52 protein-coding genes and 5 tRNA genes (1 of these 57 only partly in view) are annotated in these 56,550 nt (G+C 71.7%); 15 read left to right on the top strand and 42 right to left on the bottom strand.

The annotated features are described in order from the left end of the window. A protein-coding gene (locus ACH4EB_RS28805) for a phosphopentomutase (RefSeq protein ID WP_398350808.1) crosses the window boundary here: on the top strand, positions 1-241 show its 3' portion. The gene continues 1,010 nt to the left of window position 1, outside the view; 241 of the gene's 1,251 nt are visible here — the last part of the coding sequence; its start codon lies beyond the left edge, outside the window; its stop codon occupies positions 239-241. A gap of 110 nt (positions 242-351) precedes the next feature. Here ACH4EB_RS28805 and ffh read toward each other — a convergent pair whose 3' ends face one another. The 5 genes from ffh to ACH4EB_RS28780 all read right to left on the bottom strand — a co-directional run bounded on the left by ffh (position 352) and on the right by ACH4EB_RS28780 (position 9,333). Then, positions 352-1,911 carry a signal recognition particle protein gene (gene ffh / locus ACH4EB_RS28800; RefSeq protein ID WP_398350806.1) on the bottom strand — a complete coding sequence of 520 codons (1,560 nt, stop codon included), beginning with the start codon at positions 1,909-1,911 and terminating at the stop codon, positions 352-354. A 480-nt stretch (positions 1,912-2,391) separates the two neighbouring features. Next, a complete protein-coding gene (locus ACH4EB_RS28795; protein WP_398350890.1) occupies positions 2,392-4,965 on the bottom strand; it encodes a [protein-PII] uridylyltransferase in 2,574 nt (857 codons plus the stop codon). 633 nt (positions 4,966-5,598) lie between these two features. After that, positions 5,599-5,937, bottom strand: a complete 339-nt coding sequence (locus tag ACH4EB_RS28790; RefSeq protein ID WP_365844729.1) for a P-II family nitrogen regulator — start codon at positions 5,935-5,937, stop codon at positions 5,599-5,601. Further along, on the bottom strand, positions 5,934-7,376 hold the full coding sequence (locus ACH4EB_RS28785) for an ammonium transporter (RefSeq protein ID WP_398350804.1): 1,443 nt from the start codon (positions 7,374-7,376) through the stop codon (positions 5,934-5,936). Before ACH4EB_RS28785 ends, ACH4EB_RS28790 begins: the two co-directional genes overlap by 4 nt. Positions 7,377-7,857: 481 nt before the next feature. Continuing rightward, positions 7,858-9,333, bottom strand: a complete 1,476-nt coding sequence (locus ACH4EB_RS28780; protein ID WP_398350803.1) for a hypothetical protein — start codon at positions 9,331-9,333, stop codon at positions 7,858-7,860. Between the two features lie 1,166 nt (positions 9,334-10,499). Here ACH4EB_RS28780 and ACH4EB_RS28775 point away from each other — a divergent pair. Then, complete coding sequence (locus tag ACH4EB_RS28775; RefSeq protein WP_398350801.1) at positions 10,500-11,168, top strand: bifunctional DNA primase/polymerase; 669 nt, start codon at positions 10,500-10,502, stop codon at positions 11,166-11,168. 324 nt (positions 11,169-11,492) lie between these two features. Here the strand turns inward: ACH4EB_RS28775 and ftsY are convergent, their stop codons facing one another. After that, a complete protein-coding gene (ftsY, locus tag ACH4EB_RS28770) occupies positions 11,493-12,722 on the bottom strand; it encodes a signal recognition particle-docking protein FtsY (protein ID WP_398350800.1) in 1,230 nt (409 codons plus the stop codon). A gap of 514 nt (positions 12,723-13,236) precedes the next feature. Between ftsY and ACH4EB_RS28765 the strand changes: the two genes are divergently transcribed. After that, positions 13,237-14,718: a purine-cytosine permease family protein gene (locus ACH4EB_RS28765; RefSeq protein ID WP_398350798.1), complete on the top strand. Its 1,482-nt coding sequence runs from the start codon at positions 13,237-13,239 to the stop codon at positions 14,716-14,718. 92 nt (positions 14,719-14,810) lie between these two features. Further along, on the top strand, positions 14,811-15,800 hold the full coding sequence (locus ACH4EB_RS28760; protein WP_398350797.1) for an LLM class flavin-dependent oxidoreductase: 990 nt from the start codon (positions 14,811-14,813) through the stop codon (positions 15,798-15,800). A gap of 152 nt (positions 15,801-15,952) precedes the next feature. Here the strand turns inward: ACH4EB_RS28760 and ACH4EB_RS28755 are convergent, their stop codons facing one another. The 4 genes from ACH4EB_RS28755 to ACH4EB_RS28740 all read right to left on the bottom strand — a co-directional run bounded on the left by ACH4EB_RS28755 (position 15,953) and on the right by ACH4EB_RS28740 (position 22,338). Further along, positions 15,953-17,371 (bottom strand): sugar porter family MFS transporter, encoded by a 1,419-nt coding sequence (locus tag ACH4EB_RS28755; protein WP_398350795.1) that lies wholly within the window; start codon positions 17,369-17,371, stop codon positions 15,953-15,955. A 249-nt stretch (positions 17,372-17,620) separates the two neighbouring features. Further along, positions 17,621-21,172, bottom strand: coding sequence for a chromosome segregation protein SMC (smc, locus tag ACH4EB_RS28750; RefSeq protein ID WP_398350793.1), 3,552 nt, complete (start codon positions 21,170-21,172; stop codon positions 17,621-17,623). Positions 21,173-21,468: 296 nt separating this feature from the next. Further along, on the bottom strand, positions 21,469-21,675 hold the full coding sequence (locus tag ACH4EB_RS28745) for a hypothetical protein (protein ID WP_361145746.1): 207 nt from the start codon (positions 21,673-21,675) through the stop codon (positions 21,469-21,471). Between the two features lie 381 nt (positions 21,676-22,056). After that, a complete protein-coding gene (locus ACH4EB_RS28740; protein WP_398350791.1) occupies positions 22,057-22,338 on the bottom strand; it encodes an acylphosphatase in 282 nt (93 codons plus the stop codon). A 135-nt stretch (positions 22,339-22,473) separates the two neighbouring features. On the opposite strand from ACH4EB_RS28740, the gene ACH4EB_RS28735 reads away from it, so the two are divergent. Beyond that, on the top strand, positions 22,474-23,415 hold the full coding sequence (locus tag ACH4EB_RS28735) for a CAP domain-containing protein (RefSeq protein ID WP_398350790.1): 942 nt from the start codon (positions 22,474-22,476) through the stop codon (positions 23,413-23,415). Between the two features lie 21 nt (positions 23,416-23,436). On the opposite strand, the gene ACH4EB_RS28730 is transcribed toward ACH4EB_RS28735, so the two are convergent. The 10 genes from ACH4EB_RS28730 to ACH4EB_RS28685 all read right to left on the bottom strand — a co-directional run bounded on the left by ACH4EB_RS28730 (position 23,437) and on the right by ACH4EB_RS28685 (position 33,274). Next, complete coding sequence (locus tag ACH4EB_RS28730) at positions 23,437-23,673, bottom strand: hypothetical protein (RefSeq protein WP_398350788.1); 237 nt, start codon at positions 23,671-23,673, stop codon at positions 23,437-23,439. Positions 23,674-23,909: 236 nt separating this feature from the next. Beyond that, entirely contained in the window at positions 23,910-24,770 is an 861-nt protein-coding gene (gene mutM / locus ACH4EB_RS28725) for a bifunctional DNA-formamidopyrimidine glycosylase/DNA-(apurinic or apyrimidinic site) lyase (protein WP_398350889.1), read from the bottom strand. A gap of 162 nt (positions 24,771-24,932) precedes the next feature. Then, the gene (gene rnc / locus ACH4EB_RS28720) at positions 24,933-25,784 is read right to left on the bottom strand and encodes a ribonuclease III (RefSeq protein WP_398350787.1); all 852 of its coding nucleotides are present in this window, start codon (positions 25,782-25,784) and stop codon (positions 24,933-24,935) included. Positions 25,785-25,803: 19 nt separating this feature from the next. Further along, on the bottom strand, positions 25,804-25,977 hold the full coding sequence (rpmF, locus tag ACH4EB_RS28715) for a 50S ribosomal protein L32 (protein ID WP_003951102.1): 174 nt from the start codon (positions 25,975-25,977) through the stop codon (positions 25,804-25,806). Positions 25,978-25,979: 2 nt separating this feature from the next. Continuing rightward, positions 25,980-26,663 (bottom strand): DUF177 domain-containing protein, encoded by a 684-nt coding sequence (locus tag ACH4EB_RS28710; protein WP_125054035.1) that lies wholly within the window; start codon positions 26,661-26,663, stop codon positions 25,980-25,982. A gap of 86 nt (positions 26,664-26,749) precedes the next feature. Continuing rightward, positions 26,750-27,841, bottom strand: a complete 1,092-nt coding sequence (locus tag ACH4EB_RS28705) for a cell division initiation protein (protein ID WP_398350888.1) — start codon at positions 27,839-27,841, stop codon at positions 26,750-26,752. A 97-nt stretch (positions 27,842-27,938) separates the two neighbouring features. Then, positions 27,939-28,418 carry a pantetheine-phosphate adenylyltransferase gene (gene coaD, locus ACH4EB_RS28700; RefSeq protein ID WP_398350786.1) on the bottom strand — a complete coding sequence of 160 codons (480 nt, stop codon included), beginning with the start codon at positions 28,416-28,418 and terminating at the stop codon, positions 27,939-27,941. Between the two features lie 26 nt (positions 28,419-28,444). Further along, positions 28,445-29,029 (bottom strand): 16S rRNA (guanine(966)-N(2))-methyltransferase RsmD, encoded by a 585-nt coding sequence (rsmD, locus tag ACH4EB_RS28695; RefSeq protein WP_398350785.1) that lies wholly within the window; start codon positions 29,027-29,029, stop codon positions 28,445-28,447. 166 nt (positions 29,030-29,195) lie between these two features. Further along, positions 29,196-31,394: an ATP-dependent DNA helicase RecG gene (recG, locus tag ACH4EB_RS28690; RefSeq protein ID WP_398350783.1), complete on the bottom strand. Its 2,199-nt coding sequence runs from the start codon at positions 31,392-31,394 to the stop codon at positions 29,196-29,198. A 116-nt stretch (positions 31,395-31,510) separates the two neighbouring features. Further along, the gene (locus ACH4EB_RS28685; protein WP_398350781.1) at positions 31,511-33,274 is read right to left on the bottom strand and encodes a DAK2 domain-containing protein; all 1,764 of its coding nucleotides are present in this window, start codon (positions 33,272-33,274) and stop codon (positions 31,511-31,513) included. A 261-nt stretch (positions 33,275-33,535) separates the two neighbouring features. On the opposite strand from ACH4EB_RS28685, the gene rpmB reads away from it, so the two are divergent. Continuing rightward, positions 33,536-33,721 (top strand): 50S ribosomal protein L28, encoded by a 186-nt coding sequence (gene rpmB / locus ACH4EB_RS28680; protein WP_003984695.1) that lies wholly within the window; start codon positions 33,536-33,538, stop codon positions 33,719-33,721. A gap of 132 nt (positions 33,722-33,853) precedes the next feature. On the opposite strand, the gene thiD is transcribed toward rpmB, so the two are convergent. Together thiD and ACH4EB_RS28670 are read right to left on the bottom strand one after the other, a co-directional pair. Next, positions 33,854-34,657: a bifunctional hydroxymethylpyrimidine kinase/phosphomethylpyrimidine kinase gene (gene thiD / locus ACH4EB_RS28675; RefSeq protein ID WP_398350779.1), complete on the bottom strand. Its 804-nt coding sequence runs from the start codon at positions 34,655-34,657 to the stop codon at positions 33,854-33,856. Between the two features lie 45 nt (positions 34,658-34,702). Beyond that, on the bottom strand, positions 34,703-35,683 hold the full coding sequence (locus tag ACH4EB_RS28670) for a thiamine-phosphate kinase (RefSeq protein ID WP_398350778.1): 981 nt from the start codon (positions 35,681-35,683) through the stop codon (positions 34,703-34,705). Between the two features lie 209 nt (positions 35,684-35,892). Between ACH4EB_RS28670 and ACH4EB_RS28665 the strand changes: the two genes are divergently transcribed. Together ACH4EB_RS28665 and ACH4EB_RS28660 are read left to right on the top strand one after the other, a co-directional pair. Continuing rightward, positions 35,893-36,126: an Lrp/AsnC family transcriptional regulator gene (locus ACH4EB_RS28665; protein ID WP_030018372.1), complete on the top strand. Its 234-nt coding sequence runs from the start codon at positions 35,893-35,895 to the stop codon at positions 36,124-36,126. A gap of 9 nt (positions 36,127-36,135) precedes the next feature. Further along, positions 36,136-36,627, top strand: coding sequence for a DUF3515 domain-containing protein (locus tag ACH4EB_RS28660; RefSeq protein ID WP_398350777.1), 492 nt, complete (start codon positions 36,136-36,138; stop codon positions 36,625-36,627). Positions 36,628-36,645: 18 nt separating this feature from the next. Here ACH4EB_RS28660 and ACH4EB_RS28655 read toward each other — a convergent pair whose 3' ends face one another. The 3 genes from ACH4EB_RS28655 to ACH4EB_RS28645 form a co-directional block, all read right to left on the bottom strand. Next, positions 36,646-37,782 carry a D-alanine--D-alanine ligase family protein gene (locus ACH4EB_RS28655; protein WP_398350776.1) on the bottom strand — a complete coding sequence of 379 codons (1,137 nt, stop codon included), beginning with the start codon at positions 37,780-37,782 and terminating at the stop codon, positions 36,646-36,648. A gap of 134 nt (positions 37,783-37,916) precedes the next feature. Further along, on the bottom strand, positions 37,917-38,918 hold the full coding sequence (locus ACH4EB_RS28650) for an NAD(P)H-dependent glycerol-3-phosphate dehydrogenase (protein WP_398350775.1): 1,002 nt from the start codon (positions 38,916-38,918) through the stop codon (positions 37,917-37,919). After that, entirely contained in the window at positions 38,915-39,748 is an 834-nt protein-coding gene (locus ACH4EB_RS28645) for a lysophospholipid acyltransferase family protein (RefSeq protein WP_398350774.1), read from the bottom strand. The genes ACH4EB_RS28650 and ACH4EB_RS28645 overlap by 4 nt, the downstream gene beginning before the upstream one ends. Positions 39,749-39,888: 140 nt before the next feature. Between ACH4EB_RS28645 and cofC the strand changes: the two genes are divergently transcribed. Next, positions 39,889-40,575: a 2-phospho-L-lactate guanylyltransferase gene (cofC, locus tag ACH4EB_RS28640; RefSeq protein WP_398350773.1), complete on the top strand. Its 687-nt coding sequence runs from the start codon at positions 39,889-39,891 to the stop codon at positions 40,573-40,575. A 70-nt stretch (positions 40,576-40,645) separates the two neighbouring features. Here the strand turns inward: cofC and ACH4EB_RS28635 are convergent, their stop codons facing one another. The 5 genes from ACH4EB_RS28635 to leuC form a co-directional block, all read right to left on the bottom strand. Continuing rightward, complete coding sequence (locus ACH4EB_RS28635; RefSeq protein WP_398350772.1) at positions 40,646-40,867, bottom strand: hypothetical protein; 222 nt, start codon at positions 40,865-40,867, stop codon at positions 40,646-40,648. A 120-nt stretch (positions 40,868-40,987) separates the two neighbouring features. Then, positions 40,988-41,704, bottom strand: coding sequence for an HU family DNA-binding protein (locus ACH4EB_RS28630; RefSeq protein ID WP_398350771.1), 717 nt, complete (start codon positions 41,702-41,704; stop codon positions 40,988-40,990). A 125-nt stretch (positions 41,705-41,829) separates the two neighbouring features. Beyond that, positions 41,830-42,075, bottom strand: coding sequence for a hypothetical protein (locus tag ACH4EB_RS28625; RefSeq protein ID WP_003984706.1), 246 nt, complete (start codon positions 42,073-42,075; stop codon positions 41,830-41,832). A 135-nt stretch (positions 42,076-42,210) separates the two neighbouring features. Further along, complete coding sequence (gene leuD / locus ACH4EB_RS28620; RefSeq protein ID WP_398350770.1) at positions 42,211-42,804, bottom strand: 3-isopropylmalate dehydratase small subunit; 594 nt, start codon at positions 42,802-42,804, stop codon at positions 42,211-42,213. 6 nt (positions 42,805-42,810) lie between these two features. Continuing rightward, a complete protein-coding gene (gene leuC / locus ACH4EB_RS28615) occupies positions 42,811-44,241 on the bottom strand; it encodes a 3-isopropylmalate dehydratase large subunit (protein WP_398350769.1) in 1,431 nt (476 codons plus the stop codon). 172 nt (positions 44,242-44,413) lie between these two features. Here leuC and ndgR point away from each other — a divergent pair, with 172 nt between their 5' ends. After that, on the top strand, positions 44,414-45,130 hold the full coding sequence (gene ndgR / locus ACH4EB_RS28610) for an IclR family transcriptional regulator NdgR (RefSeq protein ID WP_003984709.1): 717 nt from the start codon (positions 44,414-44,416) through the stop codon (positions 45,128-45,130). A gap of 101 nt (positions 45,131-45,231) precedes the next feature. On the opposite strand, the gene ACH4EB_RS28605 is transcribed toward ndgR, so the two are convergent. Beyond that, positions 45,232-45,714: a DUF4188 domain-containing protein gene (locus tag ACH4EB_RS28605; RefSeq protein WP_398350887.1), complete on the bottom strand. Its 483-nt coding sequence runs from the start codon at positions 45,712-45,714 to the stop codon at positions 45,232-45,234. A gap of 82 nt (positions 45,715-45,796) precedes the next feature. Here ACH4EB_RS28605 and ACH4EB_RS28600 point away from each other — a divergent pair, with 82 nt between their 5' ends. Then, positions 45,797-46,447 carry a MerR family transcriptional regulator gene (locus ACH4EB_RS28600; RefSeq protein ID WP_398350767.1) on the top strand — a complete coding sequence of 217 codons (651 nt, stop codon included), beginning with the start codon at positions 45,797-45,799 and terminating at the stop codon, positions 46,445-46,447. Between the two features lie 75 nt (positions 46,448-46,522). Here ACH4EB_RS28600 and ACH4EB_RS28595 read toward each other — a convergent pair. The 8 genes from ACH4EB_RS28595 to ACH4EB_RS28560 form a co-directional block, all read right to left on the bottom strand. Then, positions 46,523-46,595 (bottom strand) — tRNA-Glu (locus tag ACH4EB_RS28595). Between the two features lie 36 nt (positions 46,596-46,631). After that, a tRNA-Gln gene (locus ACH4EB_RS28590) sits at positions 46,632-46,703 on the bottom strand. 16 nt (positions 46,704-46,719) lie between these two features. Further along, positions 46,720-46,792 (bottom strand) — tRNA-Glu (locus ACH4EB_RS28585). Positions 46,793-46,855: 63 nt separating this feature from the next. Beyond that, positions 46,856-46,928: transfer RNA gene (locus ACH4EB_RS28580), tRNA-Glu, on the bottom strand. A gap of 40 nt (positions 46,929-46,968) precedes the next feature. Continuing rightward, a tRNA-Gln gene (locus ACH4EB_RS28575) sits at positions 46,969-47,040 on the bottom strand. 87 nt (positions 47,041-47,127) lie between these two features. Then, positions 47,128-47,868, bottom strand: a complete 741-nt coding sequence (locus ACH4EB_RS28570) for an HAD family hydrolase (protein ID WP_398350766.1) — start codon at positions 47,866-47,868, stop codon at positions 47,128-47,130. A gap of 160 nt (positions 47,869-48,028) precedes the next feature. Further along, a complete protein-coding gene (locus tag ACH4EB_RS28565; RefSeq protein WP_398350765.1) occupies positions 48,029-48,232 on the bottom strand; it encodes a DUF397 domain-containing protein in 204 nt (67 codons plus the stop codon). 10 nt (positions 48,233-48,242) lie between these two features. Then, positions 48,243-48,647, bottom strand: a complete 405-nt coding sequence (locus ACH4EB_RS28560) for a DUF5753 domain-containing protein (RefSeq protein ID WP_398350763.1) — start codon at positions 48,645-48,647, stop codon at positions 48,243-48,245. A 113-nt stretch (positions 48,648-48,760) separates the two neighbouring features. Here ACH4EB_RS28560 and ACH4EB_RS28555 point away from each other — a divergent pair, with 113 nt between their 5' ends. After that, complete coding sequence (locus ACH4EB_RS28555) at positions 48,761-49,093, top strand: DUF6247 family protein (RefSeq protein ID WP_030018350.1); 333 nt, start codon at positions 48,761-48,763, stop codon at positions 49,091-49,093. Further along, positions 49,090-49,329, top strand: coding sequence for a hypothetical protein (locus ACH4EB_RS28550; protein WP_398350761.1), 240 nt, complete (start codon positions 49,090-49,092; stop codon positions 49,327-49,329). The genes ACH4EB_RS28555 and ACH4EB_RS28550 overlap by 4 nt, the downstream gene beginning before the upstream one ends. A gap of 96 nt (positions 49,330-49,425) precedes the next feature. On the opposite strand, the gene gltX is transcribed toward ACH4EB_RS28550, so the two are convergent. The 3 genes from gltX to ACH4EB_RS28535 form a co-directional block, all read right to left on the bottom strand. After that, positions 49,426-50,904, bottom strand: a complete 1,479-nt coding sequence (gene gltX / locus ACH4EB_RS28545; protein WP_398350760.1) for a glutamate--tRNA ligase — start codon at positions 50,902-50,904, stop codon at positions 49,426-49,428. After that, on the bottom strand, positions 50,897-51,658 hold the full coding sequence (locus tag ACH4EB_RS28540; RefSeq protein ID WP_398350759.1) for a fumarylacetoacetate hydrolase family protein: 762 nt from the start codon (positions 51,656-51,658) through the stop codon (positions 50,897-50,899). Before ACH4EB_RS28540 ends, gltX begins: the two co-directional genes overlap by 8 nt. Before the next feature lie 85 nt (positions 51,659-51,743). Beyond that, entirely contained in the window at positions 51,744-51,965 is a 222-nt protein-coding gene (locus ACH4EB_RS28535) for a hypothetical protein (RefSeq protein WP_398350758.1), read from the bottom strand. 614 nt (positions 51,966-52,579) lie between these two features. Here ACH4EB_RS28535 and ACH4EB_RS28530 point away from each other — a divergent pair. Together ACH4EB_RS28530 and ACH4EB_RS28525 are read left to right on the top strand one after the other, a co-directional pair. Beyond that, a complete protein-coding gene (locus ACH4EB_RS28530; protein WP_398350757.1) occupies positions 52,580-56,347 on the top strand; it encodes a nitrate- and nitrite sensing domain-containing protein in 3,768 nt (1,255 codons plus the stop codon). A gap of 9 nt (positions 56,348-56,356) precedes the next feature. Then, a partial coding sequence (locus ACH4EB_RS28525; protein WP_398350886.1) for a roadblock/LC7 domain-containing protein occupies positions 56,357-56,550 on the top strand: 194 nt, incomplete at its 3' end.

The raw sequence follows: 56,550 nt of genomic DNA, 5'->3' as shown, positions 1-56,550 counted from the left end.
GATCGTCACCGGCGACCACGGCAACGACCCGGTGATCGGCCACGCCTTTCACACGCGGGAGTACGTCCCGGTGCTGATCCACCGTCCCGAGGCCACCCGCCCCGACCGTCTGCCGGCGGCTCGGACCCTGGCGGACGTGGGCGCCACGGCGGCGGTCGCGCTCGGACTCGGCGCCACCGCGCTCGACCGGGGCACTCCGCTGCCGTGGCCGACGGCCGGATCGGCGGGTGTACCGGGATGACCGCGCGAACGAGCCCCCGACCGGGGCTCCGGCCAGGGGCTCGCTCAAACGCCTACGCGCCGTCCACAGACCCGAGGGCGACGGACGCCGCCCTCGGGACGAGGCAGGTGTCAGCCCATGAACTTCTTGAATTCGTCGGGGAGTTCAAAGTTCTTCGCGTCGTCGCCCTGCGGCAGACCCAGCGGGTTGCCGGACTGTGCGGCCTCGCGGCGGGCGGCAGCGGCCTCCTCGTCGGCCTTCCGCTTCATGGGGTTGCCGCTCTTGCGCTTGCCCTTGGCCTGCTTCTGCTGCTTCTTCTTCTTGGCGCCGCCGCCACCCATGCCCGGCATCCCCGGCATGCCAGGCATTCCCGGCATGCCGCCGCCCTGGGCCATCTTCGACATCATCTTGCGGGCGTCGAAGAACCGCTCGACGAGGTTCTTGACCGCGCTGACGTCGACACCGGAACCCTTGGCGATACGGGCGCGGCGCGAGCCGTTGATGATGGTCGGGTCCTGGCGCTCGCCGGGCGTCATCGACTTGATGATCGCGGCCGTACGGTCGACCTCGCGCTCGTCGAGGTTGTTGATCTGCTCCTTCATCTGCCCCATGCCGGGCAGCATCCCGAGAAGCTTGGAGATGGAGCCCATCTTGCGGACCTGTTCCATCTGGGCCAGGAAGTCGTCGAGCGTGAAGTCCTTGCCCTTGCTGCTCGCCAGCTTGGAGGCCATCTTCTCGGCCTCTTGCTGGCTGAAGGTCTGCTCGGCCTTCTCGATCAGCGTGAGCATGTCGCCCATGCCCAGGATGCGGGACGCCATGCGGTCCGGGTGGAACGCGTCGAAGTCGTCCAGCTTCTCGCCGTTGGAGGCGAACATGATCTGCTTGCCGGTGACGTGCGCGATGGAGAGCGCGGCACCACCGCGGGCGTCGCCGTCCAGCTTCGAGAGCACCACGCCGTCGAAGCCGACGCCGTCGCGGAACGCCTCGGCGGTGTTGACCGCGTCCTGGCCGATCATCGCGTCGACGACGAAGAGGACCTCGTCCGGCTTGACCGCGTCGCGGATGTCCGCGGCCTGCTGCATCAGTTCCTGGTCGATGCCGAGGCGGCCGGCGGTGTCGACGATGACCACGTCGTGCTGCTTGGACCGGGCGAACTCGATCGAGTCCTGAGCGACCTTGACCGGGTCGCCGACGCCGTTGCCCGGCTCGGGCGCGAAGATGGCGACCTCGGCGCGCTCGGCGACGACCGAGAGCTGGTTCACGGCGTTGGGGCGCTGGAGGTCACAGGCGACCAGCAGCGGCGCGTGGCCCTGCTGCTTGAGCCAGTTGCCGAGCTTTCCGGCGAGGGTCGTCTTACCGGCGCCCTGCAGACCGGCCAGCATGATGACGGTCGGCGGGTTCTTGGCGAAGCGCAGCCGGCGGGTCTCGCCGCCGAGGATGCCGATGAGCTCCTCGTTGACGATCTTGATGACCTGCTGGGCGGGGTTCAGCGCCTGGGAGACCTCGACGCCGGTCGCCCGCTCCTTGACCTGCTTGATGAAGGCCCGGACGACGGGCAGCGCGACATCGGCCTCCAGCAGGGCGATCCGGATCTCGCGCGCCGTGGCGTCGATGTCCGCCTCGCTCAAGCGGCCTTTGCCCCGGAGGTTTTTGAAAGTACTCGCCAAGCGGTCGGAAAGCGTATCGAACACGGCGGTCGTCGATCCTCGGGGTCGGGGGCAGGGTCAAGTCGGCTTCTAGGGTATCCGCACAGGCAAGCAACGTGTCCCTGCCCGTCGGGGAGGACCGTCGGGCCGGGGCTCCGTACGGCTGCGGGCGCGGCGCGCAACCGGCGCGGGGGCCCGCTGCGCGTCCCGCCCCCACCGTCTCACGGCGGCGCGGTTGCCGGGGAGCCCGTGCGCCCCATGGGGACGGTTCGGCCTCCAGGGAGGTTCCAACCTTCGGAGACGGTCCGGGCTGTGGAGACGTTCCGGGCCGTGGTGGTGATCCATGCGATGCGAGGCTCCCCGGCCTCGGCCTCCGGCCCGGCACCGGACCCCGGCCCAGCACCGGACCCTGGCCCGGCAGCGGACCCTGGCCCAGCACTGAACTCCGACCCAGCACCGGACCCCGGCCCGGCACCAGCGCCCGGCCCGGCAGCGGGCCCCGCACCGGTCAGACGGTCGCCGTGGCTACGTCAAGGCGCGCTCCACTGCCCGTGCCACCTCGACGGCCACCGCGTCCGGCAGCGGGTCCCCCTTCTCGTCCGTGACGTAGAACGCATCCACCGCGTTCGCTCCCAGCGTGCTCACGTGGGCGCTGCGTACGGTGACCCGCGCGGCCTCCAGCGCGCGGCCGATCCGGTGCAGCAGCCCCTGGGCGTCTTGGGCACGCACCTCGATCACGGTCGCCCGTTGCGAGGTCCCGGAGGCGACCGTCACCCGCGGCGGCGGCGCCTGCACCCCGCGCGAGCGGCGCGCGTACGCCTGCTCGCGCTCCGCCAGCCGGGCCGGTACGTCCAGCGAGCCGTCCAGGGCCCGTACGAGGTCCGCCCGGAGCCGTACGGTCTGCGGGAGCGAGCCGTATTCGACGGCCACCCGCCAGCTCAGCAGCAGCACCGTCCCCTCGCCGACGGGGTCGATGCTCCGCAGGTCCGCGGCGCGCACGGTCAGACGGTGCATGGCGAGGACACCCGCCGCGGCGGGCAGTACGCCGGGCTGTTGCGGTACGGCCATCAGCAGCTCGACGCCCACCGGTTCCGGCTCCGGCTCGATGCCCAGCCCCGTCCCCGTACCCACGTCCGGGTCCGGCCCCGTACCGGTGCGTCCGGAGGTGGAGTCCGTTTCGTCGTGACCCTCTGCCCGGGGGTGCAGGGCCAGCACCGGGGCCCCCGTACGCCATGCCTCGACGGCCAGGCGTTCCTGCTCGGCGCTCGGCTCGTCCACCGCCCGCCCCTGGGGCGCGGGCTCCCCCGCCAGCCGCGCCGTGACGCGTTTCACCAGGTCGGCGACGAGCGATCCGCGCCAGGCACTCCAGGCGGCGGGGCCGGTCGCCAGCGCGTCGGCCTCGGTGAGGGCGTGCAGCAGTTCCAGGGTCCCGATGCCGCCCACCGTGTCCGCGACCGCGTCGATCGTCGCCGGATCGCCCAGGTCCCGGCGGGTGGCCGTCTCGATGAGCAGCAGATGGTGGCGTACGAGCGTGGCGATCACCGTCACGTCCCGGGCGTCGAAGCCGATCCGGGCCGCCATGTCCCGGGCGATGGTCTCGCCGGAGACGGAGTGGTCGCCGGGCCAGCCCTTGCCGATGTCGTGCAGCAGGGCCGCGACCAGCAGCAGGTCGGGGCGGTGCACGCGGCGGGTGAGCGCCGAGGCGCGGACGGCCGTCTCGATCAGATGCCGGTCGACGGTCCAGCGGTGCACGGCGTTGCGCTGCGGGCGGCAGCGCACCCGCTCCCAGTCGGGCAGCAGCCAGGTGGTGATTCCCTCCGCCTCCAGGGCCTCCCACACGGGTACGGTCTGTGCGCCCGCGCCCAGCAGTGTGACCAGTTGTTCCCGCGCCTCGGCCGGCCACGGCACGGGCAAGGGCCGGGTGACGGCGGCCGTGCGCAGTCGGCGCACGGCGTGCGGGGGCAGCGGGAGTCCGGCCTGGGCGGCGGCAGCGGCGGCGCGGAGGGGAAGCACCGGGTCGCGGTCCGGTCGCGCCGTCCGGGCCAGGACGACTTCACCGTCCAGCTCGACCACGCCCTCGGCGAGCGGAGACCGTTCTCCGCGCCCCGTTCCGCCGCCGGCCACGCGGCCCCGCAACAAGCCTCGCAGTACGGGGCGGACGGACCGGGACCGCAGCACCCGCCCGACCTCACGCCAGGTGACGTCGCTCGCGTAGGAGATGGTGCGGGCGGATTCGTAGACCTGCCGCAGCAGTACGTCCGCGTCGAGCACGCCCAGCGCCTCGGCCACCTGGTCCTGCTCCTGAAGGGAGAGCCGGTCGGTGGTGCGGCCGGTCGTCAGGTGCAGCGCGTCGCGCACGTCCAGCAGGCGGGTACGGGCCGCCTCCAGCCCCTCGCGTGGCGCGTCGGCCAGCCAGGAGGCGGCGACCGCCCGCAGAGCGGTGGCGTCCCGCAGTCCGCCCCTGGCCTCCTTCAGGTCCGGCTCCAGCAGGTACTGCACCTCGCCCTGACGCGCGGCGCGTTCCCGGCTGATGTCGTGCAGCTCGGGCAGGCGTTTGGGGGCCTGTTCGCGCCAGTCGGCCAGCGCGGTGCCGCGCAGGGCGCCTGTCAGTTCCGGGTCGCCGGCCAAGTGGCGCGCGTCCAGGAGACCGAGCTGGACCTTGAGGTCCTCGCGAGCGGCTTTGCGTGCCTCGGCGGGTGTCCGCACCGAGTGGTCCAGGGCGAGGCCCAGGTCCCAGACCGGGTACCAGAGCTGGTCGGCGAGTTCGGCCACCGTGCGGGCACCGGCTTTGCCGTCGTGGAGCAGCAGCAGGTCCAGATCGCTGCGGGGGGAGAGTTCGCCGCGCCCGTAGCCGCCGACGGCGACAAGCGCGATGCCGGAGCCGGTACCACCGGTCGCGCGCTCGAACAGACCGGACAGCCAGTCGTCGGTGAGCCGGGCGAGGGCGGCCCGGCGCGCGGATCCGTCCTGGTCCGTGTCGTGCAGAAGCCGCAGCCGGTCCGTGGCGTAGCTGTCTTCGGCGGTGGAGGGCGGAGGCGGTTCCTCCGGGGCGTTCGGCGCTCCCGTACGGGCAGCGGTCGTGTCCACTGCCCGGTTCATGGCAGCGCTGGTCCCTGGCGCCTCCTGGCTTGTCCCGACCGCCTCCTGGTCGCCGTCCTCCGCCGTCTTCCGCACGCTCTCGGTCAACTCAGGTACTCCTTGGTCATCTCAGCCCCCAGGTACCGGCTCTCGCAGGGCACCGCCCTGGCGCTCCTTCGCCTGCGGCGGGTACGGCTCGTTCGGTTCGTTCGGCCGCGGAGGCGGTGGGTACGGCTTTCCCGGCAGCGGAGGCGGTGGGTCGACGCCGTCGCCGTATCGACCCGGCACCGGATCAAGATCCGGCCCCGGCTCCGACTTCGGCCCCGGTTCCGCTCAGAAGGGCGTTCCTTGCCCGAGGCGAGGCAAGGGCAGAAGCATGGCCAGGAACCGAGAACCCCGGAGCCGGGGCGGGGCCGAAAGCCGAGGACCCAGCACCGGACCCCGCCCCTCAGCAAGGACGCTCGCTCCGGACCGACCACCAGCCACCCACGACCAGTCGCCAGCCACCCACGCCCAACCACCGGCCAGCAGTCACCAGTCACCAGTCACCAGTCACCAGTCACCGACAGCAGACCACCACCCGCCGCCCACACCGCCTCCCCAACCCGCCGACAACCGACCCCACCCCCATCCGCCCCACCCGCTTGCCCACCCCTACAACGCGTCCGGCCCCCGCTCGCCCGTACGCACGCGGACCGCCTCCTCGACCGGGAGACTCCAGACCTTTCCGTCGCCGATCTTGCCGGTGCGGGCCGCCTTCACCACGATGTCGATCAGTTCCGCGGCGTCCGCGTCGTCCACGAGCACCTCGATGCGGACCTTCGGCACCAGGTCGACGGTGTACTCCGCGCCCCGGTACACCTCCGTGTGCCCGCGCTGCCTGCCGTATCCGCTGGCCTCGGTGACGGTCAGCCCGTGCACGCCGAACGACTGCAACGCCTCCTTCACCTCGTCGAGCCGGTACGGCTTGATCACTGCCGTGATGAGCTTCACGCGTCCACCTTCTTCTCACTGCCGGAAGCCGGGGCCGCGCCCTGGCCCTTCCCTCGCCCCTTGCCCTGGCCCTTTCCCCGGCCCTTGTCCCCGGGCGGGCCGTCGCCGCGGGCCGGTACGGCGGCGGGGGCCGCCCCCACACCCGTGCGCGCCACCACGCCCCCGCCCGTGCCGCCGAAGTCGTACGCCGTCTCCGCGTGCGCGGCCTGGTCGACGCCCGCGACCTCCTCGTCCTCGGAGACCCGGAAGCCCATCAGTACGTCGATGACCTTGGCAAGGAGGAAGGAGACGACGAGGGAGTACAGGAGCACACAGACGACTCCCACGGCCTGCTTGCCCAACTGCTCCAGGCCGCCGCCGTAGAAGAGACCCTTGGCGTCGCTCTGGACGCCGCCGGTGGCGAACAGGCCCACCAGCAGGGACCCGGCGACACCGCCGACGAGGTGGACACCGACCACGTCGAGGGAGTCGTCGTACCCGAACCGGTACTTCAGGCCCACCGCCATCGCGCACAGCACGCCGGCGATGGCGCCCACCGCGATGGCACCCAGCGGGCTGACCGCGCCGCACGCCGGGGTGATCGCGACCAGTCCGGCCACCGCGCCGGAGGCGGCGCCCAGGGTGGTGAAGGAGCCGTGCCGGATCTTCTCGTACGCGAGCCAGCCGAGCATCGCGGCGGCCGTGGCGACCTGGGTGTTGACGAAGGCGACCGCGCCCACCCCGTCATCGTTGTTCAGCCAGGAACCCGCGTTGAAACCGAACCAGCCGAACCACAGCAGCCCGGCGCCGAGCATCACCAGCGGCAGGCTGTGCGGCCGCATCGGGTCCTTCTTGAAGCCGATCCGCCTGCCGACGACGAAGAGCACGCCGAGGGCCGCGGCGCCCGCGTTGATGTGGACGGCCGTGCCGCCGGCGAAGTCGATGACCCCCAGGTCGAAGAGCCAGCCGCCCTCGGCCCACACCCAGTGCGCGACGGGGAAGTAGACGAGAGTGGCCCACAGGGCGATGAACAGGGCCCAGGCCGTGAACTTCACCCGGTCGGCGAGGGCGCCGCTGATCAGCGCGGGTGTGATCACCGCGAACATCAACTGGAAGACGGCGAAGACGTAGACCGGGATGGAGGTGGCGCCCCACAGCTCGGTCAGGCCGATGCCGCTGAGTCCGGCGAAGTCGGCGGTCCAGCCGAAGAAGCCGCCGCTGTCCTGGCCGAAGGCGATCCCGAAGCCGTACAGGACCCACAGGACGGTGACGATCCCCAGGCTGATGAAGCTCATCATCAACATGTTGAGCACACTCTTGACCCGGACCATGCCGCCGTAGAAGAAGGCGAGTGCGGGGGTCATGAGCATCACCAGCGCGGTGCAGATCAGCATGAAGCCGGTGTTGGCCGGGCTCAGGGTGGCCTCGTCTGCCGCGAGCGTCATGATGCCTGGGGGCATCGGCGTCTCCTGTCGTCGATGCGGCCCGTGCGGGCGTGGTTCCGGGTGGGCCGACTTTCGCCACGAGGTTGTCGCAGCACCGTTTCGGCCATGCCCCGTCGGTGTTTCCCCGCGGTGACGAAGCCCCCGCCAGTGTTACGCCCCCATGAACTCCGAGATCAGCCCGCCACGCCCGGTACATCCCGTAACCCACCGAAACGCCCACGCCGCACCACGGCCCACAGCACCCCGCACCCACCCGGCCCACCCACCCACGCGCACCGCGCCCCGCCGCCCCGTACCCCCAGCCGAACAGCCCGGACAGCCCGGACACCCCGGACACCCCGGACGGCGCGGGCAACCCGAACAGCCCCGACAACCGACCACCGAAACAGCCGACCGCGGCTGTCACCCGTATTGACCTGGCGTGGGGGAGCCGAGTCGAGCTGTACAGGGTGACGGGCCGCGGCCGGGGTCTGTGGACCTGCTGTCAGAGGTGCGGTCAGACGGCCTCCGCGCCGGTTTCCGGCAGTTGCTGGGCCAGTTCGTCGCTGAGCTGGATCACTTCGGCCACGCTCTCGAAGTTCCGGGCCGCGGTGTCCACGGTCTTGCGCAGCCGGGTGTTGACCCGCTCCGAGCGGACCTTCTTCGCCAGCGGTATGGCCTGCTGCGCCAGGACGGCGCACTGCTCCGGCTCCTTCTGGAGCAGGTGCACCGTCGCCATCCCGATCAGGTTGAGCGCGTACGAACGCTGGTGCTCCACGTCCTGGGAGAAGAGTTCGACCGCCCGCTGCATCACGGGGTTGGCGAGGGAGGCGTACGTCGGGCTGCGCCCGGCCACGTAGGCGAGGTCGCGGTAGGAGTGGGCGTTCTCCGCGTTCAGCTCGGCCTCGGAGAAGAAGCGGATCCAGTCCGGCTCGGGATCGCCGGCCGACACGTCGCCGAAGGTGTCCTCGGCCATCCGCACGGCGCGTTTGACCTTGCCCGGCTGGCCCATGCTCGCGTACGCCCGCGCCTCCATCGCATACAACATCGCCTGCGTACGGGGTGTAGCCGATTCACGGCTGCCGTACTGCGCGAGATGGATGAGCTCCAGCGCGTCGTCCGGACGGTCCAGGTGGATCATCTGGCGGCTCATGCTGGAGAGGATGTACGAGCCCAGCGGGCGGTCACCGGCCTCCTTGGAGGCGTGCAGGGCGAGCACGAAGTACTTCTGCGCGGTGGGTTGCAGGCCGATGTCGTAACTCATCCACCCGGCCAGCTCGGCGAGTTCGGCGGCGACCTTGAACAGCCGCTTGGCGACCTCGTCGCTCTGCGGCTCCTGCAGCAGGTCGGTGACCTCGTGGAGCTGGCCGACCACCGCCTTGCGGCGCAGCCCGCCACCGCACTGGGCATCCCACTGGCGGAACATCACGGTCGTCGACTCCAGCAGGTCCAGCTCCGGCGCGGACAGCCGGTTGGAGCGCCGCGAACGCTCCTGCGCCGCCTGCTGGGCGGCGGACGCCTGCCCCGCCGAGACCGGCACCAGCCAGCGCTGCATGGGCTCGATGAGGGCGGGCCCTGCGGCCAGCGCCAGGGAGGTGCCCAGGAAGCCACGGCGGGCCAGCATCAGGTCGCTGCGGGAGAACTCACTGATCAGCGAGACGGTCTGGGGGCCGGCCCAGGGCAGGTCGACGCCGGAGACGGACGGGGACTGGTGCGCGGAACGCAGGCCGAGGTCCTCGATGCCGACCACACACCCGAACCGCTCCGAGAACAGCTCGGAGAGGATGCGCGGGATGGGCTCGCGCGGCTGCTCGCCGTCGAGCCAGCGCCGTACGCGCGAGGTGTCGGTGCTGATGTGGTGCGCGCCCATCTGGCGTGCGCGCCGGTTGACCTGTCGTGCCAGCTCGCCCTTCGACCAGCCGCTGCGCACGAACCATGAGCCCAACGGTTCGTTGGGGCGCTTGTCAGCGCCGGTGCCGCCACTGCCGCCCACGGGAACGCCCCCATTCCGATTGCCGCCTTGCCGCACCGCGTCGCGCCATCGCTTCGCATCGCCGCTCTTCGCCGCTTCCGAGTTTCTTTTCCATACGTCCGCTACATACGGTCCGGACCGCCCCGATGCCTCACTGCGCCGGCGCGGTGTTCTCTGCCGCGGCCGCCGCGCCTGTCCGGTGCGGTACGTGGAGGTGCCGCTCCGCCGGTGCCCGGCCGCGCTGTGGTCACCGCGGACTGCTGCCGCGGCGACCGGGTGGTGCTGTCGTCGTTCCGGTACTGCTTCCTCGTTCGGCCCGCGGGTGCCGGCCTGTGGATCTGCTCGCCCCGGGGATCCGCTGTTCTACGGATTTCCTGTTCGCGGGGGGGCGCGCGTACCTCGGCCCTGTTCGGCCCTCGGGTCCGCTCGTCCCACAGATCTGTGGCTCCACGGGGTGGGGTTGTCCCGTGGGTTGCGCCAGTACGTCCGTTTCCGCTGGTGCTTCGGTTCCGGCACTTCGCGTTCTGCTGCTTCCTGCACTTCTGGTGCCGCGTGTCCTGCTCCTCGCGCCCGGTCTCGCTCGCCGGCCGCGCCTGCGTGTTCCGTACCGCTCGTCCTGCCGCTGCCGCTGCCGCTTCTCTTCGCGTCCGCTGTTCCTTCGCCGTCCGCGTGCGTGGCGCACCGCCGTGCATGTCGCGCACCGGGCCGCCGTGCCGCTCCGCGCGGCCATCCTGACCGCTGTCCGTCGCGGCCGTGTCCGTGAACCTCCCACAGGATGCCGCCTGTTGCGGTGACCGGTACGGGGTGGACCTACCCGACCACGGAATCCAGCCAACCCGATTCGGGAGGGTTCACCCGCCGGTGCGTTGCCTCCGGCATACCCACACCCACGGCGTTTCGCCCCAGGTCGTGCACTGAAAGTAATCCTACGATCACGCCCCCGGCGAGGGCGATCCGCTAAACGCCACCATTCGCCACCCCTTCGAATGAACTCGCCGACCGGTCCTCGCGATTGACTTGACACAGGTCGAGGGGAGACGGACGGAAAGGAGTGCGCGAAGGCGCGCGCCACGCGCCGCACCACCCACCGCACCACGACGCGCCACGGAAGCCGCCCCCTCCTGACGGAGCGTCACAACCGTGCTCCGGCACGTAACCACTGGCATACACCACCCGTTGGAGGAGGCATGGGCTTCACGATCGGCGGCATCCGCGACATCCGGTCCGGTTCACGGCGTCGCGCCCGCTCGACCGAGATCACGGCGGTGGCGGAGTACACGGGCCTGTGGGGCTGGGACGTGGTGCCCGGCGCCCGCGCGGCCCGCGGCGGGAACGGACGTACGGTCTGCTCGTGCGGTGCGGGCGACTGCGCCTCCCCCGGCGCCCACCCCCTGGCCCACACGGTCGGGCTGGCGGCCGGCGCGACGCTGGAGGAAGCCGCCGACGCGTGGGCCAGGACGCCCGGCGCGGCCGTCCTGCTCCCGGTGGGCCGCACCTTCGACGTCCTCGAAGTGCCGGAGGTGGCGGGGCGCAGCGCGCTCGTACGGCTGGAACGGATGGGCCTGCCGCTCGGCCCGGTGGCCGCCACACCGACGGGCCGCGCCCTGTTCTTCGTGGCGCCCGGCGCCGCCGCCGGCCTGCCTGGTCTGCTCTACCGGATGGGCTGGGACGACGCCGCCCTCGACCTGTGTTCCCGCGGCCCGGGCGACCACGTCACGGCCCCGCCGTCCGACCTCGGCGGGCTCGGCCCGATGCGGTGGCTGCGGCCGCCCACCCTGGACACGGCCGGACAGCCCCCGCAGGCCCGGCTGCTGCTGGGCACCCTCGCGTACGTGTGCCACCGGTCGGTCGCGTAGCCGGAGGCGCGGCGGACTCCGCCGCGCCCGGCGCCCCGCGCCGTATTCACCACCCGCGCCGCGTCCACCACCCGCGCGCCCGCAACTTTGCCAACCCCTCGCCGCCCCCGCCCGGAACGCCGCCACCCCTCACTCCTTCACGTCCGGCGCCCGATACGCACCGCCCGCCCTCGGAACCCCTTCCCCTCCCGCGCACGCCCCCACACGCCCCCGCGCACAGCTCACCGCCCGTGCCCGCCCCGCCCACCAAAAAGCCCCGCAGCGCGTTCATCCCGCTGCGGGGCTCTTCGAGTCGGACCGTGCCCGTAAGGCCATGTGCGTGCCCTAGTCTCCGATCAGGGCGTCCACGAATGCCTCCGGCTCGAACGGCGCCAGGTCGTCCGCGCCCTCGCCGAGGCCGACGAGCTTGACCGGTACGCCCAGCTCGCGCTGGACCGCGACGATGATGCCGCCCTTGGCCGTGCCGTCCAGCTTGGTCAGCACGACACCGGTGATGTCCACGACCTCCGCGAAGACGCGGGCCTGCACCAGGCCGTTCTGGCCGGTGGTGGCGTCCAGGACGAGGAGGACCTCGCCGACCGGGCCGTGCTTCTCCACGACGCGCTTGACCTTGCCGAGCTCGTCCATCAGGCCGGTCTTGGTGTGCAGCCGGCCGGCGGTGTCGATGAGGACGACGTCGGCGCTCTCGGCGATACCTTCCTTCACCGCGTCGAAGGCGATCGAGGCCGGGTCACCGCCCTCCGGGCCGCGGACCGTGCGGGCACCGACCCGCTCGCCCCAGGTCTGGAGCTGGTCGGCGGCGGCGGCACGGAAGGTGTCGGCGGCGCCGAGGACGACCGACTTGCCGTCGGCGACCAGGACGCGGGCCAGCTTGCCGGTGGTGGTGGTCTTGCCGGTGCCGTTGACGCCGACGACCATGACGACGCCAGGGATCTCCTGGCCGTCCTTGCCCAGGCCGTTGTCGGTGGCGACCGCGCGGTCCTGGTCCGTACCGATCAGCTTGAGCAGTTCCTCGCGCAGCAGGCCGCGCAGCTCGTCGGGGGTACGGGTGCCGAGCACCTTCACGCGCTCGCGCAGCCGCTCGACCAGCTCCTGCGTGGGCGCGACGCCCACGTCGGCGGTGAGCAGCGTGTCCTCGATCTCCTCCCAGGTGTCCTCGTCGAGGTGCTCGCGGGAGAGCAGGGTGAGCAGGCCCTTGCCCAGCGAGTTCTGGGAGCGGGAGAGGCGGGCCCGCAGCCGCACGAGGCGGCCGGCGGTCGGCTCGGGGACCTCGGCCTCCGGGGCGGCGGGGGCGGGCGGCTCCTCGGCCACCGGCTCCTCGACGGGCGCCTCGGCCGGCGGCAGGTCGACTTCTTCTATGGTGCGACGGGATGCGTCGCGGGGGGTCTCGGCGTCCTCACCGACCTGCGGTTCCGCAGGAGGTGCGGTGACGGACGGGGTGGTCGGCGGGGCCGGCGGCAGTTGCTGCTTCTTCTTGCGGCTGCTGACGACGAGCCCGCTGATCGCGCCGAGCGCGACCACAGCGATGACTACAGCAAGGATGACGATTTCCATAACTCACCCAGTATCGGTCACACCCCGCCGTGCGGGACCGCACACGCCGAACCTGGACCTCACCTGTCCGGGTTCGGTCGCCGCGGCCGGTCCGGATTCATCCGCCGCGCGTCCGCCCGCCATCCGCCGGAGGACATGTCCGGACATCGAGGAAATCGGCTTGGGGGTGGGCCCACCGGTGCAATAAGGCCGCCCGACGCCGTCCGATCGCCCCCCGCGCACACCTCCGCGCCGGACCCGCTCCTGGGTTTCGCCGCGCCGACAGGTCGCCGGGCGCGTCCGCCCCGGCCGTCGTGAACCCCGCCTGACCTGCGCATCGGTCGACAGTGCGGGATGCTCGGACGAGTTCGGGGGCCATCGGTGCTCGTCGTTGGACACAACAAGGCGCATGAACCGAAGTTGGATCAAAGTACGATAGCTCTCGGCTGCGCAACGCGCGTAGAGTCCTGGCAACCCCCTCCCCTTCGCCAGGCATCACAGCCGCTGCCTGAACCCGCACGGAGACACCTGCACCATGGGCACCACGTCCACGGACACCATGTCCGCTCCTGAAACCGAAGGCGCCGTCGAGCAACGAGGCATCGAGCCCGTCCCCGACCACGAACGCCACGGCCGCGTCCGCGAACTCTTCCCGACCTGGGTCGCCGCCAACATCAGCGTGCTGCTGCTCACCATGGGGGCCTCCCTGGTGATCACCAATGGTCTGAACTTCTGGCAGGTCCTGATCGTGGCCGCCATCGCCTCCGTCATCTCCTTCGGCATGGTCGGCGTGCTGTCGGTCTCCGGCAAGTGGGGCGGCGCGCCCGGCGCGATGCTCTCCCGCGCCGCCTTCGGCGTACGGGGCAACTACTTCCCGGGCGCGATCCTGTGGGTGGCCCGCTTCGGCTGGGAGACGATCAACGCGGTCAGCGGCGCGTACGCGGTGCTCACCGTCCTGAAGCTGCTGTTCGGCATCGAGGCCAACAACGTCCTCACCGTCATCACGCTGCTCCTGTTCGTCGCCACGACGTTCCTGGTCAGCGGCATGGGCCGGAAGGCGCTCAACGTCTGCAACAAGTACTCGACGTACCTGTTCACCGTCTTCAGCGTCATGGTGCTGGTGTACCTGGTCGCCGAGATGCCGTGGGGGAAGATCTTCTCCCAGTCGGCGGGCAGCACCGCCCTGATGATCGCCGGCATCGGCACCATCGCGGCGGGCGGTATCAGTTGGGTGCCCACCGGACCGGACTTCGCGCGCTACCTGCCGCATGCCGCCTCCGGCAAGAAGATCGTCGGTACGACCATCACCGGCGCCGCCCTGGTGATGGTGCCGATGGTGCTGATGGGCGGCATCATGGCCGTTTCCAACCCCGAGCTGGCCAACCAGAACACCGACCCGATGTCGTTCCTCGGCTCGGTGCTGCCGACCTGGCTGGCGGTGCCGTACCTGATCACCGCGCTGGTCGGGATGCTGCTGATCAACAGCCTGTCGATGTACTCGGCCGGTTTCACCGCGCAGACCATGGGCGTCAAGCTGCCGCGCGCCCTGGCCGTGAGCATCAACGCGGTCATCAGCCTGGTCGGCGGCGCGTTCATGATGCTGGTGGCCAAGGACTTCATCGGCCAGTTCATCACCTTCCTGACCCTGCTCGCGGTGTCCTTCTCCGCCTGGATCGGGGTGTACGCCGTCGACATGGCGCGCCGCCGGAAGATGGCGGTCCGCTACGACGGCGACAGCCTGATGAACGTCGGGCGCACCAGCCGTTACTGGTACGCGGGCGGCTTCTGCTGGCAGGCGCTGACGGCCTGGGGCGCGGCGCTGGTGGTGGGCCTGTGCCTGACCAAGGTCACCTGGTTCACCGGTCCGCTGGCCGAGACCTGGCCGGGCCGGCACGGTCTGGGCTGGGCGGCCACGATCCTGATCGCCGCGGTGGTCTTCGCGGTGCTGCCGAAGCCGAAGGAGACGGTGCCTACGGGCGCCGCCGCTCCGGCCGAGGTGCCGGCGCCGGTCGGCTGATTCGGCCCCGGCACCCTGTTCACCTGATGTGACGTCAGCTAACGTCCCCTTCGCCAACCGGGCCCACCGCCTCGGCGAAGGGGACGTTCGTCATGCCCGTAACGGTCCTGCGCCTCAACCTCGCCGCCCCCTCTCCCACCCCCGAAGCGCTCGGCGCGCGCTACCGGGCCGCCGTCGAGATGGCCGCCTTCGCCGACGAGCGGGGCCTGACCACGGTCCAGACCGAGGAGCACCACGCCACGGACAACGGCTGGATGCCGGCGCCGCTGGCCTTCGCCGGCGCCGTCCTGGGCGCCACCCGCCGGGTCACCGTCACCGTCTCCGCGCTGATCACGCCGCTGCACGACCCGCTGCGGCTGGCCGAGGAGATCGCCGTACTGGATCTGCTGAGCGGGGGCCGGCTGGTCACCGTGGCGGGCATCGGCTACCGGCCCGAGGAGTACGCGGCGCACGGCCGGGACTGGCACTGGCGCGGCAAGCTCCAGGACGAGGTGCTGGAGACGCTGCTCGCCGCGTGGCGGGGGGAACCGTTCCGCTACCGGGGCCGTACGGTACGGGTCACCCCGCGCCCGTACACCCAGCCGCATCCGCTCCTGCTGGTCGGCGGGGGTTCCCGGGCCGCCGCGCGCCGGGCCGCCCGGCTGGGGCTGCCGCTGTTCCCCAGCGCGTGGCTGCCCGGGCTGGAGGCGTACTACCACGCCCGGCGCGCCGAGTACGGGACCGAGGGCTGGGTGATGCAGCCCGCCGCCCGTACCTGTCTGCTGCACGTGTCCGAGGACCCGGACCGCGCCTGGGCCGAGTACGGCGGGCATCTGCTGCACGAGGCGCGGACGTATGCCTCGTGGCAGCCCCCCGGTGCCGAGTCGGCCGTACGGTCCGCCGCCGGCGACGTGGAGGCGCTGCGCCGTGAGGGGGTCTACCGGATCGTGACGCCCGAGGAGTGTGTGCGGCTGGCCGGGGAGGCGGGGACGGCGGGGTCGCTGATTCTGCATCCGCTGTGCGGCGGGATGCCCGTGGACGAAGGCTGGCGTTCCGTACACCTGTTCGCGGAGCGGGTCGTTCCGCGCCTCAAGGGGGACTGAGGCACCACCCTGTTCCGTTGCTTCAACGGAAAACCATTCGCGAGGAAAAGAAACAGCCCCGAAGTTCCGGGCCGGAATGCAGGAGCTGCCCCGGTCCGTCGGACGGACCGGGGCAGCCACCCACAACTGAGGAGAAGAGCTGGCGGGGGGTGTTAGCCCATCTCCTCCAACGCCTTGCCCTTGGTCTCCTTCACGAATTTCAGCACGAAGGGGATCGAGAGCAGAGCGAAGATCATGTAGATCACGTACGTACCCGAAAGATTCCAGTCGGAAAGGCTCGGGAAGCTGGCAGTGATGGCCCAGTTGGCGATCCACTGCGCACACGCCGCGACACCGAGCGCAGCGGCGCGGATCTTGTTCGGGAACATCTCACCGAGGAAGACCCAGACCACGACACCCCAGGACAGGGCGAAGAAGAGCACGAAGCCATGGGCCGCGACCAGGGCGACCGTGCCCTGGAGGGTCGGCAGCGTGCCGTCCGCGGTCTTCGAGGCGAAGGCCCACGCCTCCAGGGCGAGTGCGACGGCCATGCCGGCGGAGCCGATCAGCGCCAGCGGGCGGCGGCCGATCCGGTCCACGAAGATCATCGCGATCACGGTGCCGATGATGTTGATGATCGACGTGGTGAAGCTGTAGAAGAACGAGCTGCTCGGGTTGATGCCGACGGACTGCCACAGCGTCGAGGAGTAGTAGAACGCCACGTTGATGCCGACGAGCTGCTGGAAGACCGACAGGCCGATGCCGATCCACACGATCGGCAGGAAGCCGAACCGGCCGCCCAGCAGGTCCTTGAAGCTGGACTTGTGCTCCCGGCGCATGGCTTCCTGGATCTCACCGACCCGGTGGTCCAGGTCGACGCCCTGACCCTCGACCTCGGCCAGCACCTCCTTGGCCTTGTCGGTCTTGCCGACGGAGATCAGGAAGCGGGGCGACTCGGGGATCGCGAAGGAGAGCAGCCCGTAGAGCACGGCCGGTACGACCATCACGCCGAGCATCCACTGCCAGGCCTCCAGGCCCGCCAGCTTGCCGCGCTGGTCACCGCCGGCGAGGTTGAGGATGCCCCAGTTCACGAGCTGGGAGACCGCGATGCCGATGACGATCGCGGCCTGCTGGAAGGAGCCCAGCCGCCCCCGGTACGCGGGCGGCGCGACCTCGGCGATGTAGGCCGGGCCGATGACCGACGCCATGCCGATCGCGATGCCGCCGAAGACGCGCCACATGGCCAGGTCCCACAGGGCGAACGGCAGCGCCGAGCCGACCGCGCTGATCGTGAAGAGCGCCGCGGCGATCTGCATGACGCGGATCCGGCCGATGCGGTCCGCGATCCGGCCGGCCGTGGCGGCTCCGATGGCGCAGCCGATCAGCGCGATGGCGATCACCTGGGCGAGCCCCGCGGAGCCCACTTCGTAGCGGCCGCGGATCGCCTCGACGGCGCCGTTGATCACGGAACTGTCGTAGCCGAAGAGGAAGCCGCCCATCGCGGCAGCCGCGGTGATGAAGATGACATGGCCGAGGTGATCCGGCTGGGCCTTGCGGCCCTCCGGGATCGTCGGCTGCGCGGTGCTGGTCAACGTGTACTCCAGTGCCCGGCTGCGCTGCCGGGCGTAGGGGGCTGGCCCTTCCAGTGGCGCATAGGTTGGGGGTACCCACCACTTGAAGGTAAAAGCAACGTTGCAGACCCTATGCCTTCAAGTTTCGAAGTCAATAGGTCGTGATGAATTTGTTTCGGCAGCGCTTCACCGTCACTGCGTTCAAGTTATGAAGCGTGTCCGAGCCACTGCGAACCGTGTGCATCCCACCGGTACCCCGTGGCGCCGGCTTCAGCGCAGCCGCTGGCTGATCACCTTCGAGACACCGTCGCCCTGCATCGACACCCCGTACAGCGCGTCGGCGACCTCCATCGTCCGCTTCTGGTGCGTGATCACGATGAGCTGTGAGCTCTCCTGGAGCTCCTCCATGATCCCGATCAGCCGCTGCAGATTGGTGTCGTCCAGCGCCGCCTCGACCTCGTCCATCACATAGAACGGGCTCGGGCGCGCCTTGAAGATCGAGACCAGCAGCGCCACCGCGGTCAGCGAGCGCTCGCCGCCCGACAGCAGCGACAGCCGCTTGACCTTCTTGCCCGGCGGGCGGGCCTCCACGTCCAGGCCCGTGGTGAGCATGTTGTCCGGGTCGGTCAGCACCAGCCGCCCCTCACCGCCCGGGAACAGCCGCGCGAAGACGCCCTCGAACTCCCTGGCCGTGTCGTGGAACGCCTCGGTGAAGACCTGCTCCACCCGCTCGTCGACCTCCTTGATCACGCGCAGCAGGTCGGACCGCGTCTTCTTCAAGTCTTCAAGCTGCTCGCTGAGGAACCGGTGCCGCTCCTCCAGCGCCGCGAACTCCTCCAGCGCGAGCGGGTTCACCTTCCCGAGCTGCTGATACGCCCGCTCGGCGGCCTTGAGCCGCTTCTCCTGCTCGGCCCGTACGTAGGCCACCGGCCGGTTGCGGGGGTGCTCCGGGTCCTGTGGCAGCTCCTCGTCCTGCGCGGCCGGGGACGGCGGTACGGGCTGGTCGGGCCCGTACTCGGCCACCAGCGCGGCGGGCTCGACGCCCAGCTCCTCCAGGGCCCTGGCCTCCAACTGCTCGATGCGCATCCGCTTCTCGGCGCCCAGCACCTCGCCGCGGTGCACCGAGTCCGTCAGCTTGTCCAGCTCGCCCTTCAGCTCCCGGCTCACGTTGCGCTCGGCCACCAGCGCCTGCTCACGCTCCTGCTTGGCCAGCTCGGCGGCCAGCCGCTCCGCCTCAACCCGTACGACCGAGACCTCGACGTGCGCCAGGAGCTGCCGCGCACCGGAGGCCACCGCGGACGCCACCGCCGCCTCGTGCCGGGCGCGGGCGCGCCGCTGCTCGGCACGGGCCCGTGCCTCGCGCTCGGCCCGCGCCGCGCGGTCCAGACCGTCGGCGCGGCCCGCGAGCCCTTTGACCCGCTCCTCGTGCGTACGGACCTGGAGGCGGGCCTCCATCTCCGTCTGCCGCGCGTTGGCGCCGTCCGCGGCCAGCCGGTCCCGTACGGAGGTGTCCGGCTCCTCGTCGCCCGGCTCCTCCTCGGCCACCGCCAGCCGCTCGGCCAGCTCCTCGGCCTCTTCGGTCGCCCGTTCGAGTGCCTCCTCGGCCTTCGCGGCGGCGGCCGCCGAGCGCTCCGCCTCGTCGGCGGCGCCACGCGCCTGGCCACCGAGACGGCCCAGGTCGCCCGCGACGCGGGACTTCTCCCGGTCGGCGGCGCGCCGCCGTTCCCCCGTCTCGTCGGCCAGCCGCGCGCACGCGTCACGCCGTTGCCGCGCCGCCTCCTGAGCGGCGGTCAGCCGCTCGCAGCGGGCGCCCAGTTCGGCGGCCTCGGCCGCGGCCTCGTCGACGGACGCCTGCACTTCCAGCAGGCTCGGCGCGCCGGCCGACCCGCCCTGTGCGAAGTGCGCCCCGAGGACGTCACCTTCGGCGGTCACCGCCGTCAGCTCCGGCCGGGACGCCACCAGTTCCTCGGCGTCCTCCAGCGTCCCGACGACCACGACGCCCCGCAGCAGCCACCGTACGGAGCGCAGCAACTCGTCCGGGCCCCGGACCAGTTCCGCGGCGAGCGGCAAGCCGCCGGAGTCCACGGCGTGGTCCGTCCGCGGCCCCGCCCCCAGCACCATCGCCGCACGTCCCGCGTCCTCCTTGCGCAGGAGGCGGATCGCTTCGGCGGCCGTTGCCGGGTCGGCCACCGCCACGGCGTCCGCCGCCGCGCCGAGTGCCGCCGCCACCGGCACCTCGTGGCCCGGGTCGACGGTCAGCAGCTCGGCGGCCGGGCCGAGGAGGCCGGTCAGCCGGTCGGCCGCGCCGAGCAGGGCGCCGGTCCCGTCCTTGCGGCGCAGCCCGAGGGCGAGCGCCTCGTGCCGGGCGGAGACCGCCGCGCGCTGCCGTTCCGCGGCCGTCAGCGCGTCGCGCGCGGCACCCAGCGCGGTCTCGGCGTCCGCCAGGTCCTGTTGCGCGGCCTCGTGCTGCCGCGCCAGGTCGGCGTCGTCCGCCTCCAGCCCGTCCACCTCGGCCTTGAGCGTCTCGTACTGCTCCTGGGCGTCGGCCGCGCGCTGCCGCGCCTCGTCCCTGGCCGCGGCCAGCCGTCCGATCTCGGCCTGCGCCGATGCCGCCCGGCCGCGCGCGGCGGTGACCTGCCCGTGCAGCCGGGCCAGGCCCTCCCGCCGGTCCGCCATGGCGCGCGCCGCGTCCCGCAGCCGCCGTTCCTCGTCCGCCAGCCGGCGCTCCAGCTCGGCCCGGTGTTCGGTGGTGTCCTCCAGTGCCCGGCTCGCCGCCTCCAGCGCGGCTTCCAGCTCGGCCTCCTGCTCGCGGACCCGGGCCGCCTCCCGTTCCAGCTCCTCCGGGTCGCGGCCGCGCCGCTCTTCCGGCGGGGCGGCCGTCGCGCTCTTGACGCGCGCGTCGGCCAGCGAGACCGTGCCGCGCACCCGCTCGGCGAGCTGTGACAGCTCGTAGTACGTCTGCTGGGCCCGCTGGAGCCGGGGCGTCAGCGTCCGTACCTCTTCCTCCAGGGCGGCCTCGCGCCGGGTCGCCTCCGCGAGCCGCTGCTCGGCGCTCTCCTTGCGCTGCTTGAGCGCCGCCTCGTCGGCGATCTCCGCGCGCAGCGCCTCGCGCAGCGTCACGAGGTCGTCGGCGAGCAGCCGCAGCCGGGTGTCGCGCAGGTCGGCCTGGATGACGGCGGCGCGGCGGGCAACGGCGGCCTGCCGGCCGAGCGGCTTGAGCTGGCGCCGCAGCTCGTCGGTGAGGTCCTGGACCCGCGCCAGGTTCGCCTTCATCGCCTCCAGCTTCCGCAGCGCCTTCTCCTTGCGCTTGCGGTGCTTGAGGACGCCGGCCGCCTCCTCGATGAAGGCGCGGCGCCCCATGGGATCGGCGTGCAGGACGGAGTCGAGCTGGCCCTGCCCGACGATGACGTGCATCTCCCGGCCGATGCCGGAGTCCGACAGCAGCTCCTGGATGTCCAGGAGGCGGCAGGTGTCACCGTTGAGCTGGTACTCGCTGCCGCCGTTGCGGAACATCGTCCGCGTGATGGTGACCTCGGCGTACTCGATGGGCAGCGCGCCGTCGGCGTTGTCGATGGTCAGCGAGACCTCGGCGCGGCCCAGCGGCGGCCGGCCGGTGGTCCCGGCGAAGATCACGTCCTCCATCTTGCCGCCGCGCAGCGACTTGGCGCCCTGCTCGCCCATGACCCAGGACAGGGCGTCGACGACATTGGACTTGCCCGACCCGTTGGGGCCCACGACACAGGTGATGCCGGGTTCGAAACGCAGTGTCGTGGCGGAGGCGAAGGATTTGAATCCTCGCAGTGTCAGGCTCTTGAGATGCACGCCGTTGGACTCTACCGCCCGGTCCCCGCCGGGGGCCGCCCCGGCACGAGGGCCGCGGCGCACCCGGTCGCACGCGGGCGGTCGGGCCCTGTCCAGGGCGTCCGCACCCGTCGCGGCTGTGCGATTTCGGTTTCGTTGCTGAAGGTGCAGGGCACATCAGACGGTGAGGGCCATCCCGGAAGCCGAAAAGAAAAGCGACGGAAAACGACGAAGGGACGCCGAAGCGTCCCTTGAAGATCTTGCTAGCGGTGCCTCAAGCGGCTGGCGAAACAGCCCGTCGGCCCCGGGGGATGGGGTCAGGTGAGCGCGGGCTCCGCCTGGGGTACGTCGATGCCCTCAAGCATCGAGTCGTCGTGACGTGCGGCAGCGGACAGCATGTCGTTTTCGGCCTGCATCCGGATGAGTTCGGATTCGAGGTCCTGGACGCGCTGCTGAAGCCGTCGCATCTCGGAGAGGACTCGGGGGTCGGAGCCGCCGACGTAACCGAGAAGCGCCTTTGCCATGATGGATGGTCCTCCACACTGAGTGACCGACCGAAGCGGTGTGGGTCGTGAGGGATTCGCACCCGCGGTGCTTGTCATTGTCCTGCGAACTCAATGCCAAACAGCTAAGGTGCGCGGGGCTTCCAGAGTCTCACCAAAAGGTTTGAGGGTCAACACGATCACGCCCCGTATCCTTGGGCGCCCGGGAGCCCGCGGCCGCGGCAACGCCGGACCGGCTCCCCAGAAAAGCGCCTCGGGGGCGTGGAGATCATCCTTACAGCGGCAGCCTTCCACGGGTCGGCCGAGTTGGCAACCACCAGGTCATGACTGCATTGTGCATGTGACGGGGACACGCAGAACCGGCCCGTCGTCCGGTTCCCGGATCCCGCGCACCGCACCGGGTCAGCGGATCGCGAACCCGTCGTAACCGCCCCGCGGAGTGTCCCAGATCTCACCCACCCCTTCGACCCGTCCGGGCGTGTCGCCGGTGCGCAGCCACGCCAGGAGTTCCTCGCACCGGCCGCGGGGCCCCTCGGCGACGACCTGGACCCGCCCGTCCTCAAGATTGACGGCGAAACCCACGAGGCCGCCGATCCGCAGGGCGTTGGCCCGGGTGAACCACCGGAAGCCGACCCCTTGGACCCGGCCGCGCACCCAGGCGGTCAGGCGGACATCTTCGTTCATGTCTGCACGGTAACCGGCCAATTGCTCGTCGGGCACATCGGCCCCACACGTCATGGCGTACAGTCGCCCGGCAACGAGACTCACCCTTACGAGTGAGGCACGTTGACGCTCATGTGGACAGAAGGAAGGCAGTGGATGGGCCGCCATCGACGCTCCGCTCCCGCATCGCCCGAAGCCGACGGAGCCCCGGACCGGACCGGAAGCCCGGCCTCCGTCTCTCCCGCGCTCTCCGGCCGCCACCGCGGCCACCGCCCCGCGCGCGACCGCCGTACCGCTCCGGTCCGCACCGGGCTGCTCGGCGCCTCGGCCGCCGTGGCGATGGGCGCGGTCGCCGTCGCCTCGGGCCTGCTGCCGGGCGGCGGCCAGTACGACTGGGGCGGCAGCGGCGGCTCCGGCGAACGGGTGCGCGCCGACGCCCTGCCGCACCCGCCGACGCGCGACACGGCGTCCGTGCCGCCCACCGGCCGCGGCGCCGGCCAGGCCAGCCGCGGCGAGCCCCGGCCCGGCATCCCGGACCGGGCGGCGTCCCCCACTCCGTCCGCCACCCCTTCGGCCACCCCGGCCCCCCGGCCGCCGTCCACGCCCCCGGCCGACACCGGCGCCGGCCGGGACCGTACGCAGCGGCCGCCGGACCGTACGGCCACCGCCCCCACGCCCCCGAAGAGCACGCCGACCGCCTCCGCCGCACCGGGCACCGCGCCCTCGGCCGCCGAGTCGCAGGTGGTGGCCCTGGTCAACGAGGAACGCGCGAAGGCCGGCTGCTCACCGGTGACCGCCGACCGCGAACTGGGCGGTCTGGCGAGGGACTTCAGCGAGGACATGGCGCGCCGCGACTTCTTCGACCACACCGACCCGGACGGCCGCAGTCCCTGGGACCGCGCCAAGGAGGCGGGCATAGCGAACCTGGGCGGCGAGAACATAGCGCGCGGCCAGGCCGACGCCCGCGCGGTGATGGACACCTGGATGCACAGCCCCGGACACCGCGCCAACATCCTCAACTGCGAGTACCAGGCCCTGGGGGTCGGAGCGCACTTCGGCTCGGGCGGCCCGTGGTGGACGCAGGACTTCGGCTTCTGAACCGGAGGGCGGCACAGGCCCTCAGCCCTCCTCGTGCTCCGGAAGGCTGTCCCACTCCTCGCCGTCGCGGTAGAGCTCATAGGCGTGCTCGGCGGCGATCTCCTCCGCGTGGGCGCGGCTGCGCACCGTGACCTCGTGCCGCTCGCTGACGACCTCGCCGTGTACGCCGCCCTCTTCGACCACCTCGATCGCGTGTGTCTCGTACACGACGCTGCCGGGCGCCGCCGAGCTCCAGACCAGATGCATACTCGTCGCCATCGGATTCCAACCTCCGAAGGTATGGCCCCCTGGCTACAGGGTCGCATCTCCATCCGTACGAAAGCACGCGTATGCGGGTGGGTCGGCGTGTACAGGTCCCCGCGTACGGACGGCACGCCGGGATCAGGGCGCGCGGGCCGGGCGCGCACCGTACCCGCTCGCGCCCGGTACCGGGGCCCGTCGGGCGGCGTCGGCGCACACCGGCCCCTGGTTGGAGACGGGCAGCCGGGGCGGCCCTACGGGCGCGGCGGCCGCTGGCAGCGCGGGCAGAAGTAGCTGGACCGGTTCATCCAGGGGCGCCGGCGCATCGCCGTACCGCAGCGCCGGCACGGCTCGTCCTCGCGCCCGTACGCGTCCAGCGACCGTTCGAAGTAGCCCGACTCGCCGTTGACGTTGACGTAGAGGCTGTCGAAGCTGGTGCCGCCGACGGCGAGCGCGGCGCTCATCACGTCGCGGATGTGGCCGAGGAGCTCGGCGGTACGGGGGCGGGTGAGGGTGGCGGTCGGACGGTCGTAGTGCAGCCGGGAGCGCCACAGCGCCTCGTCGGCGTAGATGTTGCCGACGCCGCTGATCAGCGACTGGTCCAGCAGCGCGCGCTTGACGGTGGTACGGCGGCGGCGCAGCGCGTCGTGGAAGGCGGCGTCGTCGAAGGCCGGGTCGAGCGGGTCGCGGGCGATGTGCGCGATGACGTCGGGGAGCCCTTCGAGGTCGCCGGGCACGGCGTCGTGCAGCGACAGTCCGCCGAAGGTGCGCTGGTCGACGAAGCGGAGTTCGGTGCCGGCGTCGTCGTCGAAGGTGAAGCGGACGCGCAGGTGCTTCTCGTCGGGGGCGTCCTGCGGCTGGACCAGGAGCTGCCCGCTCATGCCCAGGTGGGCGAGGACGGACAGGCCGTCGGTGACCGGGAGCCACAGATACTTGCCGCGGCGCCGGGCCTCCCCGATGCGCTGCCCCTTCAGGCGCGCGGCGAAGTCGACGGCTCCGGCGGTGTGCCGGCGGACGGCCCGCGGGTGCCGGACCTCGACGGCGGCGACGGTACGGCCCCGTACCCACCGCTCCAGTCCGCGGCGTACGACCTCGACCTCGGGCAGCTCGGGCACGGCTCTCCTCGTCATGGGGCGTCCGTCGCGTGCACGGACACCGTACGAATGGTGCGGACCGGGCGCGGGGCGGGTTTCGCACCCGGTACGGCTCCGCAAAGCACTGCCCGGCCGCCCTCCCCGGTGCGGGGCGGACGGCCGGGAGTGACGAGCTTCGCGGGCTCAGCCGGAGACGGGCGGCTCCCCGGCCGGGGGAACCACGGGCTCTCCGGACGGGGGAACCACGGGCTCTCCCGCCGGCGGGGCGTCCGCGGCCCGCTCGGCCGCTTCGTCCGCCGCCGCGCGGATCGCCCGCCAGGCGGACTCCGCCGCCTGCTGCTCGGCTTCCTTCTTGCTGCGGCCGGTGCCGGTGCCGTACGAGACACCACCGACGCGGGCAGCAGCAGTGAAGGTCTTCTCGTGGTCCGGACCGGTCTCGCTGACCAGGTATTCCGGGACGCCGAGACCTTCGGTCGCGGTCAGTTCCTGGAGGCTGGTCTTCCAGTCCAGGCCGGCCCCCAGGCCGGCGGACTTCTCGATGAGCGGGTCGAAGAGCCGGTGCACCAGCTCACCCGCCGCGTCGAGGCCCTGGTCGAGATAGACCGCGCCGATCACCGCTTCGAGGGTGTCGGCCAGGATGGATGCCTTGTTCCGGCCGCCGGTGCCCTCTTCGCCCCGGCCGAGGCGGATGAAGGCGCCGAGGTCGAGGCCACGGCCCACCTCGGCGAGCGCGCGCGAGTTGACCACCGCGGCCCGCAGCTTGGCCAGTTGGCCTTCGGGCAGGTCGGGGTGGGTGCGGTACAGCGTGTCCGTGACCACCAGGCCGAGCACCGAGTCCCCGAGGAACTCCAGCCGCTCGTTGGTGGGCAGGCCGCCGTTCTCGTACGCGTACGAGCGGTGCGTCAGCGCACGCACCAGAAGGGCGGACTCAAGGTGATACCCGAGCCGCCCTTCCAGAAGCGTGTGGGACGAGGCCGTGTCCGCCGGTGCCGTTTCAGCCCCGCGCTTGCGGGGAGACGTCTGGGCGTCTGACATAGAGCCTGTCACCAGCCGATCAGACCTCGAGGACCTGTCGCTTGTTGTAGGTGCCGCAGCTCGGGCACGCGATGTGCTGCTGCTTCGGCTCGTGGCAGCGCTCGCACGCCACCAGGGTGGGGACCGCAGCCTTCCACTGCGACCGGCGGTGGCGCGTGTTGCTGCGCGACATCTTCCGCTTCGGAACAGCCACGGCTACTTCTCCTGCTTCTCGGCGGCGCGCGCTGATTCAGGCCCGTCGCCGCTCATGTTTTCGTCCTTCTCGCCGGCCGGGTCGGTGGCGAGTCCCTGCAGTGCCGCCCAACGGATGTCGACGGCGTCGTGGTGGTGGTCCGGGTCGTCCGCGAGCCGCTCTCCGCACTGGGAGCACAGGCCCGGGCAGTCGTCCTGGCACACCGGCTGCATCGGCAGTGCGAGCACCACCGCATCACGCAGCACGGGTTCGAGGTCGAACAGGTCGTCCTCGAGGAAGAGCGTGTCCTCCTCTTCCTCGGCGTCGTCGCCGGGCTCCGCGGTGCGGGTCCTGGCGTCGGCGTCGGGGTAGGAGAACATCTCCTGGAAGTCCGCTACGAGCTCGCGCTCCAGCGGCTCCAGACACCTTACGCACTCCCCCTGGACCGATGCACGGCCGGTGCCTGTGACAAGCACCCCGTCCATGACGGACTCCAGGCGGAAGTCGAGTTCCACCGGTGCGCCCACGGGCACTCCGATGACCTCGTTGCCGAGGTCCCGGGGGGCCTCGACGGTGCGGGAGAGCCGCTGCAGCGCGCCGGGACGGCGTCCCAGATCGCGCGTGTCGAACACGAGCGGGGAACGGTGGTCGAGGCGGGCGTTGATGGCTTCCTGCTTTCTACGCTGACGTACGAGCCGCCCCGTCACCGAAAGGCGACCGGGCAGCAGAGATCGCGGACGTACACGCGACCGAAGAGCCAGGATACTGGAACGGTCCCGATAGGCCCAATCCGCTACTGCCGCCCCTCCTCGTACTGCCGCAGCCGGTCCAGGTCGATCATGCTCGTGTCGAAGAGGCTGGTCTCGTCCAGCGCGGCGGGCTGCGCCGCCCGCCCGGCGGGGGCCTGCCCGGTGGGCTGGGCCTGCTGGAGGTAGGCCGCGTTCGGGTCGTAGGGCTGCTGGTGCCGGGCCTGCTGCGCCTGCGGGTCCTGCCAGCCGTAGCCGTACGGGTCCTGCTGCCCGTACGGCGCCTGCGGGTAGCCGTAAGCGTCCTGCTGCCGGTAGTCCGCCTCGGCGTAGTAGTCCTGCTGGACGCCGGGCTGCGCCTGGGGCGGCACGGCGGGCTGCGGCGGAGCCTGCGGCTGCGGCGGCACGGGGCCGGCCAGCTCGGCGAGGCCCGCGAGGTACTCGGCGTCGCCGGTGTGCACCGGGTGGCGGCCGTCGGGCTGTGCGGCGAGGCCGCCCAGCTCGTCCGTCGGCCGGGCCCCCTGGAGCTTGAGCCGGCCGCGGCCGACGGCCTCCAGGGTCTTGGTCAGTACGGCCTCGAAGGCGCCGAACTTGGCGTCCACGTACCGGTCGGCGCGGTCCTTGAGCGTCTGCGGGTCGGCGCTGCGCTCGGGGGCCTGGACGCCATCCTCGTCCGCGTGGCCGCCCTCGCCCGGCGCGCGGCCGAGCAGCTTCTCGCGGCCGCGGTCGACCGAGCCGATGGTCTTGGTGAGAACGACCTCGAAGTTGGCCAGCTTGCTGTCGACGTAGTCGTCGGCCTCGGCGCGGATCTCCTCGGCCTCGCGGCGGGCCTCGGCCAGGATCCGGTCGGCCTCGGCCTGGGACTGCCGGGCGACCTCGGTGTCGGAGATCAGCGAGCCGCGGTGGGCGTTGGCGGACTCGATGATCCGCTCCGCCTCGGCGCGGGCCTCCTCGACCATCTGCGCACGGTCACCGAGCACCTCCTGGGCCTGGGCGAGCGACCCGGGCAGGGCGGCGCGCACCTCCTCCAGCCCGGCGAGCAGCTCGGCGCGGTTGACCACGCACGAGGCCGACATGGGCATGGACCGGGCACTGCCGACGGTCCGGACGATCTCGTCGAGCTTCTTCTGCACGTCCACCTTGGACTCGCCACTTTCCGGGTCGGTACGACGGAACGGGGACGACTGTACGTCCACAGACCCCCGCACCGACACCTGCTGACGGGTTGTCAGCAGGTCACCTGGTGCCGAGCCGCTTGGTCAGCTCCTCCAGGACGAAGGGCGGCACCAGATGGGAGACGTCGCCGCCCCAGGCCGCGACCTCCTTGACCAGGCTGGACGACAGGAAGCTGTAGGTGGGGCTGGTGGGGATGAAGAGGGTTTCGATGCCGGAGAGGCCGTTGTTCATCTGGGCCATCTGCAGCTCGTAGTCGAAGTCGCTGACCGCCCGCAGCCCCTTGACGATGGCGGGGATGTCGCGCTGCTTGCAGAAGTCGACGAGCAGGCCGTGGAAGGACTCGACCTGGACGTTGCCGTACTCGGCGGTGGCCCGGCGGATCAGGTCGATCCGCTCGTCGACCGAGAACAGGCCCTTCTTGGCCTGGTTGATCATCACGGTGACGTGCACGACGTCGTAGAGCCTGGAGGCCCGGGCAATGATGTCCAGGTGCCCGTTGGTGATGGGGTCGAACGACCCCGGACAGACTGCGCGGCGCAACTGAGGTTCCTCGCTCTCCGGTCCGGTCATGACGCGTTGTCGCACGTCGAAGCGGCGCGACCGTACCAAAGCGTTCCCTCGCCGTAGCGCCGGGACCGGATGGCCGCGAACCCGGCAGGCCAGGGGAACGGACCGCCTCTGGTGCTGCGCTCCACGGTGACGAGTGCCTCCTCGGCACACCAGCCTTGCCGACGGAGTGTGAGCAGGATCTCCCCAAGATCGTCGTCGGTGACGGCGTACGGCGGGTCCAGGAAGAGCACGTCGTACGGCTCGGCCGGGGCCGGCCCCGCGACCACCTGCTCGGCCTTGCCCGCGCGGACCTCGGCGCCCGGCAGGCCGAGGGCGCGGACGTTGTCACGGATGGTGCGGACGGCGCGGGCGTCGGCCTCGACCAGCAGGACGTGCGCGGCGCCGCGGGACAGCGCCTCCAGGCCCACGGCGCCGGAGCCGCCGTACAGGTCGAGCACCCGGGCGCCGGACAGCGGGCCGTCCAGCGACTCCCAGGTGGAGAACAGGCCCTCGCGCGCCCGGTCGGAGGTCGGACGGGTGCCGTTGCCGGGGGGCACGGCCAGGCGCCGGCCGCCGGCCGTGCCGGCGATCACGCGGGTCATGGGTCTCGGTCCTTCGCGCTGCGGATGGGACGGCCCGCCTGCGCGGACCGCTCCCCACGATATGGCGTCGGGCGGCGTGGGGCCGCTCCGCCCGGGCGGAGCACCTGGTGACAGGCTCGGGGCCCCACGCCGGGCCTGCGCGCGGCTCGCCCCCGGCCCCGGTCTCTCAGCCCTTGTCGAGATACTGCTCGCGCTCGGCGTCCAGCAGCGCCTGGAGGGCGATCCGCAGCTCCGGATGGCCGGACAGCTCCGGGTCGGCGGCGACCACCGAGGTGGCTTCCTCCCGGGCGGCCTCGATGACCTGCTCGTCCTCGATGACGGCGAGCATCCGCAGGGACGTACGGGCGCCGGACTGGGCCTGGCCGAGGACGTCGCCCTCGCGGCGCTGCTCCAGGTCGATACGGGACAGCTCGAAGCCGTCGAGGGTGCCGGCCACCGCGGCGAGCCGGGCCCGCGCGGGACTGGCCTCCGGCATCTCGCTGACCAGCAGGCACAGGCCGGGCGCGGAGCCACGGCCCACCCGGCCGCGCAACTGGTGCAACTGGGAGACGCCGAAGCGGTCCGCGTCCATGATCACCATGGCGGTGGCGTTGGGCACGTTCACCCCGACCTCGATGACGGTGGTCGCCACCAGCGCGTCCACCTCGCCGGCCGCGAAGCGGCGCATCACCGCGTCCTTGTCGTCCGGGTGCATCCGGCCGTGCAGCACCTCGACGCGCAGCCCGGCGAGCGGGCCCTTCGTGAGCTGGTCGGCCACCTCCAGGACGGCCAGCGGAGGCCGCTTGTCCTCGCCCGCCGCGGCCTCCTCGGCGGTCTCCTTCCTGGCGCCCTTGGCCTTCGGCGCGTCCTCCTCGTCGCCGATGCGGGGGCAGACGACGTACGCCTGGTGGCCGGACTCGACCTCCTCGCGCACCCGCTCCCAGGCCCGCGCGAGGAAGTGCGGCTTGTCCTTGGCGGGCACGACGTGACTGGCGATGGGCGAGCGCCCGGCGGGGAGCTGGTCCAGGACGGATGTCTCCAGATCGCCGAAGACGGTCATCGCGACCGTACGGGGAATGGGGGTCGCCGTCATGACGAGGAGGTGCGGCGGTTGTTTGCCCTTGCCGCGCAGGGCGTCGCGCTGCTCGACCCCGAAGCGGTGCTGCTCGTCGACGACGACCAGGCCCAGGTCGTGGAATTGGACCTTGTCCTCGATCAGCGCGTGGGTCCCGATGACGATGCCGGCCTCGCCCGTGACGAGGTCCAGCAGGGCCTGCCGGCGGGCGGCGGAGCCCATCGACCCCGTCAGCAGCACGACCTTGGTGCCGTGCTCGGCCCCGCCCAGCATCCCCCCTTCGGCCAGCTCCCCCATCATCTCCGTGATGGACCGGTGATGCTGCTGGGCCAGCACCTCGGTGGGCGCGAGCATCGCCGCCTGACCGCCGGTGTCGACGACGGCGAGCATGGCGCGGAGGGCGACCATGGTCTTGCCGGAGCCCACTTCCCCCTGGAGGAGGCGGTGCATCGGGTGGTCGGTGGCCAGGTCGTCGAAGATTTCGCGACTGACCTTCCGCTGGCCTTCGGTGAGGGTGAAGGGCAGCTTCGCGTCGAAGGCGTCGAGCAGGCCGCCGGGGGTCAACGGCCGCGGGGTGGCGGGGAGTTGGGTCTCCGCCATGCGGCGGCGGGCCAGCGCGACCTGGAGGACGAACGCCTCGTCCCACTTCAGCCGGGAGCGCGCGTCCTCGATGTCGGCCTTCGTGCGCGGACGGTGGACCTTCTCCAGGGCGTCCGGGAGCGGCAGCAGCGCCCGTCCCTCGCGCAGCGCCTCCGGCAGCGGGTCGAGCGCCTCGCGCGCGGCGGGCAGCACCGCGTCGACGGCCTTGGTGATCTTCCAGGAGGCGATCTGCTGGCAGGCCGGGTAGATCGGCATGAGGCGGCCGGCGAAGGCGTCCACCGCCTCTTCGCCGCCCTCACCGTCCAGCAGCGCGTATTCGGGGTGGGCGAGCTGGAGCTTGCGGTTGAAGACCGAGACCTTGCCCGCGAACATCGCGCGGCGGCCGGGCAGCAGGTCCTTGTGCGGTTTGTGGATGCCCTTGCCGAAGAAGACGAGCTGGAGCCGGCCGCTGCCGTCGGTGAGGGTCACCTCCAGGCGCTGGCCGCGCCCGTTGTTGAACTTCAGCACCCGGGCGTCCGCGACCCGCGCGACGACCGTGACGTGTTCGTCCAGCGGCAGGTCGGAGAGCCGGGTCAGCTCACCGCGCTCCGCGTATTTGCGCGGATAGTGGTGGAGCAGATCGCCGACCGTGTGCAGACCGAGATGCTCGGCCATCACCTTGGCGGTGGTGCCACCGAGAATCTTCTTCAGGGGTTCGTCGAGCGCGGACACGCAGACCATTGCACACCACGCCACTGACAACCGGCGGCAGGCCCCGGAATTCCGCCGGTCCGGCACGGCATTCCGTACCGCCCGGCCGACACGGTTCCCCGCCACCCCGCCGTGCGTTATTCGACGCCGATGAGAAGGGGGGCGCCGCGCTGCCCGCCTTCGTAGACGACGGTGTCCACGGCCAGGTGGCGCTCCCGTACGTGCCTTTCCAGGGTCTCGGCGAGGGAATCGGGAAAGCCCGCGCCGAGGACGAGCGTGACCATTTCCCCGCCGGCCGAGAGCATCCGGTCCAGTACGGTCGCCGCGGTGACCGCCAGGTCCGCGCCGATCACCGCCACGTCCCCGTCGATCAGCCCCAGGACGTCGCCGGCCTGGCAGACCCCGGCCGTCGTCCAGGACTGCCGCTCGGCGACGGCCAGCTCCGCGTAGCGGGTGGCGCCCGCGGCGGAGGTCATGGCCACCACGTCCTCGTCGAAGCTGCGGGCGGGCTCGTGCACGGCCAGCGCGGCGATGCCCTGGACGGCGGCGCGGGTGGGGATCAGCGCGACCCGTACGCCTTCGGTGCGGGCCTGCTCGGCCGCTGCCGCCGCCGTGTGCCGCAGTTCGGGGTCGTTGGGCAGCAGCATCACCTCGCGGGCGTTCGCCTGCCGGATCGCCTGCACCAGCTCGCCGCTGGCGGGCGGCTCCCCGGGGCGTACGGTCACCGCGGTCGCGCCGCCCTCGGCGCACAGCCCGGCGAGCCCGTCGCCCGGCACCACGGCCACCACGGCGCGCGCCACCGGCTCCGGCTCGCGGCGGCGCGGGGCCCGGCCTCCCTCGGCCGCCCCGAAATGGGTGATACGGATGCGGTACGGGCGGCCCGCCTCGATGCCCGCCTCGACGGCGGCGCCCGCGTCGTCGACGTGGACGTGCACGTTCCACAGCCCGTCGCCGCCGACGACCACCAGGGAGTCGCCGAGCTGGTCCAGCCGCGTCCGCAGACGGGCCACGGCGGAGTCGTCGGCCTCCAGGAGGTAGATCACTTCGAAGGCCGGGCCGCCCGGGTCCGCGTCGTCCCCGTGCCGCTCCTCCGGGGCGTGCCCGTCCCCGTCCGCCGCCGGGCAGCCGCCGGGCACCGGGACGGGGGCGTCCGGCCGTACCGCGATCGCCGCCGTCGGCACCTCGCCGGACAGCGCCCCGGCCAGCGCGCCCAGCAGGGCGACCAGACCGCAGCCGCCCGCGTCCACGACGCCCGCCCGGCCCAGGGCCGCCAGTTGCCCCGGCGTCGCCTCCAGGGCGGCGCGTGCCCCGTCGTACGCGGCCCGTGCCACTGCCGCCGGGGTCCCGTCGGCCCGCTCCGCCGCCTGCGCGGCCCCCGTGGCGACCGTGAGGACCGTGCCCTCGACGGGGTGCGCCACCGCCTCGTACGTCGACTCGGCCGCCCGCCGCAGCGCCCGCTTCAGCGCCGCCGAGCCGGGAGCGCCGTCCGCCGCCGGACCGCCGCCGGGCGCCGCGCCCCCGGTCCCCTCTCCGTCCTCGGCCTCCCCGGCCCCGTCTCCGCCCCCGTTCCGGGGCCCGTCGCCCAGGACCTCCGCCATGCCGCGCAGGAGCTGCGCGAGGATCGTCCCGGAATTGCCGCGTGCGCCGATCAGGGCCCCGTGCGCCATGGCGCCGACGGCGTCGGCCAGCCCCGGCGCGGTGCCCGAGGCGCCGTGGCCGTCGAAGGCGGCCTCGACGGCGCGGGCGGCGGACTCCACGGTCAGGTAGAGGTTGGTGCCGGTGTCCCCGTCGGCGACGGGGTAGACGTTGATCGCGTCGATCCGCTCGCGCTCGCGGCCCAGGGCCGTCAGCGCCAGGGCGCACCAGGTACGTACCGCATCGGCGTCGAGCGGGTGCGGCACCGTTCGTCCTCCTCGGCCAGCGGCCCGTCGCGGGCTCGGCTCGGTCATGCGATCCACCGCACAGTAGTCGCGCGGGGCCCGGCGGCCGGGGCGGGGGCCGGAGCGGTCATGGTAGTTTCGTACTGCGGGAGTGGCCGTTGTATGCTGCTCCGGTTGCCCGATGCGAATCGGGCCATTCCTCTCCTGGCGAATCGGGTCGGTTCAATGCACTCCGCTCGCCGGGATTCACCGTAAGTGCATCTGAAGTCTTTGGAGTGACCCGTGGCTGCCAACTGCGACGTCTGCGGCAAGGGGCCGGGCTTCGGCAAGAGCGTTTCCCACTCGCACCGCCGTACCAACCGTCGTTGGAACCCCAACATCCAGACGGTGCGCGCGGTCATCGGGCGCACGCCGAAGCGGCTCAACGTCTGCACCTCGTGCATCAAGGCCGGCAAGGTCTCGCGCTGACGTCCTGTCGTAGCGCAGCCCCCCGGTTGCCTGAAAGCCGGTCCACTTCGGTGGGCCGGCTTTTTGCCGTGCCCGTACGCGCACGACGGCGTGTACCGGGGCGCGGGTCCGGCCTGCGGGGCGCCCCGTCCGCTACGCCCCGGGCCGTTCCCTGAGCCGCCACCCGTGATCCACCGGCCCGATCCCCGCCCCCAGGCGGAAGCCGCCCGCGATGGCGCCGGTGACGTACTCCTTGGCCGCCGCCACGGCCCGCGGGACCGTGTCCCCCAGCGCGAGGCGGGCGGCGACGGCGCTGGCGAGCGTGCAGCCGGTGCCGTGGGTGTGCCGGTTGTCGTGCCGCGGCGCGCGCAGCCAGTGTTCCTCGGTGCCGTCGGTGAGCAGATCGACGGCGTCGCCCTCCAGATGGCCGCCCTTGATCAGCACCCAGCGCGGCCCGAAGCCGAGGACCGCGGCGGCGGCGCGCGGCAGATCCGCCTCTTCCCGTATCCGTACGCCCGTGAGCTGCGCCACCTCGTCGAGGTTGGGGGTGGCGAGGGTGGCCGTGGGCAGCAGTTTCGTGCGGACCGCGGTCAGTGCGGAGGCGGCCAGCAGCGCGTCGCCGTGCTTGGAGACGCCGACCGGGTCGACGACGACCGGCGCGGACACCCCGGCGAGCAGCGCGGCGACGGTCTCGACCAGCTCCGGTGAGGAGAGCATCCCGGTCTTGACGGCCTGGACGCCGATGTCGTCGACGACGCTGCGGAACTGGGCCCGTACGGCGTCGGCGGGCAGCTCCCACGCGCCCTGCACGCCCAGCGAGTTCTGCGCGGTGACGGCGGTCAGCACGCTCATGCCGTGCGTGCCGAGCGCCAGCATCGTCTTCAGGTCGGCCTGGATGCCCGCGCCGCCGCCGGAGTCGGACCCGGCGACGGTCAGGACGCGTGGAGGTGTGCGCATACCGGCGAATCTACCGGGGTGCCTCCCGGGCCCCGCCCGCGGTCCTCAGGCGCCGGCCGGATCGCCTTCCTGGTCCTCGCCGAAGTGGTCCCAGCCCGCGTGGGCCCAGGGCGCCCCGTCCACCGTCACCTGCGGCAGCGCCGACGGGTTCAGCACCTCGCCGATCACCTTCCAGCGGGCGGGCAGCTTCACGTCCGGCGGGAACGTCGCCACGATGGCGTGGTCCTCGCCCCCGTTGAGCACCCACTGCATCGGGTCCACGCCGACCGCCGTACCGATGTCGGACATCTGCGAGGGAATGTCGATCTGGCCCGAGCGCAGGTCGATCCGGACCTTGCTGGCCTCGGCGATGTGGCCGAGGTCGGCGACCAGGCCGTCGCTGACGTCCGTCATGGCGGTGGCGCCGAGGCCGGCCGCCGCCGGACCCGCGTGGTACGGGGGCTCGGGGCGGCGGTGTGCCTCCACGAAGGCGCGCGGGGAGCGGAAGCCGCGGGACAGCACCGCGTGCCCGGCCGCCGACCAGCCGAGCCAGCCGGTGACCGCGACGACGTCGCCGGGCTGGGCACCGGTTCGGGTGACCGGTTCCTGGTTGCGCAGGTCACCCAGTGCGGTGATCGCGACGGTGATCGTGTCGCCGCGTACGACGTCGCCGCCGACCACGGCGGCGCCCGCCACCTGGCATTCGTCGCGCAGCCCGTCCATCAGCTCGGTCGCCCAGGTCGCGGGCAGCTCGGCGGGGACGACCAGGCCGAGCAGGATGGCGGTGGGCACCGCGCCCATGGCGGCGATGTCGGCCAGGTTCTGCGCGGCGGCCTTGCGGCCCACGTCGTAGGCGGTGGACCAGTCGCGGCGGAAGTGCCGCCCTTCCAGGAGTACGTCGGTGCTGGCCACGACCCTGCGGTCCGGCGCGGTGACCACCGCGGCGTCGTCGCCCGGACCGATCCGTACGGCCGGGGTGACGGTGAGCCGGGAGGTCAGCTCCCTGATCAGCCCGAACTCTCCCAGCTCGCCCACGGTGCCCTTCATGCTGCTGCCCTTCCGATGCGTACGGACGATCCGTACTGCGCTGCCGATCCGTACTCCGTCATCGCGTGTCCGGTCCCCGCTCCCCCGGGGCGGCCGGTCCCCGCGCCGCGCGTCGCGTTCCCCGCGCGGGTCTCCCCGGCGTGCGCGCCGACGCGGTACCGTGGCGTCCCTTCTTCCCACATGATCCTCGAAGCCGCCCTGGAGGTCCCGTGGTACAGGCGTACATCCTGATCCAGACCGAGGTGGGCAAGGCGTCGGCCGTGGCGGAAGTGATCGCCAAGATCCCCGGCGTGATCCAGGCCGAGGACGTCACCGGTCCGTACGACGTCATCGTGCGGGCCCAGGCCGACACGGTCGACGAACTGGGCCGCATGGTGGTCGCGAAAGTCCAGCAGGTGGACGGCATCACCCGCACCCTGACCTGCCCGGTGGTCCATCTCTAGCTCCCCCGTATGCTCGGCCGGGTGATCTCCTCGTCGCGCCGGCTGCTGACACCGGCCCTGCTCACCGTGGCGTTCGCCGCGGTGAGCTGCTCGTCCTCGGTCCCCACCGCGGTCCCCTCGCCGGAGGGCGGGTCCGCGCGGCAGTGCCGGGCGCTCCAGAAGGAGTTGCCGCGGACCGTGGACGGGCTGGAGCGGGGCACCGCCGACCCGGTCTCGGACTTCACCGCCGTCTGGGGCGATCCCGCCGTCCGGTTGCGCTGCGGGGTACGCAAGCCCGCCGTGCTGACGTCCGGGAGTGAACATTACAACCCCGGTGCGGACGCGGCGGAAGTCAACGGTGTCGAGTGGCTCTTCGAGAAGCAGGACGACGGATACCGCTTCACCACCGTGCTGCGCACGACGTACGTCGAGGTGAGCGTGCCGGGGAAGTACGCCCCGGAGGTCGATGTGCTCACCGACCTCGCGGACGCCGTCAGGAAGACGGTGCCGGCCGGGGTCTGAGGACGCCGGCCGGCCGCCTCAGCGCAGGTCCGTGGAGCGCCGCAGCGCCGCCTGGACCAGCCGGTCGATCAGCTCCGGGTAGCTGACGCCGCTCTCCTGCCACATCCGCGGGTACATCGAGATGGGCGTGAAGCCGGGCAGCGTGTTGATCTCGTTGATCACGAACTCGCCGTTCTCCTGGAGGAAGAAGTCGGCGCGCACCAGTCCCTCGCAGGAGGCCGCCTCGAAGGCCGCCACGGCCAGCTCCTGGACGCGTGCGGTCTGCTCGTCGGTGAGCGGCGCGGGCACCAGGCCGGCGGCCGAGTCGATGTACTTGGCCTCGAAGTCGTAGAAGTCGTGCGCGCTGACCGGCGGGATCTCGGCCGGGACGCTGGCGCGCGGGCCGTCCTCGAACTCCAGGACGCCGCACTCGATCTCCCGGCCGCTCAGCAGCGACTCCACGATGATCTTGGGGTCGTGGCGGCGCGCCTCCGCAAGGGCCTCGTCGAGCCCGGAGAGGTCGTCCACCTTGGAGATGCCCATGGAGGAGCCGGCCCGGGCGGGCTTCACGAACAGCGGCCAGCCGTGCTCGCCGGCGAAGTCCACGATCTTCTTGCGGGCCGCCGCGGGGTCCTGCTCCCACTCGCGCGGGCGGATGACCTCGTACGGGCCGACCGGCAGCCCGAAGGAGGCGAACACCCGCTTCATGTAGTCCTTGTCCTGGCCGACGGCCGAGGCGAGCACTCCGGAGCCCACATAGGGCACACCGGACAGCTCCAGCAGGCCCTGGAGGGTGCCGTCCTCGCCGTACGGGCCGTGCAGCACGGGGAAGACCACGTCGACCTCGCCGAGCACCTTGGGCACCATGCCCGGCTCGCTGTAGACGACCTCGCGGCTGGTCGGGTCCACCGGCAGGACGACGGTGCCCTCGGCGGACTCGCTCAGTTCCGCCACACTCGGCAGCTTCCGGTCCGTGATGGCCATCCGCTCCGGGGCGTCGGCGGTCAGCGCCCACCGGCCGTCGGTCGTGATGCCGATGGGCAGCACGTCGTACTTCTCGCGGTCGATGGCGGCCAGCACGGCGCCCGCGGTGACCACGGAGATGGCGTGCTCGGAGCTGCGCCCGCCGAACACGACGGCGACGCGGGGCTTCTGGGAAGGAGTCTCACTGCTCATATCGCGTTGAGCGTACCTGCTGCCCCAGGAGGAGGCGGTGCCGCGGGCCCGGGAGTCGTCGCGGGCCCGGCGGCCGGACGGGGCCGGGCCCGGGGCACCGGCCGGTACGCCCGCGGGGCGCGGCCCCGGCGCTGTCAGTGCCGCTCGGGCTTGGCGCTGCGCGACATCAGTTCCTTGAGGGCCACCAGGGGCGGCTTGCCCTCATGGACGATGTCCACGACCGTCTCGGTGATCGGCATGTCGACGCCGTGCCGGCGGGCCAGATCCAGTACCGACTCGCAGGACTTGACGCCCTCCGCGGTCTGCTTGGTGACCGCGATGGTCTCCTCCAGCGACATGCCGCGGCCGAGGTTGGCGCCGAAGGTGTTGTTGCGGGAGAGCGGCGAGGAGCAGGTGGCGACGAGGTCGCCCATCCCGGCGAGGCCGGCGAAGGTGTGCGCGTCGGCGCCCATCGCCAGGCCCAGGCGGGTCGTTTCGGCGAGGCCGCGGGTGATCAGGGAGGCCTTGGCGTTGTCGCCCAGGCCCATGCCGCCGGCCATGCCGACCGCCAGTGCGATGACGTTCTTGACCGCGCCGCCCAGCTCGGCACCGACCACGTCGGTGTTGGTGTACGGGCGGAAGTAAGGGGTGTGGCAGGCGGCCTGGAGGCGCCGGGCGACGGCTTCGTCGGCGCAGGCGACGACCGCGGCGGCGGGCTGCCGGGCGGCGATCTCCTTGGCGAGGTTGGGGCCGGTCAGTACCGCGACACGCTCGGCGGGGGCCTTGGCCACCTCCTCGATGACCTCGCTCATCCGCTTGGCGGTGCCCAGTTCGACGCCCTTCATCAGGGAGACCAGGACGGTGTCGGCGGGCAGCAGCGGTGCCCAGGCGGCGAGGTTGTCGCGCAGCGTCTGCGACGGGACGGCCAGCACGGTGAAATCGGCGCCGTGCGCGGCCTCGGCGGGGTCGGTGGTGGCCCGTACGGACTCCGGCAGCTCCGCGTCCGGCAGGTAGTCGGGGTTGGTCCGGCCGGTGTTGATGGCGTCGACCAGGCCCGCTCTGCGGCCCCACATCGTCACCTCGCAGCCCGCGTCACCGAGCACCATCGCGAATGCGGTGCCCCAGGACCCCGTGCCGTAGACGGCGCAGCGCGTCACTTGCCTTCATCCTCCTGTGTCTTCGGTGCCTGGTCGTCCACTTTGATGCCCTGCTCGTCCAGTTTCCGTGCCCGCTCGGCCGCGTCGGGCGCCTTCTGGCGGGCCCGGCGGCGGGCGGCGACGGCCTTCTTGTGGTCGTACGGCTCGGCCGGCACCGGCTCGTCGCGCACCTCGGCGAGGATCGCGGTGACGGCGGCCATGACCTTGTCGGTGACCGCGCGCAGCACCTCGGCGGTCGGCTCCTTGCCGTAGAACTCGCTCAGGTCGACCGGGGGCCCCGCCTTGACCCGCAGGGTCTTGCGCGGGAACAGCCGCAGCTTCTTCTCCTTGGCGTACGGCGGCATCACCTCGTTGGCGCCCCACTGCGCCACCGGGATGACCGGTGCCTTGGTGAGCAACGCCACCCGGGCGGCCCCGGTCTTGCCCTGCATGGGCCACATGTCGGGGTCGCGGGTGAGGGTGCCCTCGGGGTAGAAGGCGACGCATTCGCCCTTGTTGATGGCGGCCACGGCGGCGCGGAAGGCCACCGCGGCGTCGGCGGATTCCCGGTAGACCGGGATCTGGCCGGTGCCGCGCATCATCAGGCCGACGAAGCCGCCCTTGAAGAGCCCGGACTTGGCGAGGAATCGCGGGACCCGTCCGGTGTTGTACTGGTAGTGCGCGTACGAGAGCGGGTCCAGATACGAGTTGTGGTTGACCGCGGTGATAAATCCGCCGTCGGCGGGAATGTGCTCCATTCCCTGCCAGTCCCGCTTGAACAGAACCAGGAGCGGCGGTTTGCAGATGACCGCGGCCAAGCGGTACCAGAAGCCGATTCTGCGGCGGGACACTGGGACACCCTCCTAGTGGGATCTGCTGAGCTGCTGCGACCCGGCAGCCGCACAAGTGTCGCCCCAGGTACCCGCTATGTCGAGAACACCGTAACCCCGCCGCTCACCGATGGCGGTGGCGGCAGGTGAGAATGAGGGCGATGCGAAGAGACGGAGCGGTCGTGGGCTGGAGCCTGGTCGTGCCGCTGAAACCCCTGGTACGGGCGAAGAGCAGGCTCTCCCGGGCGGCGGGGGAACAGCTCCGGCCCCAGTTGGCACTGGCGTTCGCGCTGGACACCGTGACGGCCGTGCTGGCCTGCGAAGACGTCCTGGATGTGGCGGTTGTCACGGACGATCCGGTGGCCGGGGAGCGGTTGGCGGCCCTCGGAGCACGCATCGTCGCGGACGTGCCGGCCCGTGGCCTCAACGCGGCGCTGGCGTACGGAGCGGGCGTGGTGCGGCAGCGGCGGCCCGGCGCGGCGGTGGCGGCACTCAACGCGGATCTCCCGGCGTTGCGTCCCGTGGAACTGCGGCGGGTGCTGTCGGCGGCCGCCGTATTTCCCCGGGCATTTCTCGCGGATGCGGCGGAAATCGGGACGACACTGCTGAGCGCGGCTCCCGGAGTGGAATTGGCGCCCGCTTTCGGAGGGCCGTCCCGGGCGCGTCACCGCGAATCGGGGGCCCACGAGATCGTGCTGCCGGGCACCGAATCCGTACGCCGGGACGTGGACACCGGGGAGGACCTGCGGGCCGCCCTGGACCTGGGTGTGGGGCGGCACACCGCCCGCTGTGTGCCCCGTATGCGGGCGCGCGCGGCGGCGGAAGGCGTCAGAACGCCCGGAGGGTGACGAAAGGCGCCGGAAACGCCCCGTGGGCGACGTGGCGGGCCGAAAAGCGCCCGAAAGGCGACGGAAGCCGTCAGAACGTCTGGAGGGTGACGAGCACGATGCGGCGCCCGTCCGTCTCCGTGCCGCCGCCGGCCTCGCCCTCGACGTCGATACGGACCCGCTGGCCGGGCCGCAACAGCCGCAGTCCGCCCGCGTCGAAGGCCGCGGCGTCGAAGGGCAGCGGCGTACCGTCGTCGAGCAACACGCTGCCGCAACGGGTCCGGGCGTCGTAGGTGTACGCGGTGGCCTGCATGGTGACCAGCCTAGACGGCACACGGGGCCACGCCGCACTCCGGGCGGGCCGCTTCGGACGCACCGCGGGCCGGGCTCCCCGGGGGGAGTCCGGCCCGACGCGTGGCGTCGCCGCTGCTGATTACCGCTTGCGGGCGGTGGTCTTCTTGGCGGTGGTCTTGCGGGCCGTGGTCTTCTTGGCCGGGGCCTTCTTCGCCGTCGCCTTCGTCGCGGGCGCGGTCTTCTTGGCCGTCGCCTTCTTGGCGGTGGTGGTGGCCTTCTTGGCCGGGGTGGCCTTCTTGGCGGTGGTGGCGGCCTTCTTGGCCGTCGCCTTCTTCGCCGTGGTGGCGGTGGCCTTCTTCGCCGGCGTGGCCTTCTTGGCGGTGGCCGTGGCCTTCTTCGCCGTGGCCGTGGTCTTCTTCGCCGGCGTGGCCTTCTTGGCGGTGGCCGTGGTCTTCTTCGCGGCCGACGACTTCTTGGCGGTGGCCTTCTTGGCGGCGGCCTTGGCCGTCGTACGGGTGGAACCGCCCGAAAGGCTGCCCTTGGGGGCCTTCTTGACGGCCACGTCGTTCTTCGGGAGCTTCTTCGAGCCGCTGACCAGGTCCTTGAAGCCCTGACCGGCGCGGAAGCGCGGCACCGAGGTCTTCTTGACCCGCACCCGCTCACCCGTCTGCGGGTTACGGGCGTAGCGGGCCGGACGGTCCACCTTCTCGAACGAACCGAATCCGGTGACCGATACGCGGTCGCCGGAGACAACTGCACGGACGATTGCGTCCAGTACCGCGTCCACCGCGTCCGCGGCGTTCTGACGGCCGCCGAGCTTGTCGGCAATGGCTTCTACGAGCTGCGCCTTGTTCACGTCTTCCCCTTCGGAGACATTGCTGGAACGAAAGTGTTCAAGCCTTTTCGCACGTTAGGCAGATATATACCGCAAATCAAACACGAAACGGGCTAATCACCCTTGTGCCGCAACGAACTCGACCTTCACGGAGTTCCGTCGGCGTGCACGTCTTCGGGAAAGCGACCCTCGTCGAGGTCGTTCATGAACCACTCCAGACGCCTTGCCGCGTCCGCCAGATCGTGTTTCGCCGCCGCCGTGATGACGAGCAGCTTCCGGGTCAGCGCCATGCGTACGCCCTCCGGGACTTGCAGTGTCCGCACTCGTGTGTGTGCGTCCTTGAGTCGGTCGGCGACGAGACCGTAGAGCTCGAGTTGGTCGTCGCGTTCCATGCGCTAATTGTGCCATCTGCGGCGAGTTGTCGCTTCACGGGGCCTCAACCACCGCCTTCACACGCCGATGCGCCCCCTGCCAACTAGCAAGGGGCGCATCGTACGCAATAAGGCTTTGAGCCAAAAAACCCGAGGTCAGACTACTACCGTACGCGGTTTGAACGACGGCCTGTTCACCTCGTACCCGGCGATGGCCTCCTCCTCCCGAAGGGTGAGGCTGATGTCGTCCAGGCCCTCCAGCAGCCGCCAACGCGCGTTTTCGTCCAGCTCGAACCCCGCGGTGATGCCCGGTGCCCGGACCTGCCGGCCGACGAGGTCGACGGTGACCTCGGTCGCCGGGTCCGCCTCGGCGAGCTGCTGCAGCGCCTCGACGGTCTCCTGCGGGAGCACCACGGTCAGCAGTCCGTTCTTCAGCGAGTTGCCCCGGAAGATGTCGGCGAAACGCGAGGAGATGACGGCCCGGAAGCCGTAGTTCTGCAGGGCCCAGACCGCGTGCTCGCGCGAGGAGCCGGTGCCGAAGTCGGGTCCGGCCACCAGAACGGTCGCTCCCCGGTACGCCTCCTGGTTCAGGACGAACGCCGGATCCTTGCGCCAGGCCTCGAAGAGCCCGTCCTCGAAGCCGTCGCGGGTGACCTTCTTGAGCCAGTGGGCCGGGATGATCTGGTCGGTGTCGACGTTGCTGCGGCGCAGCGGGACGGCCCGGCCGGTGTGCGTGGTGAAAGCTTCCATGGTGGTTCAGACTCCCGCGGGCGTGCGTACGTCGGCGTCGGACAGGTCGGCCGGTGATGCCAGATGGCCGAGAACCGCCGTTGCGGCGGCGACCTGGGGCGAGACCAGGTGGGTGCGGCCGCCCTTGCCCTGCCGTCCCTCGAAGTTGCGGTTGGAGGTGGAGGCGGAGCGCTCACCCGGCGCGAGCTGGTCCGGGTTCATCCCCAGGCACATCGAGCAGCCGGCGTGCCGCCACTCGGCACCGGCTCCGGTGAAGACCTTGTCGAGCCCTTCCTCGACCGCCTGGAGGGCGACCCGTACGGAGCCCGGTACGACGAGCATCCGGACGCCGTCGGCGATCCGGCGGCCCCGTACGACCTCGGCGGCGGAGCGCAGATCCTCGATCCGCCCGTTGGTGCACGAACCTACGAAGACGGTGTCCACACGGATGTCGCGCAGCGCCTGACCGGCCGTCAACCCCATGTACTCCAGGGCCCGTTCGGCGGCGTAGCGCTCCGATGCGTCTTCGTACGAAGCGGGGTCGGGGACGGCCGCCGAAAGGGGTGCGCCCTGGCCCGGGTTGGTGCCCCAGGTGACGAACGGGGCCAGCTCGGAGGCGTCGACGACGACCTCGTGGTCGAAGACCGCGTCGTCGTCGGTGCGCAGGGTCTTCCAGTACGCGACCGCGGCGTCCCAGTCGGCTCCCCGGGGCGCGTGGTCGCGGCCCTGGAGGTAGGCGAAGGTGGTCGCGTCGGGGGCGATCATGCCGGCCCGGGCGCCCGCCTCGATGGACATGTTGCAGATGGTCATCCGGGCCTCCATCGAGAGCTTCTCGATGGCCTCGCCACGGTACTCGATGACGTACCCCTGGCCGCCGCCGGTGCCGATCCGGGCGATGACGGCGAGGATCAGGTCCTTGGCGGTGACGCCCTCGGGCAGCTCGCCCTCGACGGTCACGGCCATGGTCCTGAAGGGCGCCATCGGCAGCGTCTGGGTGGCCAGCACATGCTCGACCTGGCTGGTGCCGATGCCGAAGGCCAGCGCGCCGAAGGCGCCGTGGGTGGAGGTGTGGCTGTCACCGCAGACCACGGTGGTGCCCGGCTGGGTCAGTCCCAACTGCGGTCCCACTACGTGGACGACTCCCTGCTCGACGTCGCCCAGCGGGTGCAGCCGGACGCCGAACTCCGCGCAGTTCTTGCGCAGCGTCTCCAGTTGGGTGCGGGAGACGGGGTCGGCGATGGGCTTGTCGATGTCGAGGGTGGGGGTGTTGTGGTCCTCGGTGGCGATGGTGAGGTCGGTGCGCCGCACCTGACGGCCGGCCTTGCGCAGGCCGTCGAACGCCTGCGGGCTGGTCACCTCGTGCAGCAGGTGCAGGTCGATGAAGAGGAGGTCGGGCTCGCCTTCCGCGCGCCGGACGACGTGGTCGTCCCAGACCTTCTCCGCGAGTGTCCGTCCCATCGCTTTCCCTCCGGCCGGCCGCATCGCCGGCCCAACTCGGCTGTGTGCGCAGCGTCCGTCCCCCGGTTCCGGACGTCGTGCCGGGCCCTGGTCGGGGGCCGTGCCTACAGATTGGCGGCTTCCCCGGAAAATTGAACTTGCGTTTCACACTGTGAGACGCAAGTATCGTTGCATGGACAACTCTAGCGGCGTCGGCGTTCTCGACAAGGCAGCTCTGGTACTGAGCGCTCTGGAGTCCGGTCCGGCCACCCTCGCCGGGCTGGTCACGGCGACCGGGCTCGCACGACCCACGGCCCACCGGCTGGCCGTGGCACTGGAACACCACCGGATGGTGGCGAGGGACATGCAGGGCCGGTTCATCCTCGGCCCGCGGCTGTCGGAACTGGCCGCGGCGGCCGGCGAGGACCGCCTGCTGGCCACGGCCGGACCGGTGCTCACGCACCTGCGCGACGTGACGGGCGAGAGCGCGCAGCTCTACCGGCGCCAGGGCGACATGCGCATCTGTGTGGCCGCGGCGGAACGGCTGTCCGGACTGCGGGACACCGTCCCGGTCGGCTCCACGCTCCCCATGAAGGCCGGCTCGGCGGCCCAGATCCTGATGGCCTGGGAGGAGCCGGAGCGGCTGCACCGCGGCCTCCAGGGCGCGCGCTTCACCGCCACCGCCCTGTCCGGCGTACGGCGCCGGGGCTGGGCGCAGTCGATCGGCGAGCGGGAACCGGGCGTGGCCTCGGTCTCCGCCCCCGTACGCGGCCCCTCGAACCGCGTGGTCGCCGCCGTCTCGGTCTCCGGACCGATCGAGCGGCTGACCCGCCACCCGGGCCGGATGCACGCCCAGGCGGTCATTGACGCGGCCGCCCGGCTCAGCGAGGCACTGCGCCGCACCGGCTGACCTGCTGCCCCGCCGACCTGCTGCCCTGCTGACCTGGCAGAACACCGACCGGTTGGGCCGGCCGCCGACGCCCGCGACAGCCGGCCGGCCCGTGTTCCGTCTTACGCCACGCTCACGGGCGCACTCCGCGCCCCGCGCCGGCCGGGCGCGACGACGCCGTGTGCCGCGCCGAGACCGGTCGGCGGCATCGAGCGGTAGAACGTGCTGTACGCGCCCGCCGGCACGACATACGTCTCGTGCCAGATCCCCACTCCCCCCTCGCCGCTCCGCGCACGGCGATTGAACGCCGTCCACGCGGGGCGGTGCTGCATGTTCCGGTCCGAGGCGTAGGCGTACAGCTTCTCCCGCGACTCCCAGTACTGGATGACGGTGAAGACGCGCGGCCCCCCGTTCAGCACCCGGAAGCCCAGCATCCCCGCGCCCCGCTCGCGCGCCAACTCCTTGAGCATCCGCGGCATGGCGAGCAGCGCCGGCAGCCAACTGCGCACCCACCGGAGCCGGTTGATGCGCATCCCGACCAGGAAGACGACCACCTCCTCGTCGATGTCCGCCACCGCTCCCCCCGGTACGACCTTGTTCCCCATGACGACCCCAATCTTCTCCACTTTGGATAGCGTCACTATCCATGCTTGGATAGTGTCACTCTCCAAGGAAAGGCGCAAGGGTATGCGACTGGCGGAACTGAGCGAGCGCAGTGGGGTGCCCACCGCCACGATCAAGTACTACCTGCGGGAGCGACTGCTGCCGCCGGGTGAGCGGGCCACCACCACCAAGGCCGAGTACGGTGACACCCACCTGCGCCGGCTGCGCCTGGTCCGTGCGCTGGTCCAGGTCGGGAAGATGCCGGTGGCCGCCGCGCGCGAGGTGCTGGCCGCGGTCGAGGACGAGTCGCTGGACCACCACATGCGCCTCGGCGCGGCCGTGTGGGCCCTGCCGCACGACCCCGCCCCCACCGAGGAGACCCCGGAGATCACCGCCGCACGCGGGACGGCGGACGAGCTGCTGCGCCGCCTGGGCTGGCAGTACGGGCTGGAGCTGGGGCCGGTCTCCCCCGCGTACGGAATGCTGGTGAACGCGCTGGCCGCGCTCGCGCGGCTCAGCTATCCGCACACCGTCGAGAACGTACTCCCGTACGCCCGGATCGCGGGTGAACTGGCCGCCGCCGACCTGGACTTGGTGGAGAAGTACGAGACGCCCGCCGAGCAGGTGGAGGCCGCGGTGGCGCTGACCGTACTGCTCGAACCGGTCCTGCTGAGTCTGCGGCGGCTGGCGGAGGCGGAGGAGTCACACCGCCGCTTCGGGGCCGACTCCTCGTGACGCCGGGTCCCGCGGGGAGGGGGCCCGCCACGCGAAGAGGCCCTTCCCCGATTGGGGAAGGGCCTCTTCGTCGCGTACCCCCGACCGGATTCGAACCGGCGCTACCGCCTTGAGAGGGCGGCGTGCTAGGCCGCTACACAACGGGGGCTTGCACTGCACAACCGCGATGACCTGCGGTTTCGCGCTGGGCTACCAGGACTCGAACCTAGACTAAATGAACCAGAATCACTCGTGCTGCCAATTACACCATAGCCCATGGTGGTATAGACCAGTACCCCCGACCGGATTCGAACCGGCGCTACCGCCTTGAGAGGGCGGCGTGCTAGGCCGCTACACAACGGGGGCCCTAGCGATCCTTGCGTCGTCGCATCCGGGAGCGACCCGAAGGTGACGGTGAGAAAGGATCTGTACCCCCGACCGGATTCGAACCGGCGCTACCGCCTTGAGAGGGCGGCGTGCTAGGCCGCTACACAACGGGGGCCTGGTACTGCATGATCAAGACACCTTCAGAAGGTCTCTTGCTGGGCTACCAGGACTCGAACCTAGACTAACTGAACCAGAATCAGTCGTGCTGCCAATTACACCATAGCCCACCAGAACGCAACCCCCGCCGGGGGTCTTGTTCGGCTTGCGCTTCCCGGTCCGGCCTTTCGGCCCGCCCGGGCGGCGCAGAAAGAACATTACCCGAAGGTGGACGACGCTCCAAAACCGATAAGGCCGCGCACCAGCCCGGGCAGCTCGGCGAGCCCGCCGATCCGCGTCACCCCGTCCGGCACGTCCGCCTCCGGCACCTCCCCCTCCGCGCCGGCCCGGTCCACCCACACCGCGCCCAGCCCGGCGTCACGCGCGCCGATGGCGTCCACGTCCAGCTTGTCCCCGACGTGGACGACCCGCTCAGGCGCCAGCCCCAGCGCATCACAGGCGGCCCGGAACGCCTCGGCCGCCGGCTTCGCGTGTCCCACCTCGTCGGCGCAGAGCACCACCTCGAAGTGATCACGAATTCCCAGCGTCCGCAGCTTGCGGTCCTGATTGGCGACGGAGGAGTTCGACAACACACCCTGCCGGGCCAGCGGCGCCAGGTCCGTGAGCGCCTGGACGGAGTCCGGGAACAGCGTCCAGGCCGCCTCGTACAGCGCGACATACCGCCCGAACCAGGCGTCCGCCTCGTCATCGCTCAGCACCGCCCCGAGAAAGGCCCGAGCCCGCTCCCTACGGTGCTCCAGGAACCCCACCTCCCCGGCAAGAAAGCGCGCGAAGGCGACCTCCATGCACTCCCGCCACCGCCCGAGCGCACACTCGGCGTCCGCGTACCGCCCGAGCAGCCCCTCGGCCTCGATGTGCCGCAGCGCTCCCGCGCGGTCGGACCCGGTGTAGTCGAAGAGGGTGTCGTCCACGTCCCAGAGGACGGCCTCGATGGTCATGAAACCGACGGTACCCGGGCAGGCCGCGCGGGTGCCCGAATTTTTGCCCTGCCCACGTCAAGGCCATGGCATGCTGCCGCCCTGCTGAGGCGCGCTCGCGCGCCGAAGGCGACGCGGGGCCCGGCGGCCGGGGTTCGGCCCGCCGGGGCCTCGTGCGTGTTCAGCGGTTATGTACGGGCGGGTGGGCCCCGTGGCCTTTAATCGCGGTCAGGAACGCGGCCATGCCGCTGCGGGTGGTCGACAGGATCACCTGCGGGGCGTCGCTCTCCCGGAGACGCACAGTGCCGTCGGGCGCAACAGCGACGTTCACACAATTCACCGCCGCGTTGCTGTACGACGACTTCTGCCACTGGTATTCGTGCATCCTCCGGGCCTCACAGACTCTTCGCGATCTTGTGGATGAAGTTGCGGCTCTCGGCGGGATCGAGTGCACACCGACTCATGCGGTCCAGCACTTCCCGGTAGCGGGCGAGCTGGTCCTCCGCGTGAAGAATCTCCAGGCCGTGGTCGGTGTCCAGCAGGACGGTGTCCAGTTGAGGTACGGGCCCGCACACATAGGTGACCGGTTGGCCGCCCGCTGCGGGAGAGTCCGCCCGCCCGAACGGGATGACCTGGATCGTGATGTGCTCGTACTCACCCATGTCCATGAGATGCCGAAGCTGCGCGCGCACGACGTCCGGCCCGCCGATCCCCATCCGCAGAGCGGCTTCGTGGATGACCACGGTGTAGGGCAACGGCGGTTCCCCATGCAGGACGCCTTGGCGCCTGATTCCGACCATCGCCGGACACCATCCGTCCGTCGGGGCACGGAAGCCCGGATCTCCTGGATGCGTGCCCCACCGCCGCCTACCGTGGGTCCCGCCCTGCCTACTCGTACCGGAGGTCGCCGGCCATGGACAGAGAGATCGAAGTGGATCGGGACGCCTGCGAGCGCACTCCAGACGCGATCCGTACGGCGTTGCAGCGGCGCCCGGACTGGCTCCAGTACTTCGAGCAGGACTGGCTCAGCGCGGCGGCGGAGTTCGACCGGGCGGAGCTGGACCGGGTGGTCGACAAGTGGTTCCCCTTCGCCTGTGCGTGCGCGACGCCCGGCTACCTGGATCAGGTGGAGCAGATGGCCAAGCGCCTGGCGGAGGGGGACACGGAAGGCATGGTCTTCCGGGACGCCGAGGGCAACGCGTACGACGCCGAGAACAATCCGATCGACGTCGGCAGGTGTCCATGACCGCTTACGTCATCAGGTACGCGGACCGCGCCGCACGGTGCAAGGCGGCCTTGGGCGCCGCGCAGCGGTCCTCCTTGGACGAGCTGGAGAAACAGCTCAGCCCGAACCCGTTCGGCGCGCCTGCCAAGAGCCATCGGGACAACAGTTGGTCGGCCACCTTCGAGGGCGGCTTCATCCAGTACGTGGTGTCCAATACGCATGTCGTGATCAACGTCATCGACCTGGTGGCCGCGTGACCCGGCCCCAGAACCTACGAAGGGCGACCACCGACACCCGGTGGTCGCCCTTTCGGCGTCCGGAGTAACAACTATTACGGCGTAATAGCCGCTGCCTTACGCGCCCAGCTTCGCCAGCGCCGCGTCAATACGCGACAGCGTCCGCTCCTTGCCCAGGATCTCCAGGGACTCGAAGAGCGGGAGGCCGACCGTGCGGCCCGTGACGGCCACGCGGACCGGGGCCTGGGCCTTGCCGAGCTTGAGGCCGTGCTCCTCGCCGGCGGCCAGGACGGCTTCCTTGAGGGAGTCGGGGCTGGACCAGTCGGCGCCGGTCAGCTTCTCGCGGGCGGTGGTGAGCAGGGCCACCGGGTCGCCCTTCATCGCCTTGGTCCAGGACGCCTCGTCCTCGACCGGCTCCTTGCGGAAGAGGAAGTCGACGTTGGCGGTGATGTCGGAGAGGACCGTGAGGCGGGTCTGGGCGTGCGGGGCGATGGCCTGCCAGGCCGCCTCGTCGAAGTCGGCCGGGTCCCAGTTGGCGTGCGGGGCCTGGAGCCAGGGGCGGCAGGCTTCGGCGAAGGCCTTCGGGTCCAGGCGGCGGATGTGGTCGGCGTTGATCGCCTCGGCCTTCTTCAGGTCGAAGCGGGCCGGGTTGGCGTTGACGTCGGCGATGTCGAAGGCCGCGACCATCTCGCCGATGGAGAAGACGTCCTGGTCGGCGGAGAAGGACCAGCCGAGGAGGGAGAGGTAGTTGAGGAGGCCCTCGGGGAGGAAGCCGCGCTCGCGGTACAGGTTCAGGGACGCCTGCGGGTCGCGCTTGGAGAGCTTCTTGTTGCCCTCGCCCATGACGTACGGGAGGTGGCCGAAGGCGGGGACCGTCTTGGCGACGCCCAGTTCGATCAGGGCCTTGTAGAGGGCGACCTGGCGGGGGGTGGAGGAGAGCAGGTCCTCGCCGCGCAGGACGTGGGTGATCTCCATCAGGGCGTCGTCGACCGGGTTGACGAGCGTGTAGAGGGGGGCGCCGTTGGCGCGGAGGATGCCGTAGTCCGGGACGTTCTCCGGGGTGAAGGTCAGCTCGCCGCGGACCAGGTCCGTGAAGGTGATCGGCTCGTCCGGCATCCGGAAGCGGACGATCGGCTCGCGGCCCTCGGCCTCGTACGCGGTGATCTCGTCGGCCGCCAGGGCGCGGCACTTGCCGTCGTAGCCGGAGGGCTTGCCGGCGGCGCGGGCGGCCTCGCGGCGGGCGTCCAGCTCCTCGGTGGAGCAGTAGCACTTGTAGGCGTGGCCGGCGTCCAGCAGCTTCTGCGCGACGTCCTTGTAGAGGTCCATGCGCTGCGACTGGCGGTACGGCGCGTGCGGGCCGCCGATCTCGGGGCCCTCGTCCCAGTCCAGGCCCAGCCAGCGCATCGAGTCGAGGAGCTGCTCGTAGGACTCCTCGGAGTCCCGGGCCGCGTCGGTGTCCTCGATGCGGAAGACCATGGTGCCCTGGGTGTGCCGGGCGAAGGCCCAGTTGAACAGGGCGGTGCGGACCAGGCCCACGTGGGGGTTGCCGGTCGGGGAGGGACAGAAACGGACGCGGACGGGGGTCGCGTTAGCCACGCTTGATCACCTTGTTGGTGAGAGTGCCGATGCCTTCGATGATGACGGAGACCTCGTCGCCGTCATGGAGGGGGCCGACCCCGGCCGGGGTGCCCGTGAGGACGACGTCGCCGGGGAGCAGCGTCATCGCCTCGGTGATGTGCACGATCAGGTCCTCGACGGAGCGGATCATCTCGCTCGTGCGGCCGAGCTGGCGCTGTTCGCCGTTGACGGTGCACATGATCGTCAGGTCGCCCGGGTCCAGCTCCGTCTCGACCCAGGGGCCGAGCGGGCAGGAGGTGTCGAAGCCCTTGGCCCGCGCCCACTGGGACTCGCGCTGCTGCACGTCACGCGCGGTGATGTCGTTGGCGCAGGTGTAGCCGAGGACGACGTCCTTGACGCGCTCGCGCGGGACCTCGCGGCACATGCGGCCGATGACGACGGCGAGCTCCGCCTCGTGGTGCACCTCCTGGGAGAAGGAGGGGTGCACGACGGGGTCGCCGGGGCCGACCACCGAGGTGGAGGGCTTGAAGAAGGTGACCGGCACGTCCGGGACGTCGTTGCCCAGCTCGCGCGCGTGTTCGGCGTAGTTGCGGCCGACCGCGACGACCTTGTTGGGCAGGACCGGTGGCAGCAGGCGGACCTTGTCGAGGGGGACCTTGTGACCCGAGCGCTCGAATTCCGCGAAGGGATGTCCCTTGATGACGTCGATGTCGTCGCCGTCGAGGACGCCGAAGCCGACGTTGCCGTCGATGGAGAATCTGGCGATGCGCACGGGTTGCCGCTGCCCCTCATTGATCACTGGCCGGAGTTGACACTCCAGGCTATCGCGGGGGCGCGGCCGGCCCGCTTCCCCGTGGTCAGACGGCCGTGTCCGCGGCGGCGGCCGGTGCGGGGACGGCCTGCGGCGCGGGGGCGTCCATGAGGACGGTGCGGCGCGGGTTGGCGGTCTGGGTGGGCAGCTCGACGGCGTGTTCCGGGGCCTCGGGCGCGGCGCTCTGGAGATCGTCGGCATCCTTGAGATGCGCGAGGGTCGTGCGCCGCGGGTTGGCTATGTTGCGGAACATCATCGTGGTCTTCACTGCTTCTGCCTCGCGTAGGGACGTCGGGGAACGAGGCCGCTTTCCACGCCACGCGCGATTGCGGCCTTGTCATTTCGGGCACGTGTGTAAAGCGTCAGGCTATGCGCGCTATTCCCCGCGCGGCTGCGGGAAAGTCGACCGGGTGCCTGTGAGTTTGCTCACGAAGTGTGTGACAAATGCCGCATTCCCCATGATCAACATCCAAGGGCGAAACGGACATTGCTGGATTGAAGCCCATGTTCCGCTCCCGATCACCGCACCTGGGACAGGAGACACACGCGAGCGACTCGCGGGCATAAGTCCGTTATCGACAGCGCCACTCTCTACGCGTTGTGACGTGTTCCGTACATTGCGTCACACATGTCGCAGGGGGCGGCACCGCCCTTGTTGGAGATCCGGCACTGTGCTGGAATTCCACGGACCGCCGCGGGTTCCGGTCCGGACGGCGCGCAAGGGGCGCAGCAAAGCGCCGCGCGGTGGTGCCGCTCTCTCGGCCTGAGAGGGCAGCTCGCCGGTCACTCACGACCGCCACATGGGGGCCCCGGCCCCCGACGACTCGACAACCGTCCCGCCGTTCGCGCGGAGGGACGCCTGGTCCAGAGGTTGCGACGCTAGTGCAGGGACGTTTCAAGAGGGATGGCATGGGGTCTTCCCAGGCCCGCCAGGGCCAAGGGGAAGCTGCGGCGGACCCGGAGCTGCGCGGCGGAAGCGACCGCGCCGCCTCGCCCCAGCATGGCCCGGGCACCGGCCCGGCGGCCGGGGGCGACTCCGCCGACGGCGCCTCGCCCAAGCCGTCGAAGGGCGCCAAGGAGCCGAGCGGCACCGGCGCGCGAATAGCCATGCGCAACTGGCGCATCAGCACCCGTCTGGTCTCCCTGCTGGCGCTCCCCGTCATCGCCGCGACCACGCTGGGCGGCATGCGTATCTCCAACTCCTTGGAGAACATCGACCAGCTCGACAAGATGCAGCTCCTCACCGAGATGACGCGGCAGGCCACCGAGCTGGCCGACGCGCTCCAGGTGGAGCGGGACAAGTCGGCGGGCCCGATCGCCGGCAGCGGCAACGTCAAGGACGACGCCAGCGTCGTCGCCCCGCGGGAGTCGACCGACCGGGCCAAGCAGGCGTTCAACAAGGCCACCGGTGACGTCCAGCGCGACGACCCGACGATGTCCGGTGTACAGGCGACCCTGCTGGACATCGGGCGTCAGCTCAACACCCTCAACGAGATCCGCAACAACGCGTACAAGGACGGCGACAACGCCGCCCGTACGGTCAGCAGCTACAACCAGCTCATCACCTCGCTGCTCGCGCTGTCCCAGGACATGGCGCAGGCGACCAGCAACCCGGAGATGATCCGCAGCACCCGTGCCCTGGCGGCGTTCTCCTCCGCCAAGGAGTACGCGTCGATGCAGCGCGCGCTGGTCAGCGCCGGCCTCGCGCACAAGGGCGGCCCGCAGCTCTCCTCCAACGACCGGCTGGCCGGCCGTACCGCCGAGGACAACGAGAAGGCGGCCCGCGACCGCTTCTCGCAGATCTACACCGGCGCCACCGACCTCACCAAGGGTCTGGACGGCAACAACGACGACATCAAGGCGGCCGTCGCCTTCGCGCACCGGGCCTTCGCCAGCGACGGCGGTATCCACAGCGAGGACTACAAGTACCTCGACTGGTACGACACCGACACCGTCAAGATCGACGAGATGGGCCGCATCGAGAGCTCGCTGCTCTCGCAGATGGAGCAGAAGTCCCGCGAGCTGCGCAACGAGGCGACGCAGGAAGCGATCCTCAACGGTGCGCTGATCCTGCTGGTCCTCGGCATCTCGCTGGTCGGCGCGTTCGTCGTGTCCCGGTCCATGGTGCGTTCGCTGCGCCGTCTGCAGGACACCGCGCAGAAGGTCTCCCAGGAACGGCTGCCCGAGCTGGTCAAGCAGTTGTCCGAGGCCGACCCGCAGGACGTGGACACCTCCGTGGAGTCCGTCGGCGTGCACAGCCGGGACGAGATCGGCAAGGTGGCCGCGGCCTTCGACGACGTGCACCGCGAAGCCGTCCGCCTGGCGTCCGAGCAGGCGCTGCTGCGGGGCAACGTCAACGCGATGTTCACCAACCTCTCGCGCCGCAGCCAGGGCCTCATTCAGCGCCAGCTCTCGCTCATCTCCGAACTGGAGTCCCGCGAGGCCGACCCGGACCAGCTCTCCTCGCTGTTCAAGCTGGACCACCTCGCGACCCGTATGCGCCGTAACGGTGAGAACCTCCTCGTCCTCGCGGGCGAGGAGCCGGGCCGCCGCTGGACGCGCCCGGTCCCGCTGGTCGACGTGTTGCGCGCCGCCGCCTCCGAGGTGGAGCAGTACGAGCGCATCGAACTGAGCGCCGTCCCGCAGACGGAGGTGGCGGGCCGGGTCGTCAACGACCTCGTGCACCTGCTCGCCGAGCTGCTGGAGAACGCCACCTCGTTCTCCTCCCCGCAGACCAAGGTCAAGGTGACCGGTCACGCGCTGCCCGACGGGCGGGTGCTGGTCGAGATCCACGACACCGGTATCGGCCTGTCGCCCGAGGACCTGGCCGCGATCAACGAGCGGCTGGCCAGCCCGCCGACGGTGGACGTCTCGGTCTCCCGCCGCATGGGTCTGTTCGTGGTCGGCCGCCTGTCGCTGCGCCACGGCATCCGCATCCAGCTCCGGCCGTCCGACTCGGGCGGTACGACGGCGCTGGTCATGCTGCCGGTCGATGTCGCGCAGGGCGGCAAGAAGCCGCAGCCGGGCGGCAAGGGCGGACCGGGCGCCGGTCCCGTCGAGAGCGTCCCGAGCACCCCGAACGCCTCCGCCAACCGCCTGGCGGGCCTCCAGCCACGCGGCCAGGTCGGCGCGGGCGGCGCGCGTCCGGCGCTGCCGGGCCGCGGTGGTCCGGGCGTCCAGGGCGGCCCGGGAGCCGGCGCGTTCGGCGCGCCGGGCGGCGGCCGTACGGGCCACGCGCCCGCCGGGCCCGCCAAGGGCGGCTCCGGTGCCGGTCAGCTCAGCGACGGGCGTCCGGCGCTGCCGACCCGTGGCACGCCGGCCGGCGCGGCCCCGGGCGCCGGTGCCGGTGACACCTCGCAGATGCCGACGGTCGCGCCCCCGACGGGAGCGCCCCGCCACGAGGACCGCCCGCAGCTTCCGCAGCGCGGCCCCGCGGGCGAGCTGACCGGCGGCGCGGACTCCGGCGACGGTTCGCCGCAGCCCGGCACCACGAGCTGGGGTGCCCGCCGTGAGCGCGGCGCCTCGGACGACTGGCCGATGACGCCCCGCCAGGCGCAGGACCAGCCGCGCGGCCACGAGGAGCCGGAGACCACCGGCGGCTTCGCCCGTCCGGCGGCCGGCGGCCCCGGTGACACGGCGGAGTTCGCCCGTCCCGACTTCGACGCCCCGCCGCCCGGTGCGGACGGCTCCCAGGCCGGCCGCGGCCCCGGCGACACCGGCGAGTTCGCCCGGCCGGACGCCTTCGGTGCCGGCGCGCCGCTCCACGACGACCAGGCCACCGGCCAGTACGAGCTTCCCGCCGAGCTGCGCGGCGACTCGCCGCAGGGCCCCGGCGACACCGGGCAGTTCGCCCGCCCGGCCGCCGAGCGCGGCGGCTTCGGCGAGTACGGCGACACGGCGTACGGGACCAACGGCTACGACGCGAACGCGGGCAACGCCTTCGAGGGGGGCAACGCCTTCGGTGGCGGTGCGCCGCGGCAGGACGCCGGCACCACCGGTGAGTTCGCCGTGCCCGCCGACCTGCGCGACGGGTCGCGGCAGGGCACCGGCGAGTTCCCGGTGCCGGCGCCGGACCGGCAGCGCCAGGACGGCGGCTCCGGTGACCTGCTGGGCGGCGGTTCGCCCGCCGGCCCCGGTGACGGCCGTACGCCGATCTTCGACACGATCGAGTCGAACTGGTTCAGCCACCCGGCGTCCGACGCGGCCGCCGTCCCGCAGCAGACCGCCGACGAGCCCCCGGCCCCCTCGGCGGAGCGCTCCGAGGCGCCGCCGCTGCCGCGCCGCGAGCCCGGCGCCGCGACCGGCGCGGGCCTCGACGGCGGGGCCACCGACGGCCGCGGGCAGGGCCAGTGGCGCGCCTCCCCCAACGACGAGCGCTGGCGGCAGGCGGAGCAGATCCGCCAGCCCGCCGCCGGCGGCGTCACCACCTCCGGACTGCCCCGCCGCGTGCCGCGCGCCAACCTGGTCGCCGGCACCGCGCAGCAGCAGTCGACCCAGACCGGTCCGCAGGTCTCGCGTGCGCCCGATGATGTGCGCGGCCGTCTGACCAATCTTCGTCGGGGTATCCAGCAAGGCCGTTACCGGGCCGAGGAGAACGCCTCCACCGGCCATCACGGCATTGTCGACCCCACTCACCAGCAGGAGCGTTAGTTGAGTCCGATGAGCCAGGCGGCGCAGAACCTGAACTGGTTGATCACCAACTTCGTGGACAACACCCCCGGTGTGTCCCACACGGTGGTGGTCTCCGCGGACGGACTGCTCCTCGCCATGTCCGAGGGCTTCCCTCGGGACAGAGCCGATCAGTTGGCGGCGGTGGCCTCCGGCCTCACCTCGCTGACCTCCGGCGCCTCCCG

The sequence above is a fragment of the Streptomyces sp. NPDC018045 genome, assembly GCF_044327445.1.
Lineage (GTDB): Bacteria > Actinomycetota > Actinomycetes > Streptomycetales > Streptomycetaceae > Streptomyces.
This window is presented reverse-complemented; position numbering and strand designations above follow the sequence as displayed.

Coding starts and splice junctions, on each gene's coding strand:
- ACH4EB_RS28795 (WP_398350890.1), bottom strand. CDS start 4,965: ATGAACCGGGCAGTGGACACGACCGCTGCCCGTACGGGAGCGCCGAAC.
- ACH4EB_RS28785 (WP_398350804.1), bottom strand. CDS start 7,376: ATGCCCCCAGGCATCATGACGCTCGCGGCAGACGAGGCCACCCTGAGC.
- ACH4EB_RS28775 (WP_398350801.1), top strand. CDS start 10,500: ATGGGCTTCACGATCGGCGGCATCCGCGACATCCGGTCCGGTTCACGG.
- ftsY (WP_398350800.1), bottom strand. CDS start 12,722: ATGGAAATCGTCATCCTTGCTGTAGTCATCGCTGTGGTCGCGCTCGGC.
- ACH4EB_RS28765 (WP_398350798.1), top strand. CDS start 13,237: ATGGGCACCACGTCCACGGACACCATGTCCGCTCCTGAAACCGAAGGC.
- ACH4EB_RS28760 (WP_398350797.1), top strand. CDS start 14,811: ATGCCCGTAACGGTCCTGCGCCTCAACCTCGCCGCCCCCTCTCCCACC.
- ACH4EB_RS28745 (WP_361145746.1), bottom strand. CDS start 21,675: ATGGCAAAGGCGCTTCTCGGTTACGTCGGCGGCTCCGACCCCCGAGTC.
- ACH4EB_RS28740 (WP_398350791.1), bottom strand. CDS start 22,338: ATGAACGAAGATGTCCGCCTGACCGCCTGGGTGCGCGGCCGGGTCCAA.
- ACH4EB_RS28735 (WP_398350790.1), top strand. CDS start 22,474: ATGGGCCGCCATCGACGCTCCGCTCCCGCATCGCCCGAAGCCGACGGA.
- ACH4EB_RS28730 (WP_398350788.1), bottom strand. CDS start 23,673: ATGGCGACGAGTATGCATCTGGTCTGGAGCTCGGCGGCGCCCGGCAGC.
- rnc (WP_398350787.1), bottom strand. CDS start 25,784: ATGTCAGACGCCCAGACGTCTCCCCGCAAGCGCGGGGCTGAAACGGCA.
- rsmD (WP_398350785.1), bottom strand. CDS start 29,029: ATGACCCGCGTGATCGCCGGCACGGCCGGCGGCCGGCGCCTGGCCGTG.
- thiD (WP_398350779.1), bottom strand. CDS start 34,657: ATGCGCACACCTCCACGCGTCCTGACCGTCGCCGGGTCCGACTCCGGC.
- ACH4EB_RS28670 (WP_398350778.1), bottom strand. CDS start 35,683: ATGAAGGGCACCGTGGGCGAGCTGGGAGAGTTCGGGCTGATCAGGGAG.
- ACH4EB_RS28660 (WP_398350777.1), top strand. CDS start 36,136: ATGCTCGGCCGGGTGATCTCCTCGTCGCGCCGGCTGCTGACACCGGCC.
- ACH4EB_RS28655 (WP_398350776.1), bottom strand. CDS start 37,782: ATGAGCAGTGAGACTCCTTCCCAGAAGCCCCGCGTCGCCGTCGTGTTC.
- cofC (WP_398350773.1), top strand. CDS start 39,889: ATGCGAAGAGACGGAGCGGTCGTGGGCTGGAGCCTGGTCGTGCCGCTG.
- ACH4EB_RS28635 (WP_398350772.1), bottom strand. CDS start 40,867: ATGCAGGCCACCGCGTACACCTACGACGCCCGGACCCGTTGCGGCAGC.
- ACH4EB_RS28625 (WP_003984706.1), bottom strand. CDS start 42,075: ATGGAACGCGACGACCAACTCGAGCTCTACGGTCTCGTCGCCGACCGA.
- leuD (WP_398350770.1), bottom strand. CDS start 42,804: ATGGAAGCTTTCACCACGCACACCGGCCGGGCCGTCCCGCTGCGCCGC.
- leuC (WP_398350769.1), bottom strand. CDS start 44,241: ATGGGACGGACACTCGCGGAGAAGGTCTGGGACGACCACGTCGTCCGG.
- ndgR (WP_003984709.1), top strand. CDS start 44,414: ATGGACAACTCTAGCGGCGTCGGCGTTCTCGACAAGGCAGCTCTGGTA.
- ACH4EB_RS28605 (WP_398350887.1), bottom strand. CDS start 45,714: ATGGGGAACAAGGTCGTACCGGGGGGAGCGGTGGCGGACATCGACGAG.
- ACH4EB_RS28600 (WP_398350767.1), top strand. CDS start 45,797: ATGCGACTGGCGGAACTGAGCGAGCGCAGTGGGGTGCCCACCGCCACG.
- ACH4EB_RS28570 (WP_398350766.1), bottom strand. CDS start 47,868: ATGACCATCGAGGCCGTCCTCTGGGACGTGGACGACACCCTCTTCGAC.
- ACH4EB_RS28565 (WP_398350765.1), bottom strand. CDS start 48,232: ATGCACGAATACCAGTGGCAGAAGTCGTCGTACAGCAACGCGGCGGTG.
- ACH4EB_RS28560 (WP_398350763.1), bottom strand. CDS start 48,647: ATGGTCGGAATCAGGCGCCAAGGCGTCCTGCATGGGGAACCGCCGTTG.
- ACH4EB_RS28555 (WP_030018350.1), top strand. CDS start 48,761: ATGGACAGAGAGATCGAAGTGGATCGGGACGCCTGCGAGCGCACTCCA.
- ACH4EB_RS28550 (WP_398350761.1), top strand. CDS start 49,090: ATGACCGCTTACGTCATCAGGTACGCGGACCGCGCCGCACGGTGCAAG.